The organism is Micromonospora sp. WMMA1996 (genome assembly GCF_002573675.1).
Classification (GTDB): domain Bacteria; phylum Actinomycetota; class Actinomycetes; order Mycobacteriales; family Micromonosporaceae; genus Micromonospora; species Micromonospora sediminicola.
Genome location: NZ_PDHU01000001.1, coordinates 3,163,874 through 3,221,327, shown reverse-complemented (window position 1 = coordinate 3,221,327; position 57,454 = coordinate 3,163,874). Strand labels below are relative to the sequence as shown.

Here is a 57,454-nt window from a genome sequence, read left to right as displayed (position 1 = left end):
GCGAGGAAGCCGAGCCGGTCAAGGAGTGACCGCCCGCCCCGGACGGGGCAGCGGGGACACCCGCACAAGTGGATAGTTGGGTCGGCGTCGGACGCCGGCACGCGGGCAGGCCCGCGCGGCGCCCCCGCGTCGCGTCCGGGTCGGCGTGCCGTCCGCCGGGGCCGACCAGCCGGAGCAGTCGGGCGGACACCCCCGGCCCGACAGTTGTCGCCGCCGCGGAAGCGGCGCGACCGTACAGGGAGACAGGACAGCCGTGGCACCACCTCAGGGACAGATGCGCCCCGGACGGCAGCTCGCCGTGCTCGGGTTCATCTTCGTCGTCCTCTATCTTTTGGTGTTCTTCTCGGGCGGCGCCAGCGGTGGCTGGAAGGACCGGCTGGAGCCCCGGCTCGGCCTGGACCTCATCGGCGGCACCCGGATGACGCTCGAGGCCACCAACACGGTGGACGGCAAGCCGCCGACCGCCGACAACCTCGAAGAGGCGCGCCAGATCATCGAGAGCCGGGTCAACGCCTACGGCGTGGCCGAGGCCGAGGTGGTCACCGAGGGCAACCGCAACATCGTCATCTCCCTGCCCGGCCAGAACCGCGACCTGACCGACGTCGGTGAGGCCGCCGAGCTGCGCTTCCGCAAGGTGCTCAAGGCCACCGACGGCAGCGGCGCGGCCCTCGCCCCGCCGCCGAGCCCGAGCGCCAGCCCGGCCCCGTCCGGCAGTGCCAGCCCCAAGCCGTCGGGCAGCGCGTCGGCGAAGCCGTCCGGCAGCGCCTCGCCGAAGGCGAGCACGAGCGCCAAGGCGACCGCCTCGCCGAGCGCCGGCGGGCAGGGCGGCATGGCCCCCGCGCCGAGCGCCAGCGCCACGCCGACTCCGTCGGCGTCGCCGAGCGCCGCCGCGCCGAGCCCGAGCGCCAGCGCCGCCCCGGTGCCGCAGAGCATCGAGCAGCAGCGCAAGGCCGTCGAGCAGAAGGTGGGCGCGGCCGCCTGGGGCGCCGCCTCCGGTCTGAAGGCCCCGGCCGACCTCGCGACCGACCCGTCGCTGGCCGACAAGCTCAAGCCGTTCGGCACGCTCTCCCCGCAGGAGATCGCGGTGCTGCCGGCGGACATGCAGTTCAACGTCCCCTCGATCACCTGCGCCCAGCTCGACAAGCGGCCGGCCGGCTCGATCAACGACCCGAAGCAGACGGCGGTGGCCTGCGAGGCCGGCGCGAAGAACCTGCTCGACGTGGCCAAGGTCGAGGGCACCGACGTCAAGAACGCCTCCGCCCAGCTCGACCAGACCAGCCAGTGGGTGGTCAGCCTCAACTTCACCGGCAGCGGCCAGGAGAAGTGGACCGCGCTGACCCGCGAGTCGTTCAACAACGAGGGTCAGGCCTGCGACCAGACCGCGCTCGGCCAGGACGGCAAGTGCCGGGTCGCCGTGGTGCTGGACAACCGGATCGTCTCCTCGCCGGAGATCCAGGGCGTGCTCACCGGTGACTCGCAGATCACCGGCAGCTTCGACAACAAGTCGGCGAACGCGCTGGCCAGCCAGCTCCGCTACGGCGCGCTGCCGGTGACGTTCGAGCCGCAGGAGAGCCAGAACGTCACCGCGACGCTCGGTGACAGCCACCTCAAGGCGGGTCTGCTGGCGGCCGGCATCGGCATGCTGCTGGTCATCATCTACTCGTTCTTCTACTACCGGCTGCTCGGCTCGGTCATCTTCCTCAGCCTGGTGCTCTCCGCGCTGCTGGTCTTCGGCGCGCTGGTGGTGCTCGGCCGGTCGATCGGCTTCACGCTGACGCTCGCCGGCATCGCCGGCATGATCGTCTCGCTCGGTGTGGCGGCGGACTCGTTCGTCATCTACTTCGAACGACTCAAGGACGAGATCCGCGAGGGCCGCAGCCCGCGCAGCGCGGTCCCGCGCGCGTGGATCCGGGCCCGCCGGACGATCATCTCGGCCAACGCGATCACTCTGATGTCGGCGGTCGTGCTCTACATCGTGTCGGTCGGCGCGGTGAAGGGCTTCGCCTTCGCGCTCGGCCTGGCGACCGTGCTGGACCTGGTCGTCGTGTTCCTCTTCCGCCACCCGATCATGACGATGTTCGCCCGTACCCGGGCGTTCCTGTCCCCGCGGGTCAGCGGTCTGGGTCGGGCGCTGCCGGCCCGGTCGGCCGAGTCGGGCGCCGCCCGCAACCCGCGTGTCAAGGAGGCCTGAGATGGCGAAGAGTGGTCTGGCCGCCCGGCTCTACCGGGGCGAGGCCGATCTCAACATCGTCGGCAAGCGCAAGGTGTGGTTCGCCGTCGCCGGCGCGCTGGTGCTGATCGCCGTGCTCAGCTTCGCGATCCGGGGCTTCAGCCTCGGCATCGAGTTCGCCGGCGGCAACTCGTTCCAGGTGCCGGCCAGCGTGGGCACGCTCGACCAGGCCGAACGCACCGTCGACGACGTGCTGGCCAAGGAGGCGCCCGGCGTCGAGGTGGTCACCGCGCAGAAGGTCGGCGGCGCTGGCGGCGAGACCTACGAGATGCGCACCGGGCAGCTCAGCCAGGACCAGGCCAACGCGGCCAAGGCCGCGATGGCGGAGGAGTTCGGGATCCAGGCCGACCAGATCAGCGGCAGCCAGGTCTCCGAGGCGTGGGGCAGCCAGGTCACCTCGCGGGCGCTGCTCGGCCTGCTGATCTTCATCGCGGTGGTGTCGATCTACCTGGTGCTGCGCTTCGAGTGGCGGATGGCGGTCGCCGCGATCGCCTCGCTGCTGACCAACCTGGTCCTCACCGCCGGCATCTACTCGCTGGTCGGCTTCGAGGTCACCCCGTCGACGATCATCGGCTTCCTCACCATCCTGGGCTTCGCGCTCTACGACGTGGTGGTGGTCTTCGACAAGGTGCAGGAGAACACGCGGGGCATCACCGCGAACAACAACCTCACCTACGGCGAGGCGTCCAACCTGGCGCTCAACCAGAGCCTCATGCGCTCGCTGAACACCTCGGTCGTCGCGTTGCTGCCGGTCGGCGGTCTGCTCTTCATCGGCGCCGGCCTGCTCGGCGCGGGCACGCTGAAGGACCTGGGCCTGGTGCTCTTCGTCGGTATGGCGGTGGCGTTCCTGACCTCGATCCTGCTGGCCACCCCGCTGCTGGTGCTGCTGAAGAACCAGGACCCGCGGATCAGCGCCCACAACAAGCGGGTGCTCGCCCGCCGGGGGGCGCTCGCCCGGGGCGAGATCACCCCGAAGGGCGCGCCGCGCGCCGCGCCGGTCGGCGACGAGCCGATCGACCCGGACGCGGCGGCGCTGGCCGGCGCCGCGCCCAAGGTCGGCGCCCGGCCGGCCGGCAAGCGTCCCAGCGGCGCCCGGGGCGGTCGCCCCGCCGGCGGCGGGGGCAACCGGCCCGGTGGCGCGAAGCGCCGCTGACCCGGACGGAATCGACCGGACGGCGTCCGTCATGCTGGTGTCACGGCATGACGGACGCCGTCGTCGTTTCGAGAGGACATGGGACGCACCGTGACGGAGACCCACACCGCCGGCGTACGGGGAGACAGCGGCCCGGAGGTCGCCCAGCTGGTCGCGAGCCGGCTGCTCGACGTGCCGGACTTCCCCAAGCCCGGGGTCATGTTCAAGGACCTGATGCCGCTCTTCGCCGACGGCGTCGCGTTCCGCGAGGTGATCGACGGGATCATCGCCTACCACGGGCCGGACTCGTTCGACACCGTCGCCGGGATCGAGGCGCGCGGGTTCGTGCTGGCGGCGGCCGTCGCGTACGCCACCGGGGTCGGTGTGGTGCCGGTGCGCAAGGCCGGCAAGCTGCCCCGCGCGACCCACTCCGCCTCCTACGCGCTGGAGTACGGCGAGGCGACGCTGGAGGTGCACCAGGACGCGTTCACCGCCGGGCACCGGGTGCTGGTGCTCGACGACGTGCTGGCCACCGGCGGCACCGCCGAGGCCACCCTCGACCTGGTCGAGCGGGCCGGCGGCACGGTCTCCGGTTTCACCGTCCTGCTGGAGCTGGGCTTCCTCAAGGGCCGCGAACGGCTCGCCCCGCGTCCGGTCCATGCCCTGTTGACCGTTTGACCCGCCGGCCGGTCGGCGCGACCGGCTCGGACCGTCCGGCGGAGCGGCGGCGTACCCTGCGTACGGGTAGCATTGCCCTTTGCCTGACCGGGCGGGCGACCGTCCGGGGCGGCGAGCCGCCGGGGCCCGGCCCCGGTGACCGGCGCGGAACAACACCGACCCCCGGGTCGGTTGAACCAGACGTCGGCCGCACGGCCGACGCATCCCCGGCGAGCGGTGAGGAGGCCGGTGTCCCACGATGTCGTCCCTCCGGTGGAGGGCACGGTGCACCCGACAGGCGACGCGGACGGCTCGGTGACCGAGCGCAGCGGCAACCCTCCGGCCCGGGCGACCGGCGCCACCGGGGGCGTGCCCGACGCGACGGCCGACGGCGGCGCGGTCGTGGTGCCGTTCCCGACCGACGACCCCTCGACCAGCGGCGGGTTCGCCCTCTCCAACGCGCCGACCGGCCGTCGGGTACGCGCCCGGCTGGCCCGGTTCAACGCGCCCTGGCAGACTTCGCAGGTCAGCGAGGTGCTGGAGCCGCTGATCTCCACCCACCGGGACGCCCACCCCAAGGCCGACGCCCGGCTGCTGCAGCGCGCCTTCGACACGGCCGCGCGCTGGCACTCGGGTCAGTACCGCAAGTCCGGCGACCCGTACATCACCCACCCGCTCGCCGTGGCGACCATCCTGGCCAACCTGGGCATGGACACCACGACGCTGGTCGCGGCGTTGCTGCACGACACGATCGAGGACACCGAATACACGCTCGACGCGATGCGGGCCGACTTCGGCGGTGAGGTCGCGCTGCTGGTCGACGGCGTCACCAAGCTCGACAAGGTCAAGCTGGGCGACGCGGCCAAGGCGGAGACGATCCGCAAGATGGTCGTGGCCATGGCGAAGGACCCGCGGGTCCTGGTGATCAAGCTGGCCGACCGGCTGCACAACATGCGGACGCTGACCTTCCTGCCCCGCCCCAAGCAGGAGCAGAAGGCCAAGGAGACGCTGGAGATCCTCGCCCCGCTGGCGCACCGCCTCGGTATGAACACGATCAAGTGGGAGCTGGAGGATCTGGCCTTCGGCACGCTGTTCCCGAAGCGGTTCGAGGAGATCAACCGGCTGATCGGGGAGCACCAGCCGCAGCGCGAGGCGCTGCTGCGCCAGGTGACCCAGAAGGTGTCGACCGACCTGAAGGCCGCCAAGATCAAGGCGGAGACCACCGGCCGGCCGAAGCACCTCTACTCGATCTACCAGAAGATGATCGTGCGGGGGCGCGACTTCAACGACATCTACGACCTGGTGGGTGTGCGGATCCTGGTCGACACGGTGCGCGACTGCTACGCGGCGCTGGGGGTCATCCACGCCAACTGGCAGCCGGTGCCGGGCCGGTTCAAGGACTACATCGCCATGCCCAAGTTCAACATGTACCAGTCGTTGCACACGACGGTCATCGGTCCCACCGGCAAGCCGGTGGAGATGCAGATCCGCACCTACGCGATGCACCGCACCGCCGAGTTCGGCATCGCCGCGCACTGGAAGTACAAGGAGCACAAGGGCACCCCGGTGGTGGGCCCGCCGGCGCACATCGACGAGATGACCTGGCTGCGGCAGCTGCTGGACTGGCAGCGCGAGGCCGCCGACCCGAGCGAGTTCCTGGACGCGCTGCGCTTCGACCTGTCCAGCCAGGAGGTGTACGTCTTCACCCCCAAGGGTGACGTCATCCCGCTGCCGACCGGGTCGACGCCTGTCGACTTCGCGTACGCGGTGCACACCGAGGTCGGGCACAAGTGCATCGGGGCGCGGGTCAACGGCAAGCTGGTGCCGCTGGAGTCGACGCTGTCCAACGGCGACGTGATCGAGATCTTCACGTCGAAGTCCGACACGGCCGGCCCGACGCAGGACTGGCTGGGCTTCGTCAAGAGCCCGCGCGCCCGCACCAAGATCCGCCAGTACTTCAACAAGGAGCGGCGCGAGGAGGCGATCGAGGCCGGCAAGGACGCGATCGTCAAGGCGATGCGCAAGCAGGGCATGCCGTTGCAGCGGATGCTCACCTCGGACGCGTTGATGGCGATCGCCCGGGACCTGCACCTGGCCGACGTGGCCTCGCTCTACGCGGCGGTCGGCGACAGCCAGGTCTCCGCGCAGTCGGTGGTGCAGAAGCTGATGGCCTCCTACGGCGGCGAGGAAGGCGCGGCGGAGGACATCGCCGAGACCGCCGTCGCCACCCGGCCACCGCGCAGCCGGCAGAGCAGCGCCGACCCGGGCGTGGTGGTCCGCGGCGTCAGCGACGTCTGGATCAAGCTGGCCCGGTGCTGCACACCGGTTCCGCCGGACTCGGTGTTCGGCTTCGTCACCCGCTCCGGCGGGGTCAGCGTGCACCGCGACGACTGCGCCAACGCCGAGGACCTGCGCGCCCAGCCCGAGCGGGTGGTCGAGGTGAGCTGGAAGCTCACCTCCGCCTCCACGTTCCTGGTCGCCATCCAGGTGGAGGCGCTGGACCGGCACAAGCTGCTCGCCGACGTCACCCGGGTGCTCTCCGAGGAGCGGGTGAACATCCTCTCCGCCACCGTCACCACCACCCGGGACCGGGTGGCGGTCAGCCGGTTCAGCTTCGAGATGGCCGACCCGAAGCACCTCGGGCACCTGCTCGCCGCGGTGCGCAAGGTCGACGGCGTCTTCGACGCGTACCGGGTCACCTCGGGGGCCTGAGCCGCCCACCCCGCACGCGGAAGCGCCCGCCGGCTGATCCCAGCCGGCGGGCGCTTCGTCGTCGCGCGGGTGCTCAGCCCTGGATCGGGCTCAGGCTCACCTTCGTCATCACGAGCTCCTTCTTCGGGTGACCGCCGCCGGCCTGCTGGGCGAACGCGCCGTCGTCGCCGGCCGCCGCGACCTGCTTCACCACGTCCATCCCGCCGGTGATCGTGCCCAGCACCGTGTAGTTCGGGTCGAGCTGCGAGTCGCCGTACACGATGAAGAACTGGCTGCCGGTGCTGCCCGGCTGGCCGGAGTTGGCCATCGCGATCACGCCCTGCGGGTACGGCGGGCGCTTGTCGGTGGGGAGGTTCTCCTCGGCCAGGTTGTAGCCCGGCCCGCCGGTGCCGTCGGTGTCCCGCCAGCCCTTGCCGGTCGCGCTCGGGTCGCCGCACTGGAGCACCTGGATGCCCTGGGTCACCAGGCGGTGGCACTTGGTGTTGTCGAAGAAGCCCTTGCTGGCCAGGTGGGTGAAGCTGCCCGCGGTGCAGGGCACCTTGGCGCGGTCCAGCTTGGCGGTGATCGGGCCCAGGTTCGTGTCGATCGTCATCGTCTGGCTGCCCTTGGCCGCCTGCTCCGCCGGCGGCAGCCCGACGTCCTTGATCTGCGCCGGCCGGCCCTCCTTCGGCACCTCGGTGTAGGCGCACTGGACGAAGCCGGCGGCGGTGCCGCCCTGCTTGTCGTCGTCATCGTCGCCGAGCGAGGTGGCGAGCCAGACGGTGCCGGCCACGACGAGCACCAGCACGGCCGCGGCGCCGACGATCGCCTGCGTCTGCCGGCGCTTGCGGGCCTTGCCGGCCCGCTCGGCCATCTCCCGTTCGAGCCGGGCCCGCGCCGCCGCGCGCTGGCGGTCTCTCGTGGACGTCACGGTCTCTCCTCACCTGCTGGGTATCGGGGGACGGCGCCGCGCGCCGTCGAGTCATGGGTGGTTCAGCGTCGGCTCAACCGGCGCTGGGGCTGCTCGCCGGCGCGCTGGACGCGGCCGGCGCGGCGTTCGGGTCGCCGACGGTGAGGCTCTGGATCACCACGTCCGTCTTCGGCTTGACCTTCGCGCCGCTGCCATTGTCCACGGTCGGGAGCGCGCCGATCTTCTCCACCACGTCGAGGCCGCCGGTGACCCTGCCGACCACGCTGTAGTCCGGCTTGGCCGGGTTGAAGTCCTTGAAGAAGATCAGGAACTGGCTGCCGTTGGTGCCGGGCGGGTTGCCGATCATGGCGACCGTGCCCTTCGGGTACGCGGGCGGCTGCCCCGGCGCCGGCGAGGCCGACGGGCTGGGCTCCGGCGCGGAGGGGACGTTCTCGTTGTAGAACGAGTAGGTCGGGCCGCCGATCCCGGTGCCGCTCGGGTCGCCGCAGCGCAGCGCGCCCTCGGTGGTGATCTCGTGGCAGTTGGTGCCGTTGTAGAACGACCGGCTGGCCAGGTGGGCGAGGCTCGCCGCGCCGCACGGGGCGTCGGCCAGGTCCAGGCCGACGGTGATCGGCCCACCCTGGTTGGTGGTGATCGTCATCGACCGCGTGCCCTCGGTGGGCAGGTCCTTGGTGGCGGGCGTGCCGACGTCCTTGAGGTTGGTGTTCGCCGCGCCGTCCTGCGGGGTCCAGAGGCAGACGTCCTCGGCGGTCGGCTTCTCCGGATCGGAGTCGAACGCGCCGAGCGCCCAGGCCGAGCCGGCCACGATCAGCGCGAGCACCACCGCGGCGCCGACGCCGGCCTGGATCTGCCGGCGGCGCTTCGCGACCGCGGCCCGCCGGGCGAGCTGCCGGTCGAGCTTGGCCCGCGCCAGTTTGCGCTGCCGGTCCCTGCTGGAAGCCACCGGTGCTCCCCTTCCTCTGCCTGATCTGCCGGCGTCGCCGACGCCGCCCGCCGTCCCGGTCGGGGTGCGCCACGCCACACGCCCGCCAGAGTGTACGGGTACCGACTGTGAATGTGGTGTACGAGGTCCCGCCTGCGTTTATCGGAAGGTGTCACTGGGACTGTTGGGGCAGGCGGGTCCGGTGGCGGGCGAAACCCGCTCGCCGGTGCGACTAGGCTGCTGGGCGAGGACGACGACCGGACGGAAAGGGGACGGACGTGCTCGTGGCCGGCTTTCCCGCGGACGCCTTCGGCACCAACTGCTATGTGGTGGCGACCGCTCCGGGGGAGCAGTGCGTGGTGGTCGATCCCGGCATCGGGGTGCTCGACCGGCTCGACGAGGTGCTCGCCGAGCACCGCCTGCACCCGGCCGCCGTGCTGCTCACCCACGGGCACCTGGACCACACCTTCTCGGTCGCGCCGGTCTGCGGGGCGCGCGGCATCGCCGCCTACGTCCACCCGGAGGACCGGGAGCTGCTGGCCGACCCGTCCAAGGCGCTCTCGATGGACCTCACCGCGCTCTTCGGCGGTCGCCTGCCCTACGCCGAGCCCGACGACGTGGCCGAGCTGACCGACGGCGCGACCCTGTCGCTGGCCGGGTTGGAGATCACCGTCGACCACGCCCCCGGCCATACCGGCGGGTCGGTGCTGTTCCGGATGCCCGGCGCCGGCTCGCCCTGGGAGGCCGACGAGATCTGCCTCTCCGGTGACGTGCTCTTCGCCGGCTCGATCGGGCGCACCGACCTGCCGGGCGGCAGCATGCCCCGCATGCTGGCCAGCCTCCGGGAGAAGGTCCTCCCGCTGGCCGACGACACCGTCGTCCTGCCCGGCCACGGCCCCGCGACCACCATCGGCCGCGAGCGCGCGACCAACCCCTACCTCGTCGAGGTGGCGGGGTCCGCGCGCCCGGCCGCGCCCACCCGAGGCCTCTAGACCGCACCCGCGCCCCGCGCGGGTTTCCAAGGAGTACGTCATGAGCAAGCCCACGCCCATCTCCGGCTTCCCCGAGTGGACGCCGGCCCAGCGGATGATCGAGCAGTTCGTGCTCGACCGGATCCGCGCCACGTTCGAGCTGTACGGCTTCGCGCCGCTGGAGACCCGCTCGGTGGAGCCACTCGACCAGCTCCTGCGCAAGGGGGAGACCTCCAAGGAGGTCTACCTGCTGCGCCGGTTGCAGGCCGACGCCGACGGGCCGGCCGGCGACGACGCGCTCGGCCTGCACTTCGACCTGACCGTGCCGTTCGCCCGCTACGTGCTGGAGAACGCCGGCAAGCTGCAGTTCCCGTTCCGGCGCTACCAGATCCAGAAGGTGTGGCGGGGGGAGCGGCCGCAGGAGGGCCGCTACCGGGAGTTCCTCCAGGCCGACATCGACATCGTCGACCGGGACACGCTGCCGGCGCACTACGAGGCCGAGATGCCACTGGTGATCGGTGACGCGCTGCGGTCGCTGCCCATCCCGCCGGTGCGGATCCAGGTCAACAACCGCAAGATCTGCGAGGGCTTCTACCGGGGCATCGGGCTGACCGACCCGGAGGCGGCGCTGCGCGCCGTGGACAAGCTCGACAAGCTCGGCCCGGCGAAGGTGGCCGATCTGCTGGCCGAGACCGCCGGGGCGAGCGAGGCCCAGGCCAAGGCGTGCCTCGCGCTCGCCGAGATCTCCGCGCCGGACGCCTCGTTCGCCGACGCGGTCCGCGCCCTCGGGGTGAGCGATCCCCTGCTCGACGAGGGCATCGCGGAGTTGACCGCGGTGGTGGAGACCGCCGCCGCGCACGCGCCCGGCCTCTGCGTCGCCGACCTGCGCATCGCCCGGGGCCTGGACTACTACACCGGCACGGTCTACGAGACGCAGATGATCGGCTACGAGCGGTTCGGCTCGATCTGCTCCGGCGGCCGCTACGACAACCTGGCCAGTGCGGGCAGTGTGCGGTTCCCCGGGGTGGGCATCTCGATCGGGGTGACCCGGATGCTCGGCCTGCTCTTCGGCGCCGAGGCGCTGTCGGTGTCCCGCTCGGTGCCGACGTGCGTGCTGGTCGCGGTCACCGCCGAGGAGGATCGGGCGGCCAGCGACGCGGTCGCGGCGGCGCTGCGGTCCCGGGGCGTGCCCACCGAGGTGTCGCCGTCCGCGGCGAAGTTCGGCAAGCAGATCCGGTACGCCGAGCGGCGGGGCATCCCGTACGTCTGGTTCCCCGGCGCGGACGGCGACGAGGTGAAGGACATCCGTTCCGGCGAGCAGGTGGCCGCGGCGGCGGGCGAGTGGACGCCGCCCCGGGCGGACCTCAAACCGCTGGTCGGTCCGGCCGGCACTGGCGCCTGACGACGTTTGGACCTACGGTGGCGTAAGTTACGCCACCGTAGGGAGAACGTCGTGTCCGTGCTCAGCCAGACCGCCCTGCTCACCGAACTGGAGCCGGTGGTCGAGAAGAACCTCGACCGCCACCTGTCGCTGGCCAAGGAATGGTTCCCGCACGAGTACGTGCCGTGGAGCGACGGGCGCACCTTCGACGGCCCGCTCGGCGGGGAGCCCTGGTCGGAGGCCGACTCGACGATGTCCGAGGTGGCCCGCACCGCGCTGATCGTCAACCTGCTCACCGAGGACAACCTGCCCTCCTACCACCACGAGATCGCCACGCTCTTCGGGCGCGACGGCGCGTGGGGCACCTGGGTGCACCGGTGGACCGCCGAGGAGGGGCGGCACGGCACCGCCATCCGGGACTACCTCACGGTGACCCGGGCGGTGGACCCGGTGGCGCTGGAGCGGGCGCGGATGGTGCACATGTCCGCCGGCTACCGCAACACCCACGACGACGAGGTGCTGCACTCGCTGGCATACGTGTCGTTCCAGGAACTCGCCACCCGCATCTCGCACCGCAACACCGGCCGGGCCACCGGCGACCCCGCCTGCGAGGCGCTGCTGGCCCGGGTGGCGGCGGACGAGAACCTGCACATGGTCTTCTACCGCAATCTGCTCGGCGCCGCGTTCGAGCTGGCGCCGAGCCAGGCCATGCGGGCGGTGGCCGACGTGCTGGCCGACTTCCAGATGCCCGGGGTCGGCATCGACGGCTTCGCCCGCAAGTCGGTGGCGATCGCGCTGGCCGGCATCTACGACCTGCGGCAGCACCGGGACGAGGTGGTGGTGCCGGTGCTGCGCCAGTGGAACCTGTTCGACGTCACCGGCCTGGACGCCGACGGCGAGACCGCCCGCGACCAGATCGCCGCCCACCTGGACACCCTGGAGACCCAGGCGTCCCGCTTCGAGGAGCGCCGCGCCGCCCGCGCCTCCCGCCTCACCACCCCCCGCTGACCACCCCACCCCACCCCACCCCACCCCACCCCACCCCACCCCACCCATCCCTCACCCTCACCCCTCGGCGATCTTGCAGTTGCTGCCCGGGCAAAAGCCGTGGATCAGGCGTTCCGTGGGCCGAAAGTGCAAGATCGCGGGGCGGGGCGGGGCGGGGCGGGGCGGGGCGGGTCAGGCGGGCTGGTCGAGGGGGAAGAGGAGGCAGGTGGAGGTGGCGTGGGCGACGAGGCGGTTGGCGGGGTCCGTGAGGCGGGCCTCGGCCAGGGCGGTGCGGCGACCGCGTTGCAGCACGGTGCCCTCGCAGCGCAGCGTGCCGCTGTCCACGGTGACCGGGCGCAGGAACTTCACGTTGAGGTCGAGCGAGGTGTAGCCGACGCCGGCCGGCAGGGTGGTGTGCACCGCGCAGCCGGCGGCGGTGTCCAGCAGCGTGGAGAGGACGCCGCCGTGCACGGTGCCGAGCGGGTTGTAGTGGAACTCCTGCGGCAGTAGCTCGACCACGACGCGACCCTCGTCGGCCTCCATCCGGGCCATGTCGATGAGGTGCATGACCGGTGGCGCGGCCAGCTCGCCGGCGATCATCGCGCGCAGCAGCTCCAGGCCGCCGCGCCGGCCGACGTGGGCGGCCCCGGCGACCGGGTCGGACCAGGTGAACGTACGGCTGCGCTCCTGCGTCTGTGTCATGGACCCAGCGTCGCAGCGCGTTGCTGAGTCTGTCAATCAGACCTAGCCTGGTCGACATGAGACCCGCGGCACTGGACTGGTCGGTGGAGAACTGCACCATCGCGCGCGCCATGGAGATCCTCGGCGAGCGGTGGACCGTGGTCGTGCTCCGCGAGGTGTTCAGCGGCGTGCGCCGCTTCGACGACATGCGGGTGCGCACCGGCATCCCGCGTCAGGTGCTGACCAACCGCCTGTCGATGCTGGTGGAACGGGGCGTGCTGCGCCGGGAGCCGTACCGGGAGCCGGGCAGCCGGCCGCGGCAGGAGTACCGGCTCACCGAGATGGGACTGGACCTGTGGCCGGTGCTGGTCGCGGTGCTCGGCTGGGGTGACCGCCACCTGGCCGACCCCGAGGGCGCGCCGCTGACCGTGGCGCACCGCGACTGCGGCGCCGAGGTCCGGGTCGCGTTGCGGTGCGCCGACGGGCACGACGTGACCGATCCCCGGGAGGTACTGCCCCGCCCCGGCCCGGGGGCGCGCCGTCGCGCCTGACCGCCCTGAGCGGCTCTGACACTCCATGACGATGTTGTTGCCGCGCCGTTACATCGGGGTCCGGTGCGAATCCGGGCAAAGTCATGTCTTGCTTACGATCTTAAATATGTGAATACTTTGGTCAGCCCGGACGGTTTCCCCAGGTCGCCCGGGTTGTCCTCGGGCGCTTCCCCATGACAGCGCCCGTTCACCCCCATTCGGAGGTTGTTACATGCGACCCACGAGGTCCACGCTCCGTCGCGCCGCCGCCGTCGCCCTGGCCGGCACCCTGGCCACCGGCTCCCTGCTCGGCGCGCCCGCCCAGGCCGCTCCCTCCCCCCTCTCGCCGGACGCCGCCGCGACCCTCGTCGAGAAGCTCGGCGACCGGGCCGCCGGCGCGTACGCCGACGCCAGCGGCACGATGGTCGTCACGGTGACCGACGCCGCCGCTGCCCGCCAGGTGCACGCCGCCGGCGCCACGCCGAAGCTGGTCACCCGCGGCGCCAAGCAGCTCAGGGCCGCCACCAGCGAGCTGGAGCGCTCCGCCAAGATCCCGGGCACCGCCTGGTGGACCGACGCGGCGACCAACCAGGTCGTCGTCTCCGTCGACAGCACCGTCACCGGCGCCAAGCTGGAGCGGGTCAAGGCCGCCGCCGCCCGCACCGGTGGCGCGGTCCGGATCGAGGCCGAGGCCGGCACGCTCAGCACCCGGATCTCCGGCGGCCAGGCCATCTACGCCGGTGGTGGGGGCCGCTGCTCGCTCGGGTTCAACGTCCGCAGCGGCTCGACCTACTACTTCCTGACCGCGGGCCACTGCACCAACATCTCGTCGAGCTGGTACAGCAACTCCTCGCAGACCAGCCTGCTCGGCACCCGCGCCGGGACGAGCTTCCCGGGCAACGACTACGGCATCGTCCGGCACAGCAACTCGGCCAACGCCGCCGGCAACGTCTACCTCTACAACGGCAGCTACCGCGACATCACCGGCGCCGGTAACGCCTACGTGGGCCAGAGCGTGCAGCGCTCCGGCAGCACCACCGGCCTGCGCAGCGGCTCGGTCAACGCCACCAACGCGACGGTCAACTACGCCGAGGGTTCGGTCTACGGCCTGATCCGGACCAACGTCTGCGCCGAGCCCGGCGACAGCGGCGGCTCGCTCTTCTCGGGCAGCACCGCGCTCGGCCTCACCTCCGGCGGCAGCGGCAACTGCCGCACCGGTGGCACCACCTACTTCCAGCCGGTCACCGAGGCGCTCAGCGTCTACGGCGTGAGCGTCTTCTGATCGACACCCCACGGACGGGCCGCCGGGTGACCGGCGGCCCGTTCCGCGTTCCCGACCGGGTCGGTGACGCGGGTCAACCACCTGCTCCCGGCCGACCCGGAGGGACCGGCGCGGGGGCGGGTGTCGTGGCCGCCCGGCGGGCCGACAGGACCGCGGCCAGCGGCCAGAGCGCGACGGCCAGGGCCGCCACCCGCTCGGCCAGCCCGGTCCGCGAGCCGCCGGTCACCTCCATCACGAACCAGCCGAACAGCACCAGCAGGACCGCGGTCACGGTCAGCGCCACCGGCCGGCGGAACGCCCACGGGGGCGTGCCGGTGGGCGAGGCGGCCACCTCCCGGCGCACGGCGCGCGGCAGGCGCAGGGCCGAGCCGGCGGGCCAGAGCGACAGCGCGAGCACCGCGACGGTGGCCACCACACCGTGCGCCGGCGAGCCGCCCACCTCGGGGCGGGGGAACGCGAGCAACCCTACGGTGGCCGTGCCGCCGAGCGCGAGCAGGAACCGACTGGCCAGCCCGGCGGCGTGCAGCGCCGCGGCGGTGGCGACGTAGGCGACGCCGAGCAGCACCAGGACGCCCCCCATCAGCCAGGGGTCGGTCGCCCCCTCGCCGGCCAGCTCGCTGATCGTGTCCCGCACCGGGTCGTAACCCGGGGGCTGGCGGGCGCCGGCGACCGTCCATCCCGCCACCAGCATCGCGGGCGCGGCCGCCGCGACGGCCACGGCCCAGCTCGGTACGGCGCGCACCCGGCCACGGTAACCGTCCGCCCGGGTCGCGGCCCGGCTTTGCCGGACACCCGGGCCGGGCCGCTGCGACGGGTGCCCGGGAGCCGGCCGGTCCGCCCTGACAGAATGCGGGAAGCAGTCGTGGACCAGATGAGGAGACGCCAGCCGTGATCCGTACCCACAATGCCGGAAGCCTGCGCGCCGCGGACGCCGGCTCGACGGTGACGCTCGCCGGGTGGGTGGCCCGCCGGCGCGACCACGGCGGTGTCATCTTCGTCGACCTGCGCGACGCCTCCGGCGTCGTGCAGGTGGTCTTCCGCGAGGAGGACGCGCACGCGCTGCGCAACGAGTTCTGCGTCAAGGTCACCGGTGAGGTCACCCGTCGCCCCGAGGGCAACGAGAACCCGGACCTGCCGACCGGCGAGGTCGAGGTGACCGCCGCCGCGCTGGAGGTGCTCTCCGAGGCCGCGCCGCTGCCGCTGCCGGTGGACGACCAGATCGAGGCCGGCGACGACATCCGGCTCAAGTACCGCTACCTGGACCTGCGCCGGGGCGGCCCGGCCAAGGCGATGCGGCTGCGCTCGAAGGCCAACCAGCTCGCCCGCACGGTGCTGCACGAGCGGGACTTCCTGGAGATCGAGACGCCGACGCTGACCCGCTCCACCCCGGAGGGCGCGCGCGACTTCCTGGTGCCGGTGCGGCTGCAGCCGGGCAGCTGGTACGCGCTGCCGCAGTCGCCGCAGCTGTTCAAGCAGCTGCTCATGGTCGGCGGCATGGAGCGCTACTACCAGATCGCCCGCTGCTACCGCGACGAGGACTTCCGGGCCGACCGGCAGCCGGAGTTCACCCAGCTCGACATCGAGATGTCGTTCGTCACCGAGGACGACGTGATCGACCTCGGCGAGGCGATCGTCTCCTCGCTCTGGAAGGACCTGGCCGGGCACGAGATCGTTCGGCCGATCCCGCGGATCACCTGGCACGACGCGATGGCCCGCTACGGTTCCGACAAGCCGGACCTGCGCTACGGCGTGGAGCTGACCGAGCTGACCGACTACCTGCGCGGCACCGAGTTCCGGGTGTTCGCCGGCGCGATCGACGCGGGCGGCTACGTCGGCGCGGTGGTCATGCCCGGCGGCGCGAGCCAGACCCGCAAGGAGCTGGACGGCTGGCAGGACTGGGCCAAGGCGCGCGGCGCGCGCGGCCTGGCCTACGTGGTGCTGGACGCGGAGACCGGCGAGGCGCGCGGCCCGGTGGCCAAGAACCTGTCCGAGGCGCACCTGGCCGGCCTGGCCGACGCGGTCGGCGCGAAGCCCGGTGACGCGGTCTTCTTCGCCGCGAGCACGAACACCCGGGAGGCGCAGGAGCTGCTCGGCGCGGCCCGGATCGAGATCGCCAAGCGGTCGAACCTGGTCGACGAGAGCGCGTGGGCGTTCTGCTGGGTGGTCGACGCGCCGATGTTCGAGCGCACGGACGAGGGCGGCTGGACCGCGGTGCACCACCCGTTCACCTCGCCGAACGCGGAGTGGGTGGACCGCTTCGAGGAGGCGCCGGACCGGGCGCTGGCCTACGCGTACGACATCGTCTGCAACGGCAACGAGATCGGTGGCGGCTCGATCCGTATCCACCGGGGTGACGTGCAGCAGCGGGTGTTCGACCTGCTCGGCATCACGCCCGAGGAGGCGCAGGACAAGTTCGGCTTCCTGCTGGAGGCGTTCAAGTACGGCGCCCCGCCGCACGGCGGCATCGCGTTCGGTTGGGACCGGGTCTGCATGCTGCTGGCCGGCGCGGACTCGATCCGCGAGGTGATCGCGTTCCCGAAGACGCGTGGCGGCTTCGACCCGCTGACCGGCGCGCCGACCCCGATCACCGGGCAGCAGCGCGCCGAGGCCGGCATCGACGCCAAGCCGAAGGCGCCGGTCGGCCCGCACGCCGGCACCGCCGGCCCGGCCGCCCCGGTGGCCGACCCGACCTGATCCTGGCTTCGTCGAAAGGCCCGCGTCATGATGACGCGGGCCTTTTCGATCTTCAGGGGGACGGATGAACCTGCTCGTGGTGGGCGCCAGCGGCCTTCTCGGTGGCGAGGTGTGCCGGCAGGCGGTGGCCGCCGGGCATCGGGTGGTCGGCACCTACCACTCGACCGCCGTCGGGGTGCCGGGCGTCGCGCCGCGCCGGCTCGACGTGACCGACCGCGCCGCCGTGCGTGAGCTCCTGACCCGGGTACGCCCCGACGCGGTCGTGGCGACCCCCTACCGGTACGACGACTGGGCGGTCACGGCGGACGGGGCGGCCCACATCGCGGTCGCCGCCGCCGAGGTGGGCGCGCGGTTGGTGCACCTGTCCAGCGACGCGCTGCACGCGGGGCGGCCGACGGCGTACGCCGACGACGACGTGCCCACGCCGCTGCACGCGTACGGGGCGGCGAAGGCGGCGGCGGAGACGGCGGTGCGGGCGGTGGATCCGGGCGCCGCGCTGGTGCGGACGTCGCTGATCCTGGGGGAGGGGAGCAAGCAGATCCAGCTCTGCCGGGACGCGCTCGCCGGCCGGGCGACGCTCTTCACCGACGAGCTGCGCTGCCCGGTCCACGTCGCCGACCTGGCCGCCGCCGTGCTGGAGCTGGTGCCGGGCGACTACGCCGGGCTGCTGAACGTGGCCGGGCCGGACGCGGTGAGCCGTGCCGAGCTGGGAGTCCTGGTGGCGCGGCACGACGGCGTGGACGCGGGCTCACTGAGGACGACCACGATCGCGGGCGCCGGCCTGCACCGGCCGGCCGAGGTGGTGCTGGACTCCGCCCGCGCCGTCGGGCTGCTGCGGACCCGGCTGCGTGGGGTCGCCGAGCTGTACGGCTAGTTGCACACTTTCTTTGCAAGACTCTTGTGCATGTAATGTGTGCACAGATACTGTGCAACTCATGGAGGAACAGAAGAGAGAGCGGACCGAGGACCGCGCCGTGCGCATCGACCACCGGCAGGTGCGCGCCCTGGCCCAGCCCCTGCGCATGCGGCTGATCGGGGCGCTGCGGGTCAGTGGCCCCGCCACGGCCACCGCCCTCGCCGAGATGCTCGGCACCAACACCGGCGCGACCAGCTATCACCTGCGTCAGCTCGCCGAGGTGGGCCTCGTGGTCGAGGACCCGAACCTCGGCACCGGCCGGCAGCGCTACTGGCGGGCCGCGCACGACGCCACCAGCTGGGAGGCCTCCGACTTCGACGACGACCCGGACGCGCGGGCCGCCATCGAGTGGATCGAGGAGGACTACGTCCGCTTCTTCGCCCATCACGCGGAGCGCTGGTTCGCGGGGCGCCACGAGTGGTCGCCCGCCTGGCGCGACGCGTACGGCATGGGTGACTTCTTCATGCGGATCCCGGCCGCCCGGCTGGAGGCGATCAAGGCCGAGGTCTTCGCGGTCTTCGAACGCCACCGGGACGAGACCGACCCGGACGACCCCGACGCCGAGATGGTCCAGCTCTACCTGGCCGCCTTCCCGCTGAGCACGGTGCTGCCGCCGGCCGGGGAGAAGCCGTGAGCGCGCTGTCCGTACGCCAGGTCCGGTCCCGCTACCTCATCCTCTTCGGCCTGCGCTGGCTGCCCGCCGGCCTGATGATCCCGGTGATGATCCTGCTCATGCAGGAGCGCGGGCTCTCGCTGTCCCAGATCGGCCTGGTCTTCACCGCGCAGGGCCTGGTGGTGCTGGCGCTGGAGCTGCCCACCGGCGGGTTCGCCGACGCGCTCGGCCGCAAGCCGGTGCTGCTGGCCGCCTGGGTGGTCTGCCTCGCCTCGCTCGCGCTCATGGCGGTGGCCGACTCGTTCTGGATGTTCTTCCTGGTCTGGGCGTTGCAGGGTGTCTACCGGGCGCTCGACAGCGGCCCGCTGGAGTCCTGGTACGTCGACGCCACGCTGGCCGCCGACCCGGCCGCCGAGTACGAACGCGGCCTCGGCTGGGCCGGCACCGTCGTCGGCGTCGCGATCGGCGCGGGCGCGCTGCTCAGCGGTGGTCTGGTGGCGCTCGGACCGGTCGGTCCGGTCAGCGCGCTGACCCTGCCGGTGCTGGTCGCGGTCGTGCTCCAGGCGGTCTCGATCGCGGCGCTGCTGGCGTTGCTCGTCGAACGGCGACCCGCCTCCGGCCCGGCCGCGCTGCGCGCCTCGGTGGTCGAGGCGCCCCGGATGGTCGGGCAGGCCGTCGGTCTGCTGCGCCGCAACCGGGTGCTGCTGGCCCTGGTCGCGGTCGAGCTGTTCTGGGGCTTCGGGATGGTCACGTTCGAGTCGTTGCTGCCGGTCCGGCTGTCCGAGGTGGTCGGTGACGCCGACCGCGCGGCCGCGCTGCTCGGCCCCGCCGGCTCCGCGGCCTGGCTGGCCAACGCGGCCGGGGCCGCGCTCACCCCGCTCCTGCTGCGCCGCCTCGGCGCCGCGCCGGCCGCCGCGCTGATGCGGATCCTGCAGGGCGCGACGGTGGTCGGCATGGGCCTGCTGGCCGGCCCGGTCGGTGTGCTCGTGGCCTACCTGGCCTGCTACGCCGTGCACGGCGCCTCGAACCCGCTGCACCAGGGCCTGCTGCACCGGCAGGTCGACGGTCCCTACCGGACCAGCGTGCTCTCGCTGAACTCGATGATGGCCGGAGCGGCAGGGGCGCTCGGTGCGGTGGTGCTGACCGCGCTCGCCGACGCGACGAGCGTCGGGGTCGCCATGCTCGTCGGCGCGGTGGTGCTCGCCGTGGCCGCGCCGCTCTACCTGCCGGCCTGGCGCGCCGGCCGGGCCGCCGCGGACGGCCCTACCGGCCCGGTCGGCGGCCCTACCGGCCCGGATCAAGCCCTCGTCGGTCCCGGCGCGGTGGCCGGTGTGCCGACGTCGGACCGGCCGGCCGTGGCCGGCGCCGCCGACCGGCCCGCCTGACCGGCCGGGAGGTCGGTCGGCGACGACGAACCTGGTGACACGAACGACCCGGGCGGGGCGCGGGACTACGAGGCTCCCGATCCGTCCGGGTCGTCAGGTTCGTCACCACCGCACCCCCGTCCCCGGACCCGCCGCCTGGCCGCCCGGCGAGGTCAGGCCAGGTGGACCGAGGTGCGCGGCTCGGTGCCGGTGAAGCCGAGCCGGCGGTAGAGCCGGATCGCGCCGACATTGGCGGTGTAGACGCCGAGCGCCACGTGGTCGTACCGGGCGAACAGCGCCGCCGTCATCCCGGCGGTCAGCGCCGCGCCCAGCCCTCGGCCCCGGCGCCCGGGTGCGACGGTCAGGCCGGCCACGAAACCGATGTCGCCGCGGCTGCGGTCCGCGCCGCAGGCCACCAGGCGGTCACCGTCCCGGATGCCGTACCAGTCGACCACGCGCGGGTCGCCGGGCTGGGAGGTGGAGCTGGGGAACGCCTCCTCGACGAGCGCGGCGAGCGCGGGGTGGTCGGCCCCGGTGAGCCGGACCACCCGGTCCTGCGCCGGCTGCGGTGGTGGTGGCGCGGTGGTCCAGAGGAAGTCCCACTCGTCGAGGCGGGCCACCGGAAGGCGGGCGGCCACCTCGGCCGGCGCGGTCCGGGGCAGGTGCACCGACTGGCCGGCGCGCAGCGTTCCGTCGGCCCGCAGGCCGGCGAAGACCTCCAGCGCCGGCCCGGCGGCGCCGAGCGCGCCGCCCGCCGGCCCCTGTCCCGGGGGGAGCAGCCAGCCCACCGCGCCGTCGCGTCGCCAACCCCGCGCCTCCTGGTCGCGCCAGAGCGCGTGCCGGGCGTACGGATGGTGGCCGGTGGCGGCGAGCAGGGCCTCGCGCCCGGTCAGCGCCGGGTCGGCAGTGATCATGTCGTCAGCCTAGACACCCGCCCGGGCGAGCCGTTCCACGGTGGAGATTGACGAACAGACCGATCGGGTACATCCCTCGCCGACCTACTGGGAACCCCCACCGGAGGAACGACATGCTCGCCATTCTCGCGGCCATCGTGTTCGGCTTCGCGCTGCTGCTGGACTTCCTGAACACCAACTTCGGCGCGCCGGACCTGTTCAACAACTGGACCCTCAGCCTGATCGGCTTCCTGCTGCTCTCGCTCTACCTGGCCGGCGTCGGCTCCGGCCCGCGCGGTGGCGGTGGCGGCCGCTGGTACCGCGGCCGTCGTCCGGGCCGCGGCTGACCGGAAACGACCACCCGGGTCGGGTCGGCGGCGCGATTCCGGCGCCGTCGGTCCGGCCCGGTACTGTTCTCGTGATGGAATCCGACGCCCTCTTCACCCTCGGCGAGCCCGCCGGAGCGCCCGGCGCACCCGCGGGCTCCGGTGGCGTCGACGGGTTCACCGCCGCCCGGGCCGACTCCCCGCTGCCCGTCCGGATGCGGCCGGCCGGCATCGACGAACTGGTCGGGCAGGAGCACCTGCTCGCCCCCGGCGCGCCGCTGCGCCAGCTGGTCGAGGGCGCGACACCGATGTCGGTGATCCTCTGGGGCCCGCCCGGCAGCGGGAAGACCACCATCGCCCACCTCGTGGCCCGGGCCACCGACCGGCGCTTCGTGGCGATGTCCGCGCTGACCGCCGGCGTGAAGGACGTCCGCGCCGTGATCGAGACCGCCCGGCGGCAGCGCCGCTCCGGTGGCCCGCCCACGGTGCTCTTCATCGACGAGGTGCACCGGTTCAGCAAGACCCAGCAGGACTCGCTGCTCGCCGCCGTCGAGGACCGCACGGTCACGCTGCTCGCGGCGACCACCGAGAACCCCTACTTCTCAGTCATCTCGCCCCTGCTCTCCCGCTGCGTGCTGCTCACCCTCCAGGCGCTCGACGACGACGCCGTGCGCGGGCTGCTGCGTCGCGCGGTGGCCGACGAGCGCGGCCTCGGCGGCACGTTGACCCTGGCCGAGGAGGCGGAGGACCATCTCGTCCGGCTCGCCGGCGGTGACGTCCGCAAGGCGCTCACCGCGCTGGAGGCGGCGGCGGCCACCGCGACCGCGCTCGGCGCCGGCCGCATCGACCTGGCCGTGGCCGAGCAGGCGGTCGACGTGGCGGCCGTGCGCTACGACCGCGACGGCGACGCCCACTACGACGTGACCAGCGCGTTCATCAAGAGCATGCGCGGTTCGGACGTGGACGCGGCGCTGCACTGGCTGGCCCGGATGCTGGTCGCCGGCGAGGACGCCCGGTTCATCGCCCGGCGGATGGTGATCTTCGCCAGTGAGGACGTCGGGATGGCCGATCCCACCGCGCTGACGGTGGCCACCGCCGCCGCCCACGCCGTGGAATACGTCGGCCTGCCCGAGGCGCAGCTCAACCTCGCCCAGGCCGTCATCCACCTGGCCACCGCGCCGAAGTCGAACTCGGCCACCACCGCGATCGGCGCCGCCGTCGCCGACGTGCGCGCCGGGCGGGGCGGGTCGGTGCCGCGCGGGTTGCGTGACGCCCACTACTCCGGCGCCCGTGGCCTCGGGCACGGGGCCGGCTACCGCTACCCGCACGACGACCACCGGGGGGTGGTCACCCAGCAGTACGCTCCGGACGATCTCGTGGGGACGGACTACTACCGGCCCAGCGGGCACGGCGCGGAGCGGGCCGTCGCCACCCGGCTGCCGGTGCTGCGCCGGATCGTCCGGGGGTTGCCGGCACCCGCGACCCGGGCGGGGGCGGGCGCCCCGACCGGGGGCCCGGCGGGGGCACCGAGCAGGCCAGCGGGGCGAGCGAAGGTGGCGGCGACGTCACCGAGGGGGGTCAGTAGTGATGGCGCGTGGTCCGGAGCGGCCGGCGGACGGCCCCGACGAGCGGCGCGATCCGCGGGCCAAGGGCCGCCGGTGGGGGCGCGGCCGGGCCGAGGCGGAGCCGGATCCGGCCGTCGCCGGCGAGGAGTTCGGCTGGATCGACGACCTGCGCACGGCCAAGCAGCAACGGGGCGAGCTGGGCCCGGAGGGGGAGACGCCGGCGGGTCCGGGCCCTCGGTCCGGTGCCGGTCCCGTCCCGGGACCGGGTCGGCCACCGGGCCCCGGCGCCCCGCCCGCACCCGTGCCCGAGCCGGGCCGGCCGCCCCGACCGGGCGCCGGTCCCGCCGCGCCGGCTCCGCCCGGTCCCGGCCCGGCGATGCCGCCGGCCGGACCGGGTTCGTCGCCGGTGACCGGTCCGCCGCCTCCGGCGGCCGCCCGGACCGCTCCGCCGCCCGTTCCCGGCCGGCCCCACCCGCCCGCCGCCGCTCGTCCGGACGCGCCGCCGTCGGGCCGTCCCGGCCCGAGCGTGCCGTCGGGTCGCCCGGACGCGACCGCGCCACCGGCCGGCCGCCCCGACCCGATGACGCCGCCGCCCGGCGGCCCCGGCGCGCCGATGCCTCCGACGTCCCGTCGTCCCGGTGCGCCGCCCCCCGGCGCCGGTCGTGCCGGGCCCCCGGCGCCCGGCCGACCCGGTGGCGAAATGCCCACCGCCCCCGGCCGGCCCGGTGGCGATATGCCCGCCGCCCCCGGCCGGCCCGGCGGCGAGATGCCCACCTCGCCCGGTCGTGCCGGCGCGGCCGTCCCGGGCGGTGGCGGCCGCCCCGGTCCGGAGACGCCCGGCGGCGGCCGCCCCGGGCCGCGTCCTCCGGTTGCGCGCCGTGACCCCGACATGGCCGGACCGGCCGCCCCGCCGGTCCGCCCGGGCGGACCCGATCCGGCCGCCCCGCGTCGCCCCGTCGACGGTCCCTGGCCCGGTGTGCCCGAGGCGCCCCGGCCGGCCGGTTCCCGGTACAGCCGGAGCACGGACGGGCCCACCGGATCGCAACCGCCGGTAGCCGGCCGTCCCGCCGGCCCGCCGCCCGCCGGCCCGCCGCCCGCCGGACGACGGGGACCCGATCCCACGCCGGGCCGACCCCGGCCTGGGGACGGCGACGACCAGCCGGTCGCGGTGCCACCCACCCCGCGCGGCCGGCACGGCGCCGAGGCTCCCGGCGGAACCCACCCGATGCGCACCGACCCCGGGATGCCGCCCGTGCCCGGTGGACGCCGTGCGCTGCCCGACGACTCCGGCGTCCGTCCCGTGTCCGGGGCGGGTCGTCGGGCACGGCCCGACGACGTTCCGGCCGCCACGCGACCGGTGTCCGGCGCCGGCCGTCGCGCCGCCCCGGAGGGCGCCGGCCCGAATCCGGCCGGTCCCGACCCGGCCGCCCGTACGGCCTCCGCCGGCGGGCGGCGGGCCCGCCCGGACGATCCGGCCGCGGCCGGTGGCCACCGCGCGCCGGTCGATCCGGCCGCGCGGCCCGTCTCGGGCGCCGGTCGGCGGGCCGCCGAGCCGGACCGGCCACCCGCCGTCCCGCGCAGCGGAAACGCGCCGCAGATGCCCGGCGCGGGTCCCGCCGCCCCGGTGTCCGGCGGCCCGGCGCCCGGGCCCGGCTCCCGCCGCACCCCGGCCGGCGGCCGGCGCGCCGCGCCCGACCCGGTCGACGCCGCCGACCGCTCCGGTTCCGTCCCCGCCGCACCGGGCCGGGCCGCCCGCGACGAGAACGGCGAGCCGCGACCGCAGCGGCCGGAGCGCCCCGCCGACTGGCTGCGGCAGGCCGGTCGTACGCCGCACACCGACCCCGCCATGCCGGCCGCCCGTCGTCCGGCCGGCGCGCCCCCGGACGGGCCGGGTGCCCGCCCCGGCGCTACCGACCGCGGTCCGGGCGCCCGTGCCGGGGCAGCCGTGCCGCCGGTACGCACCGAGCAGCCCGGCCCGGCCGCGCCGCCCGTCCGACCCGAACAGGCCGGTCCCGTCCGGGGCGCCGCCCGCACCGGCGCGCCGCCGACGGCCGGTGGCGGACCGGCCCGTCCGGGCGTCGCCCCGGCCGCCGGCGACCGCGCGGGTCGTCCCGGAGGCCCACCGGCGGGTGACCGCGCGGGTCGTCCCGGCGCCCCGCCGGTGGGTGACCGTCCGGGTGGCCCGACCGGTCCCGGCGTGCCGCCGGGCGCCGGCGACCGCACCGCCGACGGCCCGGGTCGTCCCGTGGGGCCGGGCGGACCCGCGTCGCCCGGTGACCCCGAACGGTCCGGTGGCATGCCGGTCGGTGGCGGCCGTCCCGGAGGGCGTGGACCGGCCCGTCCCGACGACGCCGTCGCGCCCGGCGCCGGCGGTCCGCCCCGCCCGGGCACCCGGGGACCGTCCACCGGCCCGGTGGTCGCCCCGGGGCCGGTCGCTGGATCGGCGCCCGTTCGGGCGGCGGCCGGGGTGGCCCGCCCCGCCGGGCCGGAGGAGCGCACCACCGGCCGGGCCGTTCCGCCCGCCCCCGAATCGATGGGGCCGGCTCCGGGCGGGCCGGGACCGGGCGTGCCGGTGATGGCCCGGGCCGCCGCGGTCGTACCTCCGGTGGAGCCGGCGGGGATCCGGCCCGGCGAGGCGCCGGCGCCGCGACCGGCCGGCCCCGACGACGACGCGGCGGCCGGCGGTCTGCGCGGCGCCCGGTCGGAGCTGCGCCGGCAGGTACGCGAGCGGCGTCGACTGCGGATGGGCATCCTCGCCCTGGTCAGCCTCGTGCTGCTGGGCGCGGTGCCGCTCTACTTCGGCATGCGCACGCTCAGCCGCGACCCGGTCTTCGACACCCTCGACGCGCTCGACGTGCCGTCCTGGGCGGCCACCAAGACGGTCGACAACGTCAGCGGCAGCCGGTGGTGCCTGCAGGACTGCCGGCTGCGGGAACGCGCGGTCGAGTCGGAGCAGGGCTGGAAGCAGACGGTGACGGTCTACGAGGCGGCCCTGGCCAAGGACGGCTGGCGACGCTGGAAGGTCGACCGCTGCCCGGAGGAGAAGGTCGAGGGCAGCTACACCTGCTGGCGTCGGGACGAGCTCACGCTCGACCTGTGGGTCCGGGACCCCGCCTGCACCCCGCCGCCGGTGGACGGGGAACCGGCGCCGTCCGCGCCGCCCGCGCCCGCAGCGGCGACGTGCACCGGCTCGTTGGTGTCGGTGAAGGTCCGTAACGCGATCGACGACGAGCGGACCGGGCCGACACCGACCACCGATCCGTCACTCACCGGAGAGGATCCCTACCCGACCCTCACCGACGACCCGCTCGGCGAGCCGACCCCCTCACCGTCGTGAGCCGACTTCCATCACGGACGGTAGGGTCTGGGGCTGGCGCGCCCGCCCGCGCCCGGTGACCGGGTCGGCGTGGCGCGAAGTGGGTAGGGACGGTCGCGCGTCCCGGAGCCGTCCGGCGCCGGGACACTGCTTGAGGAGGACATGCGCGTGAGTGGTGGAGAGATCGCTGCGCTGATCGCGGCCGGTGCGTTCCTGATGCTGGTGCTCGTGCTGGCGGTGCCGATCCTGCGGCTGCGGCACACCGTCGACGCGACGACCCGCATGATCGGTGACCTGAACGACCGCACCGCGCCGCTGCTCGGAGACGTCAACACCACGGTGAAGAACGTCAACGTGGCGCTGGAGCAGGTGCAGACCTCGCTGGACGGGGTGAACCTCCAGCTCGCCAAGGTGGACACGATGACCACGCACGCGCAGAACGTCACCGCGAACGTGGCGAACCTGGCGACCGTGGTCTCCGCCGCCGCCGCGAACCCGCTGGTCAAGGTGGCCGCGTTCGGCTACGGCGTGCGCAAGGCCGCCTCCGCCCGCCGGCACGCCGAGACCGAGCGCGAGGTGCGCGACACCATCAAGCAGCAGCGCCGGGCCGCCAGGCGCGGCAACCGCTGACCCCGACCGGCGTACGCGGAAGGATGAGAGCATGAGGCGGTTGTTCTGGCTGGGCATCGGGCTGGCCGTGGGCGTCCTGGTGGTCCGCAAGGCCACCCGGACCGCGCAGGCGTACACCCCGGCGGGCATCGCCAGCGGGCTGTCCGAGTCCGCCGGCGGGCTGGTCGAGTCGGTGCGCGCCTTCGTGGACGACGTCCGGGTCGGTATGGCCGAGCGTGAGCAGGAGATCCACGAGGCCTTCGCCCGCGGCGAGGCGTACGACGACGAGTTCGCCGAGCTGCGGGAGGACCCGCGGATCGGCGACCGAGAGATTTTCCCGGAGGAGCACCAGCGATGAAGACGGCGGAGATCAAGCGGCGGTTCCTCGCCCACTTCGAGGCGAACGGGCACGCCGTGGTGCCGTCCGCTCCGCTGCCCGCCATCAGCGACCCGAACCTGCTGTTCATCAACGCGGGCATGGTGCAGTTCGTGCCCTACTTCCTGGGCCAGCAGAGCCCGCCGTACGCGCGGGCGACGAGCGTGCAGAAGTGCATCCGGACGCCGGACATCGACGAGGTCGGCAAGACCAGCCGGCACGGCACGTTCTTCCAGATGAACGGCAACTTCTCCTTCGGCGACTACTTCAAGGACGGGGCGATCCCGCTCGCCTGGGACCTGGCCACCAAGTCGGTCGAGGCGGGCGGCTTCGGGCTGGACCCGGAGCGGATCTGGGCGACGGTCTACCTGGACGACGACGAGGCGTACGACATCTGGCGGGCCGCCGGCGTGCCCACCGAGCGGATCGTGCGCCGGGGCAAGGCCGACAACTTCTGGTCGATGGGCATCCCCGGCCCGTGCGGCCCGTGCTCGGAGCTCTACTACGACCGCGGCCCGGAGTACGGCCGCGAGGGTGGTCCGGAGGTCGACGAGGACCGCTACCTGGAGTTCTGGAACCTCGTCTTCATGCAGTTCGAGCGCGGCCCGGGCACCGGCAAGGAGGACTTCCCGATCCTCGGTGACCTGCCGGCGAAGAACATCGACACCGGCATGGGCCTGGAGCGGATGGCCTCGCTGCTGCAGGGCGTGGACAACCTCTACGAGATCGACGAGGTCAAGCCGATCCTGGACCGGGCGGCCGAGCTGACCGGCAAGCGCTACGGCGCGCACTCGGGTCACGCGGCCAACCAGTCGCACCCGGACGACGTGCGGCTGCGGGTGATCGCCGACCACGTGCGCACCGCGCTGATGCTGATCGGCGACGGCGTGACCCCGTCGAACGAGGGCCGGGGTTACGTGCTGCGGCGGATCATGCGCAGGGCGATCCGGGCGGTGCGGCTGCTCGGCTACCAGGACCGGGCGCTGCCGGAGCTGCTGCCGGTGGCCCGCGACTGCATGGCGCCGTCGTACCCGGAGCTGGCCGAGGACTTCGGCCGGATCTCCCAGTACGCGTACGCCGAGGAGGACGCGTTTCTCGCCACGCTGCGCGCCGGCACCACGATCCTGGACACCGCGATCGCGGAGACCAAGTCGGCGGGCAAGCCGGCGCTCTCCGGTGACAAGGCGTTCCAGCTGCACGACACGTACGGCTTCCCGATCGACCTGACCCTGGAGATCGCGGCCGAGCAGGGCCTGCAGGTCGACGCGGACGGCTTCCGCCGCCTGATGGCCGACCAGCGCAGCCGGGCCAAGGCCGACGCGCAGGCCCGCAAGACCGGGCACACCGACGTGTCGGCGTACCGGTCGGTGCTCGACGGCGGCGGCCCGGTGGAGTTCACCGGCTACACCGAGCTGAACCGCGAGTCCCGGGTGCGCGCGCTGCTGTCCGGCGGCGCCGCGATCTCGGCGGCGGTCGAGGGCGACACGGTCGAGCTGGTGCTCGACACCACCCCGTTCTACGCCGAGGGCGGCGGGCAGCAACCCGACCAGGGCCTGATCACGGTCGGCGGCGGCCAGGTCGAGGTCTTCGACGTGCAGCAGCCGGTGCCCGGCCTGATCGTGCACCGGGCCCGGGTGGTGCGCGGCGAGGTCCGCACCGGCGAGACCGGGTACGCCGAGATCGACGTGTCGCGCCGGCGGGCGATCTCCCGCTCGCACACCGCGACGCACCTGGTGCACCAGACGATGCGCAACTTCCTCGGCGAGTCGGCGACCCAGGCGGGCTCGCTGAACGCGCCGGGCCGGCTGCGGTTCGACTTCAACACCCCGACCGGGGTGGCGCCGAGCGTGCTGCACGACGTGGAGCAGCAGGTCAACGAGGTGCTGCTGGCCGACCTGGAGGTGCACGCGTTCGTCACCAGCCAGGAGGAGGCCCGCCGGATCGGGGCGATGGCCCTGTTCGGCGAGAAGTACGGCGAGCGGGTCCGGGTCGTCGAGGTCGGCGACTACGCCCGCGAGCTGTGCGGTGGCACGCACGTGGCCCGCTCCGCCCAGCTCGGCCTGGTGAAGATCCTCTCCGAGGCGTCGGTCGGCTCCGGCGTACGCCGCATCGAGGCGCTGGTCGGCATGGACGCGTTCGGCTTCCTGGCCCGCGAGCACCTGCTGGTGTCCCGGCTGGCCGAGATGTTCCGGGTGCCCGGCGAGCAGGTCGCCGACCGGGTGGAGCAGACCGTCACCCAGCTGCGCGACGCGGAGAAGGAGCTGGAGAAGCTCCGCGCCCAGCTCGTGCTCGGCGGCGCCGGCGCGCTCGCGGCGCAGGCGAAGGACGTACGCGGGGTCGCGTACGTGGGCACCGAGGCGCCCGAGGGCGCGGCGGCCAACGACGTGCGGACCCTGGCCCAGGAGATCCGGGGCCGGATCGACGCGGCCCGCCCGGCGGTGGTCGCGGTGGCGGCCCGGGCGAACGGCAAGGCGTCGCTGGTGGTGGCCGTCAACCAGGCCGCCCGGGGGCGGGGCCTGAGCGCCAAGGAGCTGGTCAAGGCGGCGTTCTCCGGGCGGGGCGGCGGCAGCGACGACCTGGCCCAGGGCGGCGGACTGCCCGCCACGGAGGCGCCGAACCTGCTGGTCACGGTGGAGAAGGCGGTCGCGGACGCGGCATGAGCGAACGCACCGAGCGGAGCGAGGGCCGTGAGGGCATGCCCGGTCGGCACGGCATGAGCGAACGCACCGAGCGGAGCGAGGGCCGTGAGGGCATGCCCAGCCAGCACGGCATGAGCGCACTGATCGACGCCAGGGCGGACCTCCCGGTCCGCCCTGGCCCGTACCGGCTTCGGAGGTGTGGCGGCCGATGACCGAGTTCGCCCGTGGCGTTCGGCTGGGTGTGGACGTCGGCCAGGTCCGGGTCGGCGTGGCCCGCAGCGACCCGCACGGCATCCTCGCCACCCCGCTGGTCACTCTGGCCCGCGACCTGAGCGCCGAGCCGGACGCGGTGCCCGCCGACATGGCCGAGCTGGTTCGGCTGGCCGCCGAGCACGAGGCGGTCGGGGTCGTCGTCGGGCTGCCGGTCAACCTCGCCGGAAAGCACGGCCCGGCGGCGGCGAACGTCTCGGCCTATGCCACCCGTTTGGCCGATGTAATGGGGTCGATTCCGGTGACGCTGACGGACGAGAGGATGTCGACCGTCGTCGCGAGTCGTAGGCTGGCCGAACGGGGCGTCCGGGGAAAGCGCCAACGGGCGGTGGTCGACCAGGCCGCCGCGGTGGAGATTCTGCAGAGCTGGCTGGACGCACAGCGGAGGCGGACGCAATGATCGACGACCTTGACCTGGGATTCGACGAGACGGAGAGGGGGGAGAAGGGCCGGCACCGGCGCGGCGCGGTGCGCCGGCGGCAGGGCAAGTCCGGCGGCGGCCGGGGCAAGACCCTCCTCGCCCTCGCGCTCGCGCTGATCCTGCTCGGCGGCATCGGCGGCGGCGCGTTCTACGGTTTCGACCGGGTGCAGAACTACTTCGTCACCCCCGACTACGACGGCTCCGGCACCGGCGAGGCGATCGTCGAGATCAAGCAGGGCGCGTTGCTCGCCGACATGGCCGACGCGCTGGTCGCGGCGGACGTGGTGAAGAGCACCAAGGCGTTCATCGAGGCGGCGGAGGAGAACTCCCGCAGCAAGAACATCCAGCCCGGCACCTACAAACTGCGCAAGCAGATGAGCGGTGACGCGGCGGTCGCGGCCATGCTCGACCTGAAGAACAAGGTGGTCAACGGGCTGACCATCCCCGAGGGGCGCACCGCGAAGAACGTCTACAAGCTGCTCTCCGAGAAGACGGACATCCCGGTCAAGGACTTCGAGACGGCGGCGAAGGACCCCGAGGCGCTGGGTGTGCCGGACTGGTGGTTCAAGCGCTCGGACGGCAAGAAGGTCAAGCCGTCCATCGAGGGCTTCCTCTTCCCGGACACCTACGAGATCCCGCCGAAGGCCACCGCCGAGTCGGTGCTCAAGCTGATGGTGGACAACTTCCTCACGGTTACCGCGGGCATGCAGTTCGCCGACCGGGTGCAGAAGGAGCGCGGCGGGGTCAGCCCGTACGAGGCGCTGATCGTCGCGTCGCTGGCCCAGGCGGAGGCGGGCAACAAGGACGACCTGGGCAAGGTCGCACGAGTGGCCTACAACCGGGTCTACGGCGAGTTCGACTGCAACTGCCTGGAGATGGACGTCACGGTCAACTACTACCTGGAGCTGACCGGCCAGAAGACCAAGGCGTCGAAGGACATGACGCCCGCCGAGCTGGACAACCCGAAGAACCCGTACAACCGCAAGCTGCGCGGCTTGGTTCCCACGCCGATCAACAACCCCGGTAAGCAGGCCCTGGAAGGGGCGATGGACCCGCCGCCGGGCAAGTGGCTCTTCTTCGTGGCGATCGACAAGGAGGGCCACTCGGCCTTCGCCGAGACCTACGAGGAACAGAAGCGCAACGAGCAGAAGGCCAAGGAGGCCGGGATCATCTGATGGCCGCCCTCCACCGTGCGGCGGTGGTCGGCAAGCCGATCGCCCACTCGCTCTCCCCGGCGATCCACACCGCCGGGTACGCGGCGGCCGGGTTGACCGGCTGGTCGTACACGACGATCGAGGCCGGCGCGGACGAGCTGCCCGGCCTGGTCGCGGGCCTCGGCCCGGAGTGGGCCGGGCTGTCGGTGACCATGCCCGGCAAGGAGGCGGCGCTCGCGCTGGCCGACGAGGTCTCGCCGGTCGCCGCCGCGGTCGGTGCCGCCAACACGCTGGTACGCCGACCCGACGGCACCTGGTACGCGGACAACACCGACGTGACCGGCATGGTCGAGGTGCTCACCGGCGCCGGCTGCGTGGCCGGGGCGGTGGTCACCGTGCTCGGCGCCGGCGGCACCGCCCGGGCGGCGATCGCGGCGGCGGCCCGGATCGGCGCGGCCGAGGTGACGGTGGTGGCCCGCCGGCCCGAGGCGGTGGACGAGCTGCGCCCGGTCGCGGAGGCGGCCGGCGTGCCGCTGGCCGGCGCGGAGTGGGACGGTGCGCCCGCGCACGCCCGGGCCGACCTGGTGATCTCGACCGTGCCGAAGGGTGTCGCCGACCCGCTCGCGGACAACTTCGACTGGCGGCCGGAGTCGGTCTTCTTCGACGTGGTCTACGACCCGTGGCCGACGCCGCTCGCCGCCACCGCGCTGGCCTCCGGCTGCCGGGTGGTTTCCGGGCTGGACCTGCTGCTGGCCCAGGCGGTGGGGCAGTTCGAGCACTTCACCGGCGTCGCCGCGCCGCGCGCCGCGATGCGCGCCGCGCTTGCGGTTTAAGGAAGGGCCCCTTCTTAACGCCTCCGGTAGAGGAAGGGCCCCCTGTTAACGCCACCGCCCTCTGCTGGGAGATCAGCGCGCGGAGGCGGCCTGTCCGGTGGGCGGGACGCGGCGACCGGCGTGCGGCGGCGACCACCCGGCGTGACACACTGACCGCTGTGTTGCGCTGGCTGACTGCAGGTGAATCGCACGGACCCGCCCTCGTCGCGTTGCTGGAGGGGGTGCCCGCCGGCATCGAGGTGACCACCGGGGAGATCTCCGGCGAACTGGCCCGGCGCCGGCTCGGCTACGGCCGGGGCGCCCGGATGTCGTTCGAGCAGGACGAGGTCGAGATCATCGGCGGGCTGCGGCACGGCGTGACGCTGGGCAGCCCGGTGGCGATCCGGGTGGGCAACTCCGAGTGGCCGAAGTGGCGCACCGTGATGGCGGCCGACCCGGTCGACCCGGACGAACTGGCGAGTCAGGCCCGTAACGCGCCGCTGACCCGCCCCCGTCCGGGCCACGCGGACCTGGCCGGCATGCAGAAGTACGGGCACACCGACGCCCGGCCGATCCTGGAGCGCGCCAGCGCCCGGGAGACCGCCGCCCGGGTCGCCGTCGGCACGGTCGCCAAGGCGCTGGTTCGGCAGGCGCTCGGCGTCGAGATCGTCTCGCACGTGGTGGAGTTGGGTCCGGTGGCGGTGAAGCCCGGCCTGCGGCCCACGCCGGAGGACGCGGCCCGGATCGACGCCGACCCGCTGCGCTGCCTCGACGCCGAGGCCAGCGCCCGGATGGTCGCCGAGGTCGATGCCGCGAAGAAGGCCGCCGACACGCTCGGCGGCGTGGTCGAGGTGCTCGCGTACGGGGTGCCGCCGGGCCTGGGCAGCCACGTGCAGTGGGACCGCAAGCTCGACGCCCGCCTGGCCACCGCGCTGATGTCGATCCAGGCGATCAAGGGCGTGGAGATCGGTGACGGGTGGCAGCAGGCCCGCTCCCGCGGCTCCGAGGCGCACGACGAGATCATGCCGACGGCGACCGGGGTGCGCCGGGTGACCGACCGGGCCGGCGGCCTGGAGGGCGGCATCACCACCGGCGAGCCGCTGCGGGTGAAGGCGGCGATGAAGCCGATCTCGTCGCTGAACCGGGCCCTCGCGACGATCGACGTGACCACCGGCGAGCCGGCCACCGCGATCAACCAGCGCTCCGACGTGTGCGCGGTGCCGGCGGCGGCGGTCGTCGCCGAGGCCATGGTGGCGCTGGTGCTGGCCGAGGCGGCGGTGGAGAAGTTCGGTGGCGACTCGATCGCCGAGATGCGGCGCAACCTGGCCAGCTACCTCGACAGCCTGGTGGTTCGGTGAGCGCGAGGAACGCAGCGCAGCGGAGTCCCGCAGTCGCGAACGGAAGGTGGCACCGGTGAGTACCCGACCGGTCTGCGTGCTGGTCGGGGCGCCGGGCTCCGGCAAGACCACGGTGGGGACCGCGCTCGCCGCCGCGCTCGGCGTCGACTTCCGGGACACCGACACCGACATCGAGCGGCAGGCCGGCAAGCCGATCCCGGAGATCTTCGTCGACGAGGGCGAGGATCACTTCCGCGCGTTGGAGCGGGCCGCGGTGGCGGCGGCGCTGGCCTCGCACGCCGGGGTGCTCGCGCTCGGCGGCGGCGCGGTCCTGGCCGAGGAGAACCGGGCCGCGCTGATCGGCCACACCGTGGTGCACCTGTCGGTGGAGCTGCCCGACGCGATCCGGCGGGTCGGGTTGGGCGCGGGCCGGCCGCTGTTGGCGCTGAACCCGCGCGCCACCCTCAAGCACCTGCTGGACCAGCGCCGCCCGCTCTACGCCGAGGTGGCGACCGCGACGGTGGTCACCGACGGGCGTGCCCCGGAGGAGTTGGCCACCGAGATCGCCGCGCTGCTCAAGCCCTGACCACGGCCCGCCCTCGGCCCGGCCCTGCCCTGGCCGGCGCGCAGGCGGGCAAGTCCGGCCGCATCGTGACACCCATGGTGTTCCACTCGGTGCCGTTGGCGCCGGTGGGTGGAACGCTATGGGTGTCTGCGGAGGGTTGAGGCACCCATGATGTTCCACTCGGTGCCGTCGACGCTGGTGGGTGGAACGCTATGGGTGTGCGGGCGGATCGGGTGCCGGTGGTGGGAGTCACCGGCCAACCACGCGGTCAGCGTGCGGCCCGACGCCGGCTCGCGGGGCGAACTGGCCCGGACTGCTGCGGCCGTCCGCGCGCCGCGTGGTGAGGTGCGGCAGAATAGCGAGCAGCCTGCACGGCGTGTGCGGCAGAAGCCGCGAGCAGTCCGCACGGCGTGTGCGGCAGAGCTGCGAGCATCCTGCACGGCGGGGTGCGGCAGAGCTGCGAGCATCCCGCGCCGCGCGGTCTGTGGTGCGTTCGCGCTGGTCACGCCCGGGCCGGCGCGGGGCCGGTGGCCGAGCGGTCGGCCGGACGGCGGGCCGGGCGCTCCGGACGCCAGGTGGCGAGCAGGGCGAGCGCGAGGGCGATCTCGGCCAGGTCGCCGAGGTAGTACATCAGGGTGGCGCCGGCGCGCAGCTCGGCGGCGCCGGCCGGCACGTCGACGAGGACGCCGGCGTAGAGCAGTTGGGCGATCGTGGCGTGGGCGGCGACCCCGACGCCGAGCACCACCAGCCGGACCGGCACCCGGGGGCGGTGCGGGCCGGGGTCCGGCCCGGCGATCGACCAGGCGAAGAGACAACCGCTGAGCAGGAAGTGGGCCTGCACCAGTGTGTGCAGGGCGGGGTTGTCCAGCGTGGCCCGGTAGAGCGGGGTCAGGTAGAGCAGCCACAGGCCGCCCGCGGTAAGCAGCAGACCGGTCGCCGGGTGGCCGAGCACCCGCGCGACCGGGTGCCGGAGCACGTGGACCAGCCGGCGTCCGGCGCGCCGGTCCAGAGTCCGCAGCACCAGCGTGACCGGCGCGCCGAGGACCAGGGCCAGCGGCGCGAGCATGCCGATCAGCAGGTGCTGCCACATGTGCCCGACGAAGTCGTCGGCCGGCCGGAGCAGCCCGAGGGCCACCAGCAGCGTGCCCAGCCCGAAGCTCGCGGTCCGCCCGTGTGCCCAGCCCGGCCCGTCGGGGTCCCGCAGCCGCAGCGCGGCGGCCAGGTAGGCCCAGAACAGGACCGCCGGGAGCAGCGCGGTCGCCGGGAACCCGTCGGTGGCGTGCCCGGCGTGGGCGAGGGTCACCGACACTCCGGCGCGCAGAGGTCCACCCCGTCGGCCCGCCGCTGGATCACCCAGCCGACCGCGACCAGGACCAGGCCGAGGGCGAGGAAGCCCAGGTCCCACCAGATCTGGTACGGGCCGGTGCGGACGTGGTGGATGCCGAGCAGGTGGTGATCGACGATCCCCTCGACGAGGTTGAACAGCCCCCAGCCGACCAGGACCCAGCCCCAGAGCATCGGCGAGCGCCAGAGCCGGCCCCGGGACCGGGTCACCCGGGCATAGAGCAGGGCCAGCCCGGTCAGCACCGCCACCCAGGTGACCACGTGGAACAGGCCGTCCCACACCGTGTTCATCTGCAGCCCCGGCACCGTGTCGACCGGGTAGTCCCTGATCCCCACGTGGTCGGCGTTGGTGCTGCTGAGCATGTGGTGCCACTGGAAGACCTGGTGCAGGAGGATGCCGTCGACGAAGCCGCCCAGCCCGATGCCGAGGATCGTGGCGGGGAGCCGGATGCTCGTGCGCTGCGTGCTCTCGCTCATCCGGCCGCCCTACCCGGGGCGCGCGCGGACAAACGCCCCACGGAGTGGACAGTCGCCGCGCCGGGGGCGGGCGCTGGACTAGGCTGCCGGCGATGGACGAGGTGACCCGGATCCCGGTCGGCGGCGAACGGCCGTACGACGTGCTGGTGGGACGCGACCTGCTCGACCCGCCGCCCCGGCTGCTGCCCGGCGCGGAGCGGGTGGCCTTCCTGTACGCGCCGCCGCTGAAGGCGCTGGCCGAACGGCTCGCCGAGCGGCTTCGCGCCGACGGCGTGGCGCCGCTGCTGGTGGAGGTGCCCGACGCCGAGGCGGGCAAGCACGTCGACGTGGCCGCCGGCTGCTGGGACCGGCTCGGCGCGGCGGGCTTCACCCGTACCGACGCGGTGGTCGGGGTGGGCGGCGGCGCGGTCACCGACCTGGCCGGCTTCGTCGCGGCCAGCTGGCTGCGCGGCGTGCGCTGGGTGCCGGTGGCGACGTCGCTGCTCGGCATGGTCGACGCCGCGGTGGGCGGCAAGACCGGGATCAACACGGCGGCCGGCAAGAACCTGGTGGGCGCGTTCCACCCGCCGGTCGGCGTGATCTGCGACCTGGCGACGCTGGACAGCCTGCCCCCGGCCGACCTGGCCGCCGGCCTGGCCGAGGTGGTCAAGTGCGGGTTCATCGCCGACCCGGTGATCCTCGACCTGGTGGAGCGGGATCCGGCCGCCGCGCTGGACCCGACCGGCCCGGTGCTGCGCGAGCTGGTCGAGCGCGCGGTGCGGGTCAAGGCCGACGTGGTCGGCGGTGACCTGCGCGAGTCCGGGGTACGCGAGGTGCTCAACTACGGGCACACCCTCGCCCACGCGATCGAGAAGGTCGAGGGCTACCGCTGGCGGCACGGGCACGCGGTCGCGGTCGGGCTGGTCTACGCGGCCACCCTCGCGCGACTCGCCGGCCGGCTCGACGAGGCGACCGCGCGCCGGCACCGTGACGTGCTGGCGGCGCTCGACCTGCCCACCGGCTACCGGGCCGACGCCTGGCCGGAGCTGCTCGCCGCGATGCGGGTGGACAAGAAGGCCCGGGGCAGCCGGCTGCGGTTCGTGGTGCTGGACGGGCTCGCCCGCCCGGCGATCCTGGAGGCGCCGTCGGACGAGCTGCTCGCCGAGGCGTACCGGGAGATCAGCTCGTGAGGGTCTACGTGCTCAACGGGCCGAACCTGGGCCGGCTCGGCACCCGCCAGGTCGACGTCTACGGCGTGACCAGCTACGCCGACCTGGTGGCCGACTGCGAGCGGACCGGGCGTGAGCTGGGCCTGGACGTGGTGGTGCGGCAGACCGACGCCGAGCACGAGCTGCTGGGCTGGCTGCACCAGGCGGCCGACGAGGAGGCGGCGGTGGTGCTCAACCCGGCCGCCTGGTCGCACTACTCGATCGCGGTCCGCGACGCCTGCGCCCTGCTGCGCGGCCCCCTGGTGGAGGTGCACATCTCCAACATCCACGCCCGCGAGGAGTTCCGGCACCACTCGGTGGTCTCCGCCGTCGCCACCGGGGTGATCTGCGGCCTGGGCGTGGACGGCTACCGGCTGGCCCTGCACCACCTGGCGCTCCGGCTCGGTGCTGGCGCCTGACGCTGCGTCACCTGGGGCCGGGGTCCGATTCGACACAGCTAGTAGACTTGGTGGGTCTGTCCGCCAATTGATGATCAAGGCAGGAAATGGCCACCACCAACGACCTGAAGAACGGCCTGGTACTCAACCTGGACGGCGAGCTGTGGGCCGTCGTCGAGTTCCAGCACGTCAAGCCCGGTAAGGGTGGTGCCTTCGTGCGCACCACGCTGAAGAACGTGCTGTCCGGCAAGGTGGTCGACAAGACCTTCAACGCGGGCACCAAGGTCGAGACGGCGACCGTGGACAAGCGCACCATGCAGTACCTGTACGCCGACGGCGAGGACTACGTCTTCATGGATCTGGAGACGTTCGACCAGATCACCGTCATGGGCGGCGTCGTCGGTGAGGCCGCCAACTACCTCCTCCCGGAGGCCGAGGCGACCGTCGCCACCCACGAGGGCGTCCCGCTCTACATCGAGCTGCCGACCTCGGTCGTGCTCGAGGTCACCTACACCGAGCCCGGCCTGCAGGGCGACCGGTCGACCGGCGGCAACAAGCCGGCCACCGTCGAGACGGGCGCCACGGTCCAGGTGCCGCTGTTCATCACCACCGGTGAGAAGATCAAGGTCGACACCCGCGACGGCCGTTACCTCGGCCGAGCCTGATGGCCGAGGGTCCGAAGCAGCAGATGCCGGCGCGCCGCAAGGCGCGCAAGCGGGCGCTGGACGTGCTCTTCGAGGCCGACCTGCGCGACCGGCCCCCGGTCGAGGTCCTGGCCGGTTACCTGGAGCGGATCGAGCAGCCCCGCCCCGACCACCTCGGCTACGCGGTCGGGCTGGTCGAGGGCGTCGCGGCGCACCTCGACCGGATCGACGAGACGATCGCCAGCTACGCCGAGGGGTGGACGCTCGACCGGATGCCGGTGGTCGACCGCAACCTGGCCCGGATCGCCGTCTACGAGCTGCTCTACGTCGACGAGATCGACGACGCGGTGGCGATCAGCGAGGCCGTCGAGCTGGCCCGGCAGATGTCGACCGACGACTCGCCCCGGTTCCTCAACGGCATCCTCGGCCGGATCGCCGAGTACGCCACGCGCTGACGCGCCGCGACGACGAAGGGCCCGTGCCGGACGGCACGGGCCCTTCGACGTACGGGTGGGTCAGGAGGCGAAGAACGCCCGCGGGTCGGCGACCAGCACACCGTGCTCGGTCAGCCGCTCGATCAGACCCGACGGCGAGGCGTCGTAGACGATGGCGAGGGCGCGCAGGTCGTCGGCGCGGATGGAGAGCACCCGGCCGTTGTAGTCACCGCGCTGCTGCTGGATGGCGCGGGCGTACCGGGCGACGTACGCGAGGTCCTCGGAGGCCTCGTCGTAGAGCCGCTCCAGGTCCAGCACGATCTTGCTGGTGGGCTCGTGACGCACCCCACTGCCGTCGGGCAGCAGCTCCGAGACGGGAACGCGGTAGAAGTCGGCCAGCTCCGCCAGGCGGGACACGGTGACGGCCCGGTCGCCGCGCTCGTACGAGCCGACCACCACGGCCTTCCACCGCCCGTTCGACTTCTCCTCCACACCCTGCAGGGACAGGCCCTGCTGCTGGCGGATGGAGCGCAGGCGGGCGCCCAGCGACTTGGCGTATTCAGAGGGCATTCGGACACTCCCAGTGCTGCTCGGGGTTCTCCCAGCTATCGCTACGGAGCGTGACGGTACGGGGATTGCGACACGTGGTCAAGTGTTGCTCTCCACCGGGTCCGGGGGGCCGGTCTGGCTTGTCCGCATTTCTCCGGGCTGACCAGCAGGTCAGGACCGGCGACGGGGGGCCCGGTGACCGCTGGTAACGTGGCGTGAAGCCCCGGTCCGGGCCCCCGCGGGTCCGCCGGAGTCGATCAGACGTCCTTTAACGACCCGTCCCGTGAGGCGGGGAAGGAGGTCCGCCGTGGCCTACCCACCGGCTGCCCAACCGTCGCCGCCGCGACAACCCTCGGTGAAGGTGATCCTCGCCGCCGCCGACGTCTCGCGGGTGGTCGACCGCATCGCCCACCAGATCCTGGAGAAGACCCAGGGCGCCGCCGACACCGTGCTGCTCGGCATCCCCACCCGGGGCGTGCCCCTGGCCAGACGGCTCGCCGCCCGGATCAGCACCTTCGAGGACGTGACCGTCCCGGTCGGCGTGCTCGACATCACCCTCTACCGCGACGACCTGCGCCGGCACGCCACCCGCGCGGTCGGCCCGACCGACCTGCCGCCCGGCGGGATCGACGGCAAGCGGGTCGTCCTCGTCGACGACGTGCTCTTCTCCGGCCGCACCGTGCGGGCCGCGCTGGACGCGCTCAGCGACGTCGGCCGCCCGGCCTCCGTGCAGCTCGCCGTCCTGGTCGACCGCGGGCACCGCCAGCTGCCGATCCGCGCCGACTACGTGGGCAAGAACATCCCCACCGCGCTGGCCGAGAACGTCAAGGTCACCCTCGCCGAGACCGACGGCACCGACGAGGTCAAGTTGTACGGGGGGTCACCCGCATGATCCGTCATCTGCTCTCCGGCGCCGACCTGGACGCCGACACCGCCACCCTGGTCCTGGACACCGCGGCCGAGATGGCCACCGTGGCCGGCCGCGAGGTCAAGAAGCTGCCCGCGCTGCGCGGGCGCACCGTGGTCAACCTCTTCTACGAGGACTCCACCCGGACCCGGATCTCGTTCGAGGCGGCCGCCAAGCGGCTCAGCGCCGACGTGATCAACTTCTCCGCCAAGGGCTCCAGCGTGGCCAAGGGCGAGAGCCTCAAGGACACCGCGCTGACCCTCCAGGCCATGGGCGCCGACGCGGTGGTCGTGCGGCACCCCGCCTCCGGCGCGCCGCACCGGCTGGCCGACTGGGTGGACGGGTCGGTGGTCAACGCCGGCGACGGCACCCACGAGCACCCCACCCAGGCGCTGCTCGACGCGTACACGATGCGGTCCCGGCTGGGCCGGCTCGCCGGCCTGCACGTGGCGATCGTCGGCGACGTGCTGCACTCCCGGGTGGCCCGCTCGAACGTGCTGCTGCTCAGCACGCTGGGCGCCAAGGTCACCCTGGTCGGCCCGCCGACGCTGATCCCGCGCGACATCTCCCCGGCGCTCGCCCCCGGCACCGACGTCTCCTACGACCTCGACACCGTTCTTCCCGGTGTGGACGTGGTGATGATGCTGCGGGTGCAGCGGGAGCGGATGAGCGACTCCTACTTCCCCTCGGCCCGGGAGTACGCCCGCCGCTACGGGCTCGACGGGCCGCGCATGCGTCGGCTGCCCGAGCACGCGATCGTCATGCACCCCGGCCCGATGAACCGGGGGATGGAGATCACGCCCGAGGTCGCCGACTCGTCCCGCTCCACCATCGTCGAACAGGTCGCCAACGGGGTCTCCGTGCGGATGGCCGTCCTCTACCTGCTGCTCGGAGGGAACAACCGGTGACCGCGTACCTCATCAGGAACGTCCGTGTGCTCGACGGCGAGCCGACCGACCTGCTCATCCGCGACGGTGTGGTGGCCGGGGCCGGCGCCGGCCTGACCGCCGACGACGCCACGGTGCTCGACGCGACCGGCCTGGTCGCGCTGCCCGGCCTGGTCGACCTGCACACCCACCTGCGCGAACCCGGCCGGGAGGACGCCGAGACGGTCGAGTCCGGGTCCCGGGCGGCGGCGCTCGGTGGCTACACGGCGGTCTGCGCGATGGCGAACACGTCGCCGGTCGCCGACACCGCCGGCGTGGTCGAGCAGGTCTGGCGGCTCGGCCGGGAGGCCGGCCTGGTCGACGTGCAGCCGATCGGCGCGGTCACCGTCGGGCTGGCCGGGGAGCGCCTGGCCGAGCTGGGCGCGATGGCCGACTCCGCCGCCCGGGTGCGGATCTTCTCCGACGACGGGCACTGCGTGGCCGACCCGCGGCTGATGCGCCGGGCGCTGGAGTACGTCAAGGCGTTCGACGGGGTGATCGCCCAGCACGCCGAGGAGCCCCGGCTCACCGAGGGCGCGCAGATGCACGAGGGCGAGGTGTCCACCCGGCTCGGGCTGACGGGCTGGCCGGCCGTCGCCGAGGAGGCGATCATCGCCCGGGACGTGCTGCTGGCCGAGCACGTCGGCAGCCGGCTGCACGTCTGCCACGTCTCCACCGCCGGCAGCGTCGAGGTGCTGCGGCAGGCCAAGGCGCGCGGGGTGCGGGTGACCGCCGAGGTGACGCCGCACCACCTGCTGCTGACCGACGACCGGGCCGAGACGTACGACCCGGTCTTCAAGGTCAACCCGCCGCTGCGCACCGCCGCCGACGTCGCCGCGCTGCGGGCCGCGCTGGCCGAGGGCGTGATCGACATCATCGCCACCGACCACGCGCCGCACGCCGTGGAGGACAAGGAGTGCGAGTGGGCGTACGCCCGGCCGGGCATGCTCGGCCTGGAGACGGCGCTGTCCATCGCGCTCGACGTGTTCGGCCCCCGCTGGGACCTGATCGCCGAGCGGATGTCCCGCACGCCGGCCCGGATCGCCGGGCTGACCGTGCACGGCCTCGACCCGGCGCCCGGCGTGCCGGCCAACCTGACCCTGGTCGACCCGGCCGCCCGCCGCGTGATCGAGCCGGCGGAGCTGGCCAGTCGCAGTCGCAACACCCCGTACGCCCGCATGACGCTGCCGGGTCGCATCGTGGCGACCTTCCTGCGCGGCGAGCCGACGGTTTTGGACGGAAAGGCTGTGAAGTGAAGAGACGTTCCGCGATCCTCGTCCTGGAGGACGGGCGCACGTTCCACGGCGAGGCGTACGGCAGCGTCGGGGAGACCTTCGGCGAGGCGGTCTTCAACACCGGCATGACCGGCTACCAGGAGACGCTCACCGACCCCTCCTACCACCGGCAGGTGGTGGTGCAGACCGCGCCGCACATCGGCAACACCGGCGTCAACGGCGAGGACGACGAGTCCGGCCGGATCTGGGTGGCCGGGTACGTGGTGCGCGACCCGGCCCGGATCGGCTCGAACTGGCGCGCCACCGGCGGCCTGGAGGACCGGCTCGCCGCCGAGGGCGTGGTCGGCATCAGCGGGGTGGACACCCGGGCGCTCACCCGGCACCTGCGTGAGCGCGGCGCGATGCGGGTCGGTGTCTCCAGCGTCGAGGACGACCCGGCCGCGCTGCTGGAGCGGGTACGCCGCTCGCCGCAGATGGTCGGCGCCGACCTGTCCGCCGAGGTGAGCACCGCGCAGCCGTACGTCGTCGAGGCGCAGGGCGAGCACCGGTTCACGGTGGCCGCGCTGGACCTGGGCATCAAGCGCAACGTGCCGCGCCGGCTCGCCGCCCGCGGCGTCACCACCCACGTCCTGCCGGCCGGCTCGACGATCGACGACCTGCTGGCCACCGGCGCGGACGCGGTGTTCTTCTCGCCCGGCCCGGGCGACCCGGCGACCGCCGACGGCCCGGTGGCCCTGGCCCGGGAGGTGCTGACCCGGCGGATCCCGCTGTTCGGCATCTGCTTCGGCAGTCAGATCCTCGGCCGGGCGCTCGGCTTCGGCACCTACAAGCTCGGGTACGGCCACCGCGGCATCAACCAGCCGGTGCTCGACCGGGTCACCGGCAAGGTCGAGGTGACCAGCCACAACCACGGCTTCGCGGTCGAGGTGCCGGGCGCCGGGGACGGCGCGGTGGTGCCGGATCAGGTGATCCAGACCGAGTTCGGCGGCGTCCAGGTGTCACACCTCTGCCTCAATGACAACGTGGTCGAGGGGCTGCGGGCCGTGGACGTGCCCGCCTTCACCGTCCAGTACCACCCGGAGGCGGCGGCCGGTCCGCACGACGCGGACTACCTGTTCGACCGCTTCGCCGAGCTCATCGAAGGCGGCAAGAATGCCTAAGCGGACCGACCTGAAGCACGTGCTGGTGATCGGCTCCGGGCCGATCGTGATCGGACAGGCCTGCGAGTTCGACTACTCCGGCACCCAGGCCTGCCGGGTGCTGCGCAGCGAGGGGATCCGGGTCAGCCTGGTCAACTCCAACCCGGCGACGATCATGACCGACCCGGAGTTCGCCGACGCCACCTACGTCGAGCCGATCACCCCGGAGTTCGTCGAGCTGGTCATCGCCAAGGAGCGCCCGGACGCGCTGCTGCCCACCCTGGGCGGGCAGACCGCGCTGAACACCGCGGTCGCCCTGCACGAGGCGGGGGTGCTGGAGAAGTACGGCGTCGAGCTGATCGGCGCCAACATCGAGGCGATCAACCGGGGCGAGGACCGGCAGCTGTTCAAGGACATCGTGGCCAAGGCCGGCGTACGCCTGGGCCTGGACGACCCGTCGACGCTGACCCCGCGCTCGCGGGTCTGCCACTCGATGGACGAGGTCCGGGACACGGTCGCCGAGCTGGGCCTGCCGGTGGTCATCCGCCCGTCGTTCACCATGGGCGGTCTCGGCTCCGGCATGGCGCACACCGACGAGGACCTGGAGCGCATCGCCGGCTCCGGGCTGGCCGCCAGCCCGGTGCACGAGGTGCTCATCGAGGAGAGCGTGCTCGGCTGGAAGGAGTACGAGCTCGAGCTGATGCGCGACCGCCACGACAACGTGGTGGTGGTCTGCTCGATCGAGAACGTCGATCCGATGGGCGTGCACACCGGCGACAGCGTCACCGTCGCCCCGGCCATGACGCTGACCGACCGGGAGTACCAGCGGCTGCGCGACCTCGGCATCGCCGTGCTGCGCGAGGTCGGGGTGGACACCGGTGGCTGCAACATCCAGTTCGCGGTCAACCCGGCCGACGGCCGGATCGTCGTGATCGAGATGAACCCGCGGGTGTCGCGCTCCTCGGCGCTGGCGTCGAAGGCCACCGGCTTCCCGATCGCCAAGATCGCCGCGAAGCTCGCCATCGGCTACACGCTGGACGAGATCCCCAACGACATCACGCTCAAGACGCCGGCCGCGTTCGAGCCGACGCTGGACTACGTGGTGGTGAAGATCCCCCGGTTCGCGTTCGAGAAGTTCCCCGGCGCCGACCCGGAGCTGACCACCACCATGAAGTCGGTGGGCGAGGCGATGAGCCTGGGCCGCAACTTCACCGAGGCGCTGAACAAGGCGATGCGCTCGATGGAAACGAAGTCGTCCGGTTTCTGGACCACCCCGGACCCGGCGGGCGCCACGAAGGAGAACACGCTCGCCGCGCTGCGGATGCCGCACGACGGCCGGCTCTACACCGTCGAGCGGGCGCTGCGCCTGGGCGCGTCGATCGCCGAGGTGGCCGAGGCCTCCGGCGGCATGGACCCCTGGTTCCTGGACCAGATCACCGCCCTGGTCGAGCTGCGCGCCGAGATCGTCGACGCCCCGGTGCTCGACGCCGCCCTGCTGCGCCGGGCCAAGCGGGCCGGCCTGTCCGACCGGCAGCTCGCCGCGCTGCGGCCCGAGCTGGCCGCCGAGGACGGGGTACGCACGCTGCGCCACCGGCTCGGGGTCCGGCCGGTCTACAAGACGGTGGACACCTGCGCGGCCGAGTTCGAGGCGACCACGCCGTACCACTACTCGACCTATGACCAGGAGACGGAGGTGGCGCCCTCGGAGCGGCCGAAGGTGCTCATCCTCGGCTCGGGGCCGAACCGGATCGGGCAGGGCATCGAGTTCGACTACTCGTGCGTGCACGCCGTCCAGGCCCTCCGGGACGTGAACTACGAGACCGTGATGGTCAACTGCAACCCGGAGACCGTCTCCACCGACTACGACACCGCCGACCGGCTCTACTTCGAGCCGCTGACCTTCGAGGACGTGCTGGAGGTCTGGCACGCCGAGGACTCGTCGGGCAGGGCGGCCGGCGGGCCGGGCGTGGTCGGGGTGGTCGTCCAGCTCGGCGGCCAGACCCCGCTGGGCCTGGCGCAGCGGCTCAAGGACGCCGGGGTGCCGATCGTCGGCACCTCCCCGGAGTCGATCCACCTGGCCGAGGAGCGGGGCGCGTTCGGCGCGGTGCTGGCCCGGGCCGGACTGCGGGCGCCCGCGCACGGCATGGCCACCTCGTACGACGAGGCGAAGGCGATCGCCGACGAGATCGGGTACCCGGTGCTGGTGCGGCCGTCGTACGTGCTCGGCGGTCGGGGCATGGAGATCGTCTACGACGACGCCACGCTGCGCGACTACATCGGCCGGGCCACCGACATCTCGCCCGACCACCCGGTGCTGGTGGACCGCTTCCTCGACGACGCCATCGAGATCGACGTGGACGCGCTCGTCGACGCGGACGGCGACGTCTACCTGGGCGGCGTGATGGAGCACATCGAGGAGGCCGGCATCCACTCCGGCGACTCCTCCTGCGCGTTGCCGCCGATCACGCTGGCCGGCTCGCACCTGACGCAGGTGCGCCGCTACACCGAGGAGATCGCCCGCGGCGTCGGGGTGCGCGGCCTGCTCAACGTCCAGTACGCGTTGCAGGGCGACACGCTCTACGTGCTGGAGGCCAACCCCCGCGCCTCGCGTACGGTGCCGTTCGTGTCGAAGGCCACGGCGGTGCCGCTGGCCAAGGCGGCGGCCCGGATCGCGTTGGGCGCGACGATCGCGCAGCTGCGCGCCGAGGGCCTGCTGCCACCGACCGGTGACGGCGGCACCATGCCGGCCGACGCGCCGATCGCGGTCAAGGAGGCGGTGCTGCCGTTCAAGCGGTTCCGCACCCCGGCCGGCAAGGGCATCGACGTGCTGCTCGGCCCGGAGATGCGGTCCACCGGCGAGGTGATGGGCATCGACACCGGCTTCGGCCGGGCGTTCGCCAAGTCGCAGGCCGCCGCGTACGGGTCGCTGCCGACGGCCGGGAAGATCTTCGTCTCGGTGGCGAACCGGGACAAGCGCGGCATGATCTTCCCGATCAAGCGCCTGGCGGACCTCGGCTTCGAGATCGTCGCCACCACCGGCACGGCCGAGGTGCTGCGCCGGCACGGCATCGCCTGCGAGCAGATCCGCAAGCACTACGAGTCGGGCGAGGGGGCGGACGCGGTCTCGCTGATCCTCGGCGGCGACGTGGCGCTGGTGGTCAACACCCCGCAGGGCTCCGGCGCGAGTGCCCGCTCGGACGGCTACGAGATCCGCAGCGCCGCGGTCACCGCGGACATCCCGTGTGTCACCACCGTCCCCGGCGCCGCCGCCGCGGTCATGGGCATCGAGGCGAGGATCAACGGCGACCTCCAGGTCCGCCCCCTCCAGGACCTGCACGCCGCCCTGCGGGCCGGCGAGTGACCACCCCGACGTCCGCGTCGACCATGAGGTTGGCGGCGGCAGCGGAGATCCACATCGCCGCCAACCTCATGGTCAACGGGTCGGGGGCGGGGCGGTGATCTTCGAGAAGGTGGTGCGGCCGCGGCTGTTCGCGCTCGGGGGCGGGGACGCCGAGGCGGCGCACGAGTGGACCCTCGCCCGGCTGGCCGCGCTGTCCCGGCGGCCGGCGGTCCTGGCGGCGCTGCGTCGGACGTACTTCCGGGCCTCGCCGCGGGAGGTGTTCGGGGTGCGCTTCCCGAACCCCGTCGGCTTGGCCGCCGGCATGGACAAGAACGGTCTGGCGCTGCCCGCCTGGCCGGCGCTCGGCTTCGGTTTCGTCGAGGTCGGCACCGTGACCGCGCACGCCCAGCCGGGCAACCCCCGGCCCCGGCTGTTCCGGCTGCGCGACAGCGAGGCCGTGATCAACCGGATGGGCTTCAACAACGCCGGCGCGGACGCCCTGGCCGCCCGGCTGGCGGCGCTGCCGCGCCCGCTCGGCGTGCCGCTGGGCATCTCGCTGGGCAAGTCCAAGGTGACCCCGCTGGACGAGGCGGTCGAGGACTACCTCGCCTCCTACCGGGCGCTCAAGGGGCACGGCGACTACTTCGCGGTCAACGTGTCCTCGCCGAACACCCCGGGTCTGCGGTCGTTGCAGGACCGGTCCCATCTGGACGCCCTGCTCGCCGCGCTGGTGGGGGAGAAGCCGGTGCTGGTGAAGATCGCCCCGGACCTCAGCGAGCCGGCCGTCGCCGAACTGCTGGAGGTGTGCCTGGACCGGGGCGCGGCCGGCGTCATCGCCACCAACACCACGCTCGGTCGGGACGGGCTCGCCCCCGCCGACCGGGCGCGCGCCGCCGAGACGGGCGGCCTCTCCGGCCGGCCGCTGACCGACCGCGCCCTGGAACTGGTCGGCTTCGTGCACCGGGAGACCGGGGGCCGCCTGCCGGTGATCGGCGTCGGCGGCATCCTCGACCCCGACGACGCGACCCGGATGTTCGATGCCGGCGCCGCCCTGGTCCAGCTCTACACCGGCTTCATCTACCGCGGCCCCGCCCTCACCCGGGCCATCACCCGCACCACCCGTTGACCCCAGTTCGCGCGATCTTGCAGTTTCGGCCCCGGCACACCGCTCATACCGGGCGCGACACGGGCCGAAACCGCAAGATCGCCGGGGAGGGGCGAAGGAGGAGAGTCCGTGACGCCCGAGGAGATCCTCGCCCTTGACCGGCGGCACGTCTGGCATCCCTACTCGGGGATGCCGGCGGGCAGCCCGCCGTACGTGGTGGAGAGCGCCGCCGGGGTGCGGTTGCGGCTGGGCGACGGGCGGGAGCTGGTCGACGGCATGTCGTCCTGGTGGGCGGCGATCCACGGCTACCGGCACCCGGTGCTGGACGCCGCGGTGACCGACCAGCTCGGACGGATGAGCCACGTGATGTTCGGCGGCCTCACCCACGAGCCCGCGGCACGCCTGGCGCGCACCCTGGTCGAGCTGGCCCCGGACGGGCTGGAACACGTCTTCCTGGCCGACTCCGGCTCGGTGAGCGTCGAGGTCGCGGTGAAGATGTGCCTGCAGTACCAGCGCGCCGTCGGGCGCCCGGGACGCCGCCGGCTGGGCACCTGGCGGGGCGGCTACCACGGCGACACGTTCCACCCGATGAGCGTCTGCGACCCGGAGGGCGGCATGCACCACCTGTGGGGCGACGTGCTGCCCCGTCAGGTGTTCGCGCCGGTGCCGCCGCCCGGCTTCGACGCCACGCCCGACCCGGCGTACGAGGCGGCGCTGGTGGAGGCGGTGGAGCGGCACGCCGACGAGCTGGCCGCGGTGATCGTCGAGCCGGTGGTCCAGGGCGCCGGCGGGATGCGGTTCCACCACCCGCACTACCTGCGGGTGCTGCGCGAGGTGACCCGGCGGCACGGCATCCTGCTGGTCTTCGACGAGATCGCCACCGGCTTCGGCCGGACCGGCCGGATGTTCGCCGCCGAGCACGCCGGCGTCACGCCGGACGTGCTCTGCGTCGGCAAGGCGCTCACCGGTGGCTACCTGACGCTGGCGGCGGCGCTCTGCACCCCCGAGGTGGCCGGGGCGATCTCCGCCGACGGCGTGCTGGCGCACGGTCCGACGTTCATGGGCAACCCGCTCGCCTGCGCGGTCGCCAACGCCTCCCTGGACCTGCTGCGGGCCGGGGACTGGTCCGGGCGGGTGGCGGGGATCGCGGCGGGCCTGCGGGCCGGCCTGGAGCCGTTGCGCGGCACGCCGGGCGTGGCCGACGTGCGGGTGCTCGGCGCGATCGGCGTGGTGCAACTGGACCACGAGGTGGACCTGCCGCGGGCGACCGCCGCCGCGGTCGGGGAGGGGGTGTGGCTGCGCCCGTTCCGGGACCTGGTCTACACCATGCCGCCGTACGTCTGCGACGAGGCGGACGTGGCCCGGATCGCGGCCGGCGTGGCCGCCGCGGTCAAGGCCGGCTGAGTCCCGGCCGGGCGGTCGGGGCCGGCCGGGACGACCTGACGCGACGGGAGGTCCGTCGCCTGGACACGGAGGCGGCCCCGGCCGCCGGAAGAGGGAGATGCGCGATGGAGACGTTCGGCGCCCGCCTGCACCGGGCCGTGGCGGAGCGGGGACCGCTCTGCGTGGGGATCGACCCGCACCCGGGTCTGCTCGCCGACTGGGGCCTGCCCGACGACGTCGAGGGGCTCGAGCGGTTCAGCCGCACCGTGGTGGAGGCGATCGGCGACCGGGTGGCCGTGGTCAAGCCGCAGTCGGCGTTCTTCGAGCGCTTCGGTGCGCGGGGTGTCGGCGTGCTTGAGTCAACTATCCGACAGTTGCGAAATGCGGGCGCGCTCGTTCTGCTCGACGTCAAGCGCGGTGACATCGGTTCGACGGTCCGCGCGTACGCCTCGGCGTACCTCGATCCATCCAGCCCGCTGTATGTCGACGCGGTCACCGCGAGCCCCTACCTGGGGGTGGGTTCGCTCGCCCCGATGTTCGAGTTGGCCGCCGCGCACGGCGGCGGGGTGTTCGTCCTGGCGCTCACCTCGAACCCCGAGGGCGCCGCCGTGCAGCGTGCCGTGGCCGCCGACGGACGCACCGTGGCGCAGACCGTGATCGACGAGATTTCCCAGCTCAACCGGGGTGCGGAGCCGCTCGGCAGCATCGGCCTGGTGGTCGGCGCGACGATCGGTGAGACCGGTCACGACCTGGATGCGGTCAACGGTCCGCTGCTCGCGCCGGGCCTCGGTGCGCAGGGCGGGACGCCCGCCGGGCTGCGGGCGGTCTTCGGCGCCGCCCTGCCGTCGGTGCTGCCGTCGTACTCCCGTGAGGTGCTGGGCGCGGGGCCGGACCAGGAGGCCCTGCGGGCCGCCGTCGAGCGGGTGCTGACCGACTGCCGGGCCGCCCTGACCACCGCCTGACTGACTGACGGCTCCGTCACTTTACGTTGATCATCGCGCGTCCACGTTGCCGAAAACTCCGTTGACCGCTAGTTTTCCCCGCGCTGGGAACCACGGACCCCTTTGGTTGCCAGCGACACCACGTTTCACAGCTGCGGTGGGGCGCTCCGCCCGCCGTACTAGGGACCTGAGGAGAACTGGTGCCGCTCCCGTCACTGACCCCCGAACAGCGCGCTGCCGCGCTGGAGAAGGCCGCGGAGATCCGCAAGGCCCGCGCTGAGCTGAAGGAGCAGCTCAAGCAGGGCAAGACCACCCTCGCCACCGTCCTCGAGCGGGCCGAGTCCGACGACGTCGTGGGCAAGCTGAAGGTTTCGGCAGTGCTCCAGGCGATGCCGGGCATCGGCAAGATCCGGGCCACCCAGATCATGGAGAAGCTCAAGATCGCGGACAGCCGTCGCCTGCGCGGCCTCGGCGAGCAGCAGCGTAAGGCGCTGCTCGGAGAGTTCGCCGCCAACTGAACGGCCCACCGTGTAGAAACAAGCGGTGAGCACGGATGACGAGGCGCGCTCGGCGGCTCGGCTCACTGTCCTTTCCGGCCCCTCGGGGGCCGGGCGGGGCAGTGTCGTCGAGTTGGTCCGGGCGCGCCTCGCGTCCGTGTGGGTGCCGGTGGTCGCCACCACGCGGCCGCCGCGCCCGGGGGAGCGCGACGGTGTGGACCGGCTCTTCCTCGACCCGCCCGCCTTCGACCGGCTGGTCGCGGCCGGCGAGCTGCTGGAGTGGTGCCGGATCGGGCCGTACCGCCGGGGTGTGCCCCGCGCGGACGTGCGGTCCCGGCTCGCGCAGGGCCGTCCGGTGCTGCTGCCGTTGGACCTGGCCGGCGCGCTCGCCGTCCGGGCGGTGGCGCCGCGGGCCCGGCTGGTGCTGCTCGCGCCGCCGGCGTACCGGGCCGAGCCGGCCGTCGCGGCCGCCTTCACACACGCCGTGGCGCACGACCGAACCGAGCGTGCCGCCACCGAGCTGGTAGGATTGCTCGGTTCGTCATTCCTGGCCCCGGCCCGACCGCCTCCCGGCGGTTGAGCGGCCCGCCAGCCGGTCACCGCCCCTGGGCGGCGCACGAGACGCAGAGGTTTGAATTCGTGGGATCCATCGCCACCAACCCCGAGGGCATCACCAACCCGCCGATCGACGAGCTGCTCGAGAAGACCACCTCGAAGTACGCGCTGGTCATCTTCGCCGCCAAGCGTGCCCGCCAGGTCAACGCCTACTACAGCCAGCTCGGTGAGGGCCTGCTGGAGTACGTCGGCCCGCTGGTGGAGACCACCCCGCAGGAGAAGCCGCTCTCCATCGCGATGCGGGAGATCAACGCGGGCCTGCTCACCGCCGAGCCGACCGACCAGCCGTAGTTCCGCCCGCGCCGATGCCCGCCGAGATCGTCCTCGGGGTCGGCGGTGGCATCGCCGCCTACAAGGCGTGTGAGCTGCTCCGGCTCTTCACCGAGTCGGGTCACCGGGTCCGGGTCGTGCCGACCGCGTCGGCGCTCCGCTTCGTCGGGGCGCCGACCTGGGCCGCGCTCTCCGGCCAGCCGGTGGCCGACGACGTCTGGTCCGACGTGCACGAGGTGCCGCACGTGCGGCTCGGGCAGCACGCCGACCTGGTCGTGGTGGCGCCGGCCACCGCCGACCTGCTCGCCAAGGCCGCGCACGGCCTCGCCGACGACCTGCTCACCAACACGCTGCTGACCGCGCGCTGCCCGGTGGTGCTGGCCCCGGCCATGCACACCGAGATGTGGGAGCACCCGGCGACCGTGGCCAACGTGGCCACGCTGCGCTCCCGGGGCGTACGGGTGATCGAGCCGGCGGTCGGCCGCCTGACCGGGCGGGACACCGGCAAGGGCCGGCTGCCCGACCCGGCGGAGATCTTCGCCGTCGCCCGGCGGGCGCTGGCCCGCGGCGTGGCCGCCCCGGCCGACCTGGCCGGCCGGCACGTGGTGGTCACCGCCGGCGGCACCCGCGAGCCGCTCGACCCGGTCCGCTTCCTCGGCAACCGGTCCTCCGGCAAGCAGGGGTACGCGTTCGCCCGCGCCGCCGTGGCCCGGGGCGCCCGGGTGACGCTGGTGTCGGCGAACGTGGCCCTCGCCGACCCGGCCGGCGCCGACCTGGTCCGGGTGGGCACCACCGAGGAGCTGCGCGAGGCCACGCTGGCGGCGGCCGCCGACGCGGACGCCGTGGTGATGGCCGCCGCGCCCGCCGACTTCCGTCCGGCCAGCTACGCCACCGGGAAGATCAAGAAGTCGGAGGACGGCGTCGCGCCGACCGTCGAGCTGGTCACCAACCCGGACATCGCCGCCGAGTTGGGCCGGGATCGCCGGCCCGGGCAGGTGCTGGTGATCTTCGCCGCGGAGACCGACGACGCCGAGGCCAACGGCCGGGCCAAGCTCGCCCGCAAGCGCGCCGACCTGATCGTGGTCAACGAGGTGGGTGTCGACAAGGTCTTCGGCGCGGAGACCAACGCGGCGACCGTGATCGGGGCCGACGGCGCCGTGCACCGGCTGCCCGAGCAGCCCAAGGAGGACCTGGCCGACGCCGTCTGGGATCTCGTGGCGGCGCGCCTGGGCCCGCCGTCCTGACGGTTGGTCAGCTCGCCGTTCCCGGGGCCGGACCGGAACGGGGGCGACTAAACTGCCGCCGAGCGACCTTTAAAAGTCTTCACATGCTTAGGAGTGCCGTGACACGTCTCTTCACGTCCGAATCGGTCACGGAGGGCCACCCGGACAAGATCGCCGACCAGATCAGTGACGGCATTCTCGACGCGCTGCTCGCGCAGGACCCGCACAGCCGGGTCGCGGTGGAAACGCTGATCACCACCGGGCAGGTGCACGTCGCCGGCGAGGTGACCACCAAGGCGTACGCCGACATCCCGACCATCGTCCGGGAGACCATCCTCGGCATCGGCTACGACTCGTCGAAGAAGGGCTTCGACGGCGCGTCCTGCGGCGTGAGCGTGTCCATCGGCGCCCAGTCGCCGGACATCGCGCAGGGCGTGGACAACGCGTTCGAGCTGCGCACCGGTGGCTCGGAGAGCGCGCTGGACGCGCAGGGCGCGGGCGACCAGGGCATGATGTTCGGCTTCGCCTGCTCCGAGACGCCCGAGCTGATGCCGCTGCCGATCGCGCTGGCGCACCGGCTGGCCCGCCGGCTCGCCGCGGTGCGCAAGGACGGCACCATCCCCTACCTGCGTCCGGACGGCAAGACCCAGGTCACCATCGAGTACGACGGCCTGCGTCCGGTGCGCCTGGACACGGTGGTCGTCTCCAGCCAGCACGCGGCGGACATCTCGCTGGAGTCGCTGCTCACGCCGGACGTGCGGGAGCACGTCATCACGCCGGAGCTGGAGGGCCTGGGTCTGGAGACCGAGGGCTACCGGCTGCTGGTGAACCCGACCGGGCGGTTCGAGATCGGCGGCCCGATGGGTGACGCCGGCCTGACCGGCCGCAAGATCATCGTGGACACCTACGGCGGTTACGCCCGGCACGGCGGGGGCGCGTTCTCCGGCAAGGACCCGTCGAAGGTCGACCGGTCCGCCGCGTACGCGATGCGCTGGGTGGCCAAGAACGTGGTCGCCGCCGGCCTGGCCGAGCGGTGCGAGGCGCAGGTCGCGTACGCGATCGGCAAGGCGCACCCGGTGAGCCTGTTCATCGAGACCTTCGGCACCGAGACGGTGGCGGTGGCCTCGATCGAGAAGGCGGTGGCCGAGGTGTTCGACCTGCGTCCCGCCGCGATCATCCGGGACCTGAACCTGCTGCGCCCGATCTACCAGCAGACCGCCGCGTACGGCCACTTCGGCCGGGAGCTGGCGGATCTGACCTGGGAGAGCACCGAGCGGGCCGCCGACCTCAAGTCGGCCGCGGGAGCCTGACCGCCACCACGCGCCGCGACCGGCGACCCGCCGAGGGGTCGCCGGTCGCTCGCGTCTGCGTGGACGTGCCGCTGCCGCACCTCGACCGGCCGTTCGACTACCTGGTCCCGGAGGCGCTGGACGCCGACGCCCGGCCCGGGGTGCGGGTGAAGGTCCGGTTCGCCGGGCAGCTCGTCGACGGCTGGCTGCTGGAACGCGTCGCCGAGTCGGCGCACCCCAAGCTGGCGTACCTGGAGAAGGTCGTCTCCCCGGTGCCGGTGCTCTCCCCGGAGGTGGCCCGGCTGGCCCGGGCGGTCGCCGACCGCTACGCCGGGAGCCTGGCCGACGTGCTCCGCCTCGCCGTGCCGCCCCGGCACGCCCGCGCCGAGAAGGCCGTCACCGCCGCCGACGCGTCCGCGGACCCCGACCCCGCCCCGGACGCCGCCGGAGAGACCCGCGTCGACGCCGGCGTCGCGCCGTCGGCGGCCGCCGACACGTCCGCGGACCCCGACCGCGCGCCTGCCGCCACCCCGGCGGACCCCGGGTCCGCGCGACCGGAACCGGTCGGCGCGCCCGTCGATCCTCGCGGCTGGCGGGACTACCCGGCCGGGCCGGCGCTGATCCGGGCGCTCGCCGACGGCCGGGCGCCCCGCGCCGTGTGGTCCGCGCTGCCGGGGGAGGACTGGGCCGAGCGGTACGCCGACGCCGTGGCCGCCACCGTGGCCGGCGGCCGGGGAGCGCTGGTCGTGGTCGCCGACGCCCGGGACCTGGACCGCCTCGACGCGGCGCTGACCGCGCTGCCGGGCGCGGGGCGGCACGTCCGGCTCACCGCCGCCGACGGCCCGGCCGCCCGGTACCGCGCCTTCCTGACCGCCCGCCGGGGCGAGGCGCGGGTGGTGATCGGGACCCGGGCCGCCATGTTCGCCCCGGTGGAGCGGCTCGGCCTGGTGGCCGTCTGGGACGACGGCGACGACCTGCACGCCGAACCCCGCGCGCCCTACCCGCACACCCGCGAGGTGCTGCTCACCCGGGCCCAGCTCACCGGCGCGGCCGCCCTGGTCGGCGGCTACGCCCGGACCGCCGAGGCGCAGCTGCTGGTGGAGACCGGCTGGGCCCGGGAGGTGGTCGCCGACCGCGCCATCGTCCGGGCGCGGATGCCGGCCATGGCGCCCACCGGCGACGACCCGCAGCTGGCCCGGGATCCCGGCGCGGCCTCCGCCCGGCTGCCCAGCCTGGCCTGGACCACCGCCCGGGACGCGCTCCGCGCCGACCTGCCGGTGCTGGTGCAGGTGCCCCGCCGCGGCTACCTGCCCTCGGTCGCCTGCGCCGACTGCCGGGCCCCGGCCCGCTGTCCGCACTGCGCCGGTCCGCTGAGCCTGCCCTCGGCCCAGGGCACGCCGGCCTGCCGCTGGTGCGGCCGGGTGGCCGCCGCGTACGCCTGCCCGGAGTGCGGCGGGCGGCGGCTGCGGGCCTCGGTCACCGGCGCCCGGCGCACCGCCGAGGAGCTGGGCCGGGCGTTCCCGGGCGTGCCGGTGCGGACCTCGGGCCGGGAGGAGGTGCTGGCCGCCGTGCCGGGTGGGGCCGGGCTGGTGATCGCCACCCCGGGCGCGGAGCCGGTGGCCGAGGGCGGCTTCGGCGCGGTGCTGCTGCTCGACTCGTGGGCGCTGCTCACCCGGGCCGACCTGCGGGCCGGGGAGGAGGCGCTGCGTCGGTGGATGGCCGCCGCCGCGCTGGCCCGCCCCGGCGCGGCCGGGGGCCGGGTGGTGGTGGTCGCCGACGGTGCCCTCGCGCCGGTGCAGGCGCTGCTGCGCTGGGACGCGGCCTGGTTCGCCGAACGGGAGCTGGCCGAACGCCGCGAGCTGGGTTTCCCGCCGGCGGTGCGGATGGCCAGCGTCACCGGCGTGGCCGAGGCGGTGGCCGACCTGCTGGCCGGCGCCCGGCTGCCGGACGACGCGGAGGTCCTCGGCCCGGTGCCGGCGGAGGAGGGGCGGGAGCGGATGCTGGTCCGGGTCCCCCGGGCCCGGGCCGCCGCCCTGGCCGACGCGTTGCACGCGGCGGCCGGGCAGCGCAGCGCGCGCAAGGCGGTCGATCCGGTCCGGCTCCAGGTCGATCCGCTCAGCCTGTTCTGACCGGCCCCCGACGGCCGTGACCCAGCGCACCCGGGCCGGCGCGCACGGTCGTGAGCTGGGGTTTGCCGCACACCTGGTCCGGCAATTGGGTAGCGGGCGGTGATAGCATCGCCCGTCATGCCCAGGCGCGCGGTTTTCCGCGCGGGACACGGCGCGGCGAATGCTCCCAGCACGTCGGGCCGACACGGATTCGATGTCGTCAGTCAGCCGGTGAGCAGGGGTGGACCAGTCGTGACCGTTCGTCAGTCGATCGTCTTCAACGGCGACCTCGGCAGCGGCAAGAGCACCGTTTCCGTCGAGATCGCCAAGCGGCTCGGCCTGCGCCGGGTCAGCGTCGGCGACCTCTACCGGCAGATGGCCCAGGAGCGGCAGATGACCGCCCTCCAGCTCAACCTGCACGCCGAGCTGGACCAGGCCGTCGACGGCTACGTCGACCAGCTCCAGCGCGACATCGCCGCCTCGGGCGAGTCGCTGGTGATGGACTCCCGCCTGGCGTGGCACTTCTTCACCGACGCGCTCAAGGTGCACATGATCACCGAGCCGACCGAGGCGGCCCGGCGGGTGCTGGCCCGCCCGTCCGGTCCGGCCGAGAGCTACACCTCGCTGGAGGAGGCGCGGGCCAAGCTGCGCGAGCGCAGCGAGAGCGAGCGCGGCCGCTTCATCGTCCGGTACGGCGTCGACAAGGCCCGGCTGCGCAACTACGACCTGATCTGCGACACCACCCGGGCCAACCCGGAGCAGGTGATCCAGCACGTGGTCGACGTCTACGAGGGCCGGCTCGGTGCCGAGGTGCTGCGCGCCGGCCAGCCGCTGCTGCTGCTCGACCCGAACCGGGTCTACCCGACCGAGGACGTGGCCACGCTGCGCGGTCTCTGGGACTCGGAGTTCGCCGGCGAGGTGGCCGAGGCCGGCGACGAGGCGCTGGAGCCGCTGAGCATCGGCTACACCGGTGAGTACTTCTTCGTCGTCGACGGGCACCGGCGGCTCAGCGCCGCGGTGCGCGGCGGGTTCCCGCTGGTGCCCGCCCGGCTGGTCGCCGAGGTCGACGAGCCGGTGGTCGGCGGCATGAGCGCCGTCGACTTCTTCGCCGCCCAGGCCCGGCCGGGTCTGATCCACGACTGGGAGGACGCGCACGGCATCGCACTGCCGCTGCCGGA

The 57,454-nt window shown here is 73.8% G+C and carries 52 protein-coding genes (2 of these 52 cut by a window edge); 44 read left to right on the top strand and 8 right to left on the bottom strand.

Annotated features, from left to right (window positions below; all coding sequences use genetic code 11):
* The 5 genes from yajC to COO58_RS14675 all read left to right on the top strand — a co-directional run.
* A protein-coding gene (gene yajC / locus COO58_RS14695; protein ID WP_091578132.1) for a preprotein translocase subunit YajC crosses the window boundary here: on the top strand, window positions 1-29 show its end. It extends 316 nt beyond the left edge of the window; the window shows 29 of its 345 coding nt (coding positions 317-345); its start codon lies beyond the left edge, outside the window; it ends in the stop codon at window positions 27-29.
* Between the two features lie 224 nt (window positions 30-253).
* Window positions 254-2,191 (top strand): protein translocase subunit SecD, encoded by a 1,938-nt coding sequence (gene secD / locus COO58_RS14690; protein WP_176558812.1) that lies wholly within the window; start codon window positions 254-256, stop codon window positions 2,189-2,191.
* Window position 2,192: 1 nt separating this feature from the next.
* Window positions 2,193-3,383: a protein translocase subunit SecF gene (secF, locus tag COO58_RS14685; RefSeq protein WP_091578127.1), complete on the top strand. Its 1,191-nt coding sequence runs from the start codon at window positions 2,193-2,195 to the stop codon at window positions 3,381-3,383.
* Between the two features lie 90 nt (window positions 3,384-3,473).
* The gene (locus COO58_RS14680) at window positions 3,474-4,040 is read left to right on the top strand and encodes an adenine phosphoribosyltransferase (RefSeq protein WP_091583745.1); all 567 of its coding nucleotides are present in this window, start codon (window positions 3,474-3,476) and stop codon (window positions 4,038-4,040) included.
* A 252-nt stretch (window positions 4,041-4,292) separates the two neighbouring features.
* Window positions 4,293-6,731, top strand: coding sequence for a bifunctional (p)ppGpp synthetase/guanosine-3',5'-bis(diphosphate) 3'-pyrophosphohydrolase (locus tag COO58_RS14675; RefSeq protein ID WP_172967999.1), 2,439 nt, complete (start codon window positions 4,293-4,295; stop codon window positions 6,729-6,731).
* A 73-nt stretch (window positions 6,732-6,804) separates the two neighbouring features.
* Here the strand turns inward: COO58_RS14675 and COO58_RS14670 are convergent, their stop codons facing one another.
* Window positions 6,805-7,641, bottom strand: coding sequence for a peptidylprolyl isomerase (locus COO58_RS14670; protein WP_091578121.1), 837 nt, complete (start codon window positions 7,639-7,641; stop codon window positions 6,805-6,807).
* A gap of 73 nt (window positions 7,642-7,714) precedes the next feature.
* Window positions 7,715-8,584 (bottom strand): peptidylprolyl isomerase, encoded by an 870-nt coding sequence (locus COO58_RS14665; protein WP_091578119.1) that lies wholly within the window; start codon window positions 8,582-8,584, stop codon window positions 7,715-7,717.
* A 257-nt stretch (window positions 8,585-8,841) separates the two neighbouring features.
* Here COO58_RS14665 and COO58_RS14660 point away from each other — a divergent pair, with 257 nt between their 5' ends.
* The 3 genes from COO58_RS14660 to COO58_RS14650 are packed head-to-tail and all read left to right on the top strand — an operon-like array spanning window position 8,842 to window position 11,923.
* A complete protein-coding gene (locus COO58_RS14660; protein ID WP_091578116.1) occupies window positions 8,842-9,555 on the top strand; it encodes an MBL fold metallo-hydrolase in 714 nt (237 codons plus the stop codon).
* A gap of 40 nt (window positions 9,556-9,595) precedes the next feature.
* Window positions 9,596-10,936, top strand: coding sequence for a histidine--tRNA ligase (gene hisS / locus COO58_RS14655; RefSeq protein WP_098745366.1), 1,341 nt, complete (start codon window positions 9,596-9,598; stop codon window positions 10,934-10,936).
* Between the two features lie 51 nt (window positions 10,937-10,987).
* The gene (locus tag COO58_RS14650) at window positions 10,988-11,923 is read left to right on the top strand and encodes an acyl-ACP desaturase (protein WP_091578111.1); all 936 of its coding nucleotides are present in this window, start codon (window positions 10,988-10,990) and stop codon (window positions 11,921-11,923) included.
* Window positions 11,924-12,094: 171 nt separating this feature from the next.
* Here COO58_RS14650 and COO58_RS14645 read toward each other — a convergent pair whose 3' ends face one another.
* The gene (locus COO58_RS14645; RefSeq protein WP_098745365.1) at window positions 12,095-12,604 is read right to left on the bottom strand and encodes a PaaI family thioesterase; all 510 of its coding nucleotides are present in this window, start codon (window positions 12,602-12,604) and stop codon (window positions 12,095-12,097) included.
* Between the two features lie 56 nt (window positions 12,605-12,660).
* Here COO58_RS14645 and COO58_RS14640 point away from each other — a divergent pair, with 56 nt between their 5' ends.
* Together COO58_RS14640 and COO58_RS14635 are read left to right on the top strand one after the other, a co-directional pair.
* Complete coding sequence (locus COO58_RS14640) at window positions 12,661-13,134, top strand: helix-turn-helix domain-containing protein (protein ID WP_091578105.1); 474 nt, start codon at window positions 12,661-12,663, stop codon at window positions 13,132-13,134.
* 211 nt (window positions 13,135-13,345) lie between these two features.
* A complete protein-coding gene (locus tag COO58_RS14635) occupies window positions 13,346-14,395 on the top strand; it encodes a S1 family peptidase (RefSeq protein WP_098745364.1) in 1,050 nt (349 codons plus the stop codon).
* A 73-nt stretch (window positions 14,396-14,468) separates the two neighbouring features.
* Here COO58_RS14635 and COO58_RS14630 read toward each other — a convergent pair whose 3' ends face one another.
* Window positions 14,469-15,137, bottom strand: a complete 669-nt coding sequence (locus COO58_RS14630) for a DUF998 domain-containing protein (RefSeq protein ID WP_255292625.1) — start codon at window positions 15,135-15,137, stop codon at window positions 14,469-14,471.
* Between the two features lie 146 nt (window positions 15,138-15,283).
* Between COO58_RS14630 and aspS the strand changes: the two genes are divergently transcribed.
* The 4 genes from aspS (at window position 15,284) to COO58_RS14610 (ending at window position 20,003) form a co-directional block, all read left to right on the top strand.
* Window positions 15,284-17,089 carry an aspartate--tRNA ligase gene (gene aspS / locus COO58_RS14625; RefSeq protein WP_098745362.1) on the top strand — a complete coding sequence of 602 codons (1,806 nt, stop codon included), beginning with the start codon at window positions 15,284-15,286 and terminating at the stop codon, window positions 17,087-17,089.
* Window positions 17,090-17,153: 64 nt separating this feature from the next.
* Window positions 17,154-17,963 carry a sugar nucleotide-binding protein gene (locus COO58_RS14620; protein WP_098745361.1) on the top strand — a complete coding sequence of 270 codons (810 nt, stop codon included), beginning with the start codon at window positions 17,154-17,156 and terminating at the stop codon, window positions 17,961-17,963.
* Window positions 17,964-18,024: 61 nt separating this feature from the next.
* Window positions 18,025-18,639, top strand: coding sequence for a helix-turn-helix transcriptional regulator (locus COO58_RS14615; RefSeq protein WP_091578094.1), 615 nt, complete (start codon window positions 18,025-18,027; stop codon window positions 18,637-18,639).
* Window positions 18,636-20,003, top strand: a complete 1,368-nt coding sequence (locus COO58_RS14610) for an MFS transporter (RefSeq protein WP_091578092.1) — start codon at window positions 18,636-18,638, stop codon at window positions 20,001-20,003. Before COO58_RS14615 ends, COO58_RS14610 begins: the two co-directional genes overlap by 4 nt.
* A 152-nt stretch (window positions 20,004-20,155) precedes the next feature.
* Here the strand turns inward: COO58_RS14610 and COO58_RS14605 are convergent, their stop codons facing one another.
* Window positions 20,156-20,896 carry a GNAT family N-acetyltransferase gene (locus tag COO58_RS14605; RefSeq protein ID WP_098745359.1) on the bottom strand — a complete coding sequence of 247 codons (741 nt, stop codon included), beginning with the start codon at window positions 20,894-20,896 and terminating at the stop codon, window positions 20,156-20,158.
* Window positions 20,897-21,009: 113 nt separating this feature from the next.
* On the opposite strand from COO58_RS14605, the gene COO58_RS14600 reads away from it, so the two are divergent.
* The 11 genes from COO58_RS14600 to COO58_RS14545 all read left to right on the top strand — a co-directional run bounded on the left by COO58_RS14600 (window position 21,010) and on the right by COO58_RS14545 (window position 34,286).
* The gene (locus tag COO58_RS14600) at window positions 21,010-21,222 is read left to right on the top strand and encodes a hypothetical protein (protein ID WP_091578088.1); all 213 of its coding nucleotides are present in this window, start codon (window positions 21,010-21,012) and stop codon (window positions 21,220-21,222) included.
* A 74-nt stretch (window positions 21,223-21,296) separates the two neighbouring features.
* Window positions 21,297-23,648 (top strand): replication-associated recombination protein A, encoded by a 2,352-nt coding sequence (locus COO58_RS30800; protein WP_255292624.1) that lies wholly within the window; start codon window positions 21,297-21,299, stop codon window positions 23,646-23,648.
* Window positions 23,649-25,299: 1,651 nt separating this feature from the next.
* Window positions 25,300-26,103: a hypothetical protein gene (locus COO58_RS31225; protein WP_369700204.1), complete on the top strand. Its 804-nt coding sequence runs from the start codon at window positions 25,300-25,302 to the stop codon at window positions 26,101-26,103.
* A 147-nt stretch (window positions 26,104-26,250) separates the two neighbouring features.
* Entirely contained in the window at window positions 26,251-26,712 is a 462-nt protein-coding gene (locus COO58_RS14585; protein WP_091578082.1) for a DUF948 domain-containing protein, read from the top strand.
* A gap of 31 nt (window positions 26,713-26,743) precedes the next feature.
* Window positions 26,744-27,049, top strand: coding sequence for a DUF6167 family protein (locus COO58_RS14580; protein WP_091578080.1), 306 nt, complete (start codon window positions 26,744-26,746; stop codon window positions 27,047-27,049).
* Window positions 27,046-29,727, top strand: a complete 2,682-nt coding sequence (gene alaS / locus COO58_RS14575; RefSeq protein ID WP_098745357.1) for an alanine--tRNA ligase — start codon at window positions 27,046-27,048, stop codon at window positions 29,725-29,727. The genes COO58_RS14580 and alaS overlap by 4 nt, the downstream gene beginning before the upstream one ends.
* Before the next feature lie 187 nt (window positions 29,728-29,914).
* Window positions 29,915-30,376: a Holliday junction resolvase RuvX gene (gene ruvX, locus COO58_RS14565; RefSeq protein ID WP_098746361.1), complete on the top strand. Its 462-nt coding sequence runs from the start codon at window positions 29,915-29,917 to the stop codon at window positions 30,374-30,376.
* Window positions 30,373-31,572: an endolytic transglycosylase MltG gene (gene mltG / locus COO58_RS14560; RefSeq protein WP_098745354.1), complete on the top strand. Its 1,200-nt coding sequence runs from the start codon at window positions 30,373-30,375 to the stop codon at window positions 31,570-31,572. Before ruvX ends, mltG begins: the two co-directional genes overlap by 4 nt.
* A complete protein-coding gene (locus COO58_RS14555; RefSeq protein ID WP_091578070.1) occupies window positions 31,572-32,384 on the top strand; it encodes a shikimate dehydrogenase in 813 nt (270 codons plus the stop codon). The genes mltG and COO58_RS14555 overlap by 1 nt, the downstream gene beginning before the upstream one ends.
* Window positions 32,385-32,542: 158 nt before the next feature.
* On the top strand, window positions 32,543-33,721 hold the full coding sequence (aroC, locus tag COO58_RS14550) for a chorismate synthase (RefSeq protein ID WP_091578068.1): 1,179 nt from the start codon (window positions 32,543-32,545) through the stop codon (window positions 33,719-33,721).
* A 55-nt stretch (window positions 33,722-33,776) separates the two neighbouring features.
* A complete protein-coding gene (locus COO58_RS14545; RefSeq protein WP_098745353.1) occupies window positions 33,777-34,286 on the top strand; it encodes a shikimate kinase in 510 nt (169 codons plus the stop codon).
* A gap of 481 nt (window positions 34,287-34,767) precedes the next feature.
* On the opposite strand, the gene COO58_RS14540 is transcribed toward COO58_RS14545, so the two are convergent.
* Window positions 34,768-35,568, bottom strand: coding sequence for a cytochrome c oxidase assembly protein (locus tag COO58_RS14540; protein ID WP_098746358.1), 801 nt, complete (start codon window positions 35,566-35,568; stop codon window positions 34,768-34,770).
* The gene (locus tag COO58_RS14535; RefSeq protein ID WP_098745351.1) at window positions 35,565-36,086 is read right to left on the bottom strand and encodes a DUF2243 domain-containing protein; all 522 of its coding nucleotides are present in this window, start codon (window positions 36,084-36,086) and stop codon (window positions 35,565-35,567) included. The genes COO58_RS14540 and COO58_RS14535 overlap by 4 nt, the downstream gene beginning before the upstream one ends.
* A gap of 92 nt (window positions 36,087-36,178) precedes the next feature.
* Here COO58_RS14535 and aroB point away from each other — a divergent pair, with 92 nt between their 5' ends.
* The 4 genes from aroB (at window position 36,179) to nusB (ending at window position 38,770) form a co-directional block, all read left to right on the top strand.
* Complete coding sequence (aroB, locus tag COO58_RS14530) at window positions 36,179-37,255, top strand: 3-dehydroquinate synthase (protein ID WP_098745349.1); 1,077 nt, start codon at window positions 36,179-36,181, stop codon at window positions 37,253-37,255.
* Entirely contained in the window at window positions 37,252-37,692 is a 441-nt protein-coding gene (aroQ, locus tag COO58_RS14525; protein ID WP_098745348.1) for a type II 3-dehydroquinate dehydratase, read from the top strand. The genes aroB and aroQ overlap by 4 nt, the downstream gene beginning before the upstream one ends.
* 86 nt (window positions 37,693-37,778) lie before the next feature.
* Window positions 37,779-38,336: an elongation factor P gene (gene efp, locus COO58_RS14520; protein WP_091578052.1), complete on the top strand. Its 558-nt coding sequence runs from the start codon at window positions 37,779-37,781 to the stop codon at window positions 38,334-38,336.
* 23 nt (window positions 38,337-38,359) lie between these two features.
* On the top strand, window positions 38,360-38,770 hold the full coding sequence (gene nusB / locus COO58_RS14515) for a transcription antitermination factor NusB (RefSeq protein WP_176558877.1): 411 nt from the start codon (window positions 38,360-38,362) through the stop codon (window positions 38,768-38,770).
* A gap of 60 nt (window positions 38,771-38,830) precedes the next feature.
* Here the strand turns inward: nusB and COO58_RS14510 are convergent, their stop codons facing one another.
* Window positions 38,831-39,319 carry a transcriptional regulator gene (locus tag COO58_RS14510; RefSeq protein ID WP_013285505.1) on the bottom strand — a complete coding sequence of 163 codons (489 nt, stop codon included), beginning with the start codon at window positions 39,317-39,319 and terminating at the stop codon, window positions 38,831-38,833.
* A 286-nt stretch (window positions 39,320-39,605) separates the two neighbouring features.
* Here COO58_RS14510 and pyrR point away from each other — a divergent pair, with 286 nt between their 5' ends.
* The 15 genes from pyrR to COO58_RS14435 form a co-directional block, all read left to right on the top strand.
* A complete protein-coding gene (gene pyrR, locus COO58_RS14505; RefSeq protein ID WP_091578047.1) occupies window positions 39,606-40,190 on the top strand; it encodes a bifunctional pyr operon transcriptional regulator/uracil phosphoribosyltransferase PyrR in 585 nt (194 codons plus the stop codon).
* Window positions 40,187-41,113 carry an aspartate carbamoyltransferase catalytic subunit gene (locus COO58_RS14500; protein WP_091578045.1) on the top strand — a complete coding sequence of 309 codons (927 nt, stop codon included), beginning with the start codon at window positions 40,187-40,189 and terminating at the stop codon, window positions 41,111-41,113. The genes pyrR and COO58_RS14500 overlap by 4 nt, the downstream gene beginning before the upstream one ends.
* Window positions 41,110-42,387: a dihydroorotase gene (locus tag COO58_RS14495; RefSeq protein ID WP_098745346.1), complete on the top strand. Its 1,278-nt coding sequence runs from the start codon at window positions 41,110-41,112 to the stop codon at window positions 42,385-42,387. The genes COO58_RS14500 and COO58_RS14495 overlap by 4 nt, the downstream gene beginning before the upstream one ends.
* A complete protein-coding gene (gene carA / locus COO58_RS14490; RefSeq protein WP_091578040.1) occupies window positions 42,384-43,526 on the top strand; it encodes a glutamine-hydrolyzing carbamoyl-phosphate synthase small subunit in 1,143 nt (380 codons plus the stop codon). Before COO58_RS14495 ends, carA begins: the two co-directional genes overlap by 4 nt.
* Window positions 43,519-46,866, top strand: coding sequence for a carbamoyl-phosphate synthase large subunit (gene carB / locus COO58_RS14485; RefSeq protein ID WP_091578037.1), 3,348 nt, complete (start codon window positions 43,519-43,521; stop codon window positions 46,864-46,866). The genes carA and carB overlap by 8 nt, the downstream gene beginning before the upstream one ends.
* 94 nt (window positions 46,867-46,960) lie before the next feature.
* Window positions 46,961-47,971 (top strand): quinone-dependent dihydroorotate dehydrogenase, encoded by a 1,011-nt coding sequence (locus COO58_RS14480; protein ID WP_098745345.1) that lies wholly within the window; start codon window positions 46,961-46,963, stop codon window positions 47,969-47,971.
* Window positions 47,972-48,079: 108 nt separating this feature from the next.
* Complete coding sequence (locus tag COO58_RS14475; RefSeq protein WP_098745343.1) at window positions 48,080-49,354, top strand: adenosylmethionine--8-amino-7-oxononanoate transaminase; 1,275 nt, start codon at window positions 48,080-48,082, stop codon at window positions 49,352-49,354.
* Between the two features lie 104 nt (window positions 49,355-49,458).
* Window positions 49,459-50,295 (top strand): orotidine-5'-phosphate decarboxylase, encoded by an 837-nt coding sequence (gene pyrF, locus COO58_RS14470; protein WP_091578028.1) that lies wholly within the window; start codon window positions 49,459-49,461, stop codon window positions 50,293-50,295.
* 179 nt (window positions 50,296-50,474) lie between these two features.
* Entirely contained in the window at window positions 50,475-50,792 is a 318-nt protein-coding gene (mihF, locus tag COO58_RS14465) for an integration host factor, actinobacterial type (RefSeq protein WP_013285515.1), read from the top strand.
* 25 nt (window positions 50,793-50,817) lie between these two features.
* Window positions 50,818-51,351, top strand: coding sequence for a guanylate kinase (locus tag COO58_RS14460; protein ID WP_091578025.1), 534 nt, complete (start codon window positions 50,818-50,820; stop codon window positions 51,349-51,351).
* A gap of 59 nt (window positions 51,352-51,410) precedes the next feature.
* Window positions 51,411-51,677: a DNA-directed RNA polymerase subunit omega gene (gene rpoZ / locus COO58_RS14455; protein ID WP_013285517.1), complete on the top strand. Its 267-nt coding sequence runs from the start codon at window positions 51,411-51,413 to the stop codon at window positions 51,675-51,677.
* Window positions 51,678-51,691: 14 nt separating this feature from the next.
* Window positions 51,692-52,900, top strand: coding sequence for a bifunctional phosphopantothenoylcysteine decarboxylase/phosphopantothenate--cysteine ligase CoaBC (gene coaBC / locus COO58_RS14450; RefSeq protein WP_091578022.1), 1,209 nt, complete (start codon window positions 51,692-51,694; stop codon window positions 52,898-52,900).
* Window positions 52,901-52,998: 98 nt separating this feature from the next.
* Complete coding sequence (gene metK / locus COO58_RS14445) at window positions 52,999-54,189, top strand: methionine adenosyltransferase (protein ID WP_245666717.1); 1,191 nt, start codon at window positions 52,999-53,001, stop codon at window positions 54,187-54,189.
* 59 nt (window positions 54,190-54,248) lie between these two features.
* Entirely contained in the window at window positions 54,249-56,297 is a 2,049-nt protein-coding gene (locus COO58_RS14440) for a primosomal protein N' (RefSeq protein WP_091578016.1), read from the top strand.
* Window positions 56,298-56,528: 231 nt separating this feature from the next.
* Window positions 56,529-57,454, top strand: the 5' portion of a protein-coding gene (locus COO58_RS14435; RefSeq protein WP_098745342.1) for an AAA family ATPase. It continues 58 nt past the right edge of the window; 926 of the gene's 984 nt are visible here — the first part of the coding sequence; its start codon is at window positions 56,529-56,531; its stop codon lies off the right edge, out of view.

Excerpts from the sequence above, each read along its gene's own strand:
- COO58_RS14510 (WP_013285505.1), bottom strand. The coding sequence starts at position 39,319 with ATGCCCTCTGAATACGCCAAGTCGCTGGGCGCCCGCCTGCGCTCCATC.
- COO58_RS14580 (WP_091578080.1), top strand. The coding sequence starts at position 26,744 with ATGAGGCGGTTGTTCTGGCTGGGCATCGGGCTGGCCGTGGGCGTCCTG.
- aroB (WP_098745349.1), top strand. The coding sequence starts at position 36,179 with ATGGACGAGGTGACCCGGATCCCGGTCGGCGGCGAACGGCCGTACGAC.
- alaS (WP_098745357.1), top strand. The coding sequence starts at position 27,046 with ATGAAGACGGCGGAGATCAAGCGGCGGTTCCTCGCCCACTTCGAGGCG.
- COO58_RS14635 (WP_098745364.1), top strand. The coding sequence starts at position 13,346 with ATGCGACCCACGAGGTCCACGCTCCGTCGCGCCGCCGCCGTCGCCCTG.
- hisS (WP_098745366.1), top strand. The coding sequence starts at position 9,596 with ATGAGCAAGCCCACGCCCATCTCCGGCTTCCCCGAGTGGACGCCGGCC.
- COO58_RS14620 (WP_098745361.1), top strand. The coding sequence starts at position 17,154 with ATGAACCTGCTCGTGGTGGGCGCCAGCGGCCTTCTCGGTGGCGAGGTG.
- COO58_RS14600 (WP_091578088.1), top strand. The coding sequence starts at position 21,010 with ATGCTCGCCATTCTCGCGGCCATCGTGTTCGGCTTCGCGCTGCTGCTG.
- carB (WP_091578037.1), top strand. The coding sequence starts at position 43,519 with ATGCCTAAGCGGACCGACCTGAAGCACGTGCTGGTGATCGGCTCCGGG.
- COO58_RS31225 (WP_369700204.1), top strand. The coding sequence starts at position 25,300 with ATGGGGCCGGCTCCGGGCGGGCCGGGACCGGGCGTGCCGGTGATGGCC.
- COO58_RS14535 (WP_098745351.1), bottom strand. The coding sequence starts at position 36,086 with ATGAGCGAGAGCACGCAGCGCACGAGCATCCGGCTCCCCGCCACGATC.
- nusB (WP_176558877.1), top strand. The coding sequence starts at position 38,360 with ATGCCGGCGCGCCGCAAGGCGCGCAAGCGGGCGCTGGACGTGCTCTTC.
- COO58_RS30800 (WP_255292624.1), top strand. The coding sequence starts at position 21,297 with ATGGAATCCGACGCCCTCTTCACCCTCGGCGAGCCCGCCGGAGCGCCC.
- COO58_RS14640 (WP_091578105.1), top strand. The coding sequence starts at position 12,661 with ATGAGACCCGCGGCACTGGACTGGTCGGTGGAGAACTGCACCATCGCG.
- ruvX (WP_098746361.1), top strand. The coding sequence starts at position 29,915 with ATGACCGAGTTCGCCCGTGGCGTTCGGCTGGGTGTGGACGTCGGCCAG.
- efp (WP_091578052.1), top strand. The coding sequence starts at position 37,779 with ATGGCCACCACCAACGACCTGAAGAACGGCCTGGTACTCAACCTGGAC.
- mltG (WP_098745354.1), top strand. The coding sequence starts at position 30,373 with ATGATCGACGACCTTGACCTGGGATTCGACGAGACGGAGAGGGGGGAG.
- secF (WP_091578127.1), top strand. The coding sequence starts at position 2,193 with ATGGCGAAGAGTGGTCTGGCCGCCCGGCTCTACCGGGGCGAGGCCGAT.
- coaBC (WP_091578022.1), top strand. The coding sequence starts at position 51,692 with ATGCCCGCCGAGATCGTCCTCGGGGTCGGCGGTGGCATCGCCGCCTAC.
- COO58_RS14615 (WP_091578094.1), top strand. The coding sequence starts at position 18,025 with ATGGAGGAACAGAAGAGAGAGCGGACCGAGGACCGCGCCGTGCGCATC.
- COO58_RS14645 (WP_098745365.1), bottom strand. The coding sequence starts at position 12,604 with ATGACACAGACGCAGGAGCGCAGCCGTACGTTCACCTGGTCCGACCCG.
- COO58_RS14555 (WP_091578070.1), top strand. The coding sequence starts at position 31,572 with ATGGCCGCCCTCCACCGTGCGGCGGTGGTCGGCAAGCCGATCGCCCAC.
- COO58_RS14605 (WP_098745359.1), bottom strand. The coding sequence starts at position 20,896 with ATGATCACTGCCGACCCGGCGCTGACCGGGCGCGAGGCCCTGCTCGCC.
- COO58_RS14500 (WP_091578045.1), top strand. The coding sequence starts at position 40,187 with ATGATCCGTCATCTGCTCTCCGGCGCCGACCTGGACGCCGACACCGCC.
- pyrF (WP_091578028.1), top strand. The coding sequence starts at position 49,459 with ATGGAGACGTTCGGCGCCCGCCTGCACCGGGCCGTGGCGGAGCGGGGA.